This is a genomic window from Paraburkholderia sp. FW306-2-2C-D06C, from assembly GCF_058781505.1.
The window spans coordinates 1-50814 of sequence record NZ_JBYSWU010000060.1 but is presented as its reverse complement, the minus strand read 5'-3'; the positions used below and the strand labels follow the sequence as shown (position 1 = coordinate 50814).

Annotated in this window: 38 protein-coding genes, 1 tRNA gene and 2 pseudogenes; 22 read left to right on the top strand and 19 right to left on the bottom strand. The window is 63.0% G+C overall.

Annotated elements, in window-relative coordinates; translation table 11 throughout:
- Positions 1-366: 366 nt before the first annotated feature.
- The gene (locus tag AC3WLT_RS31700) at positions 367-807 is read left to right on the top strand and encodes a homocysteine S-methyltransferase family protein (protein WP_492595578.1); all 441 of its coding nucleotides are present in this window, start codon (positions 367-369) and stop codon (positions 805-807) included.
- Here AC3WLT_RS31700 and AC3WLT_RS31695 read toward each other — a convergent pair.
- The 3 genes and pseudogenes from AC3WLT_RS31695 to serB all read right to left on the bottom strand — a co-directional run bounded on the left by AC3WLT_RS31695 (position 797) and on the right by serB (position 2821).
- Complete coding sequence (locus AC3WLT_RS31695; protein ID WP_492595580.1) at positions 797-1480, bottom strand: aldo/keto reductase; 684 nt, start codon at positions 1478-1480, stop codon at positions 797-799. The two genes, AC3WLT_RS31700 and AC3WLT_RS31695, sit on opposite strands and share 11 nt — an antisense overlap.
- A gap of 234 nt (positions 1481-1714) precedes the next feature.
- Positions 1715-1888 (bottom strand): annotated as a pseudogene (locus tag AC3WLT_RS31690) (dihydrofolate reductase family protein); the annotation flags it as partial.
- Between the two features lie 93 nt (positions 1889-1981).
- Positions 1982-2821: a phosphoserine phosphatase SerB gene (gene serB / locus AC3WLT_RS31685; protein WP_492595577.1), complete on the bottom strand. Its 840-nt coding sequence runs from the start codon at positions 2819-2821 to the stop codon at positions 1982-1984.
- 177 nt (positions 2822-2998) lie between these two features.
- On the opposite strand from serB, the pseudogene AC3WLT_RS31680 reads away from it, so the two are divergent.
- The 3 genes and pseudogenes from AC3WLT_RS31680 to ligD form a co-directional block, all read left to right on the top strand.
- Positions 2999-3299: pseudogene (locus tag AC3WLT_RS31680) on the top strand (cytochrome P450); the annotation flags it as partial.
- Between the two features lie 187 nt (positions 3300-3486).
- Entirely contained in the window at positions 3487-4461 is a 975-nt protein-coding gene (gene ku, locus AC3WLT_RS31675; RefSeq protein ID WP_492595576.1) for a non-homologous end joining protein Ku, read from the top strand.
- 64 nt (positions 4462-4525) lie between these two features.
- Entirely contained in the window at positions 4526-7264 is a 2739-nt protein-coding gene (gene ligD, locus AC3WLT_RS31670) for a DNA ligase D (RefSeq protein ID WP_492595575.1), read from the top strand.
- A gap of 30 nt (positions 7265-7294) precedes the next feature.
- Here ligD and AC3WLT_RS31665 read toward each other — a convergent pair whose 3' ends face one another.
- A complete protein-coding gene (locus AC3WLT_RS31665) occupies positions 7295-8248 on the bottom strand; it encodes a LysR family transcriptional regulator (RefSeq protein ID WP_492595574.1) in 954 nt (317 codons plus the stop codon).
- A gap of 171 nt (positions 8249-8419) precedes the next feature.
- On the opposite strand from AC3WLT_RS31665, the gene AC3WLT_RS31660 reads away from it, so the two are divergent.
- Together AC3WLT_RS31660 and AC3WLT_RS31655 are read left to right on the top strand one after the other, a co-directional pair.
- Positions 8420-9436, top strand: a complete 1017-nt coding sequence (locus tag AC3WLT_RS31660; protein ID WP_492595573.1) for a zinc-binding alcohol dehydrogenase family protein — start codon at positions 8420-8422, stop codon at positions 9434-9436.
- Between the two features lie 314 nt (positions 9437-9750).
- Positions 9751-10308, top strand: a complete 558-nt coding sequence (locus AC3WLT_RS31655) for a DUF6013 family protein (protein WP_492595572.1) — start codon at positions 9751-9753, stop codon at positions 10306-10308.
- Between the two features lie 62 nt (positions 10309-10370).
- Here AC3WLT_RS31655 and AC3WLT_RS31650 read toward each other — a convergent pair whose 3' ends face one another.
- Positions 10371-11177, bottom strand: a complete 807-nt coding sequence (locus AC3WLT_RS31650; RefSeq protein WP_492595571.1) for an ABC transporter permease — start codon at positions 11175-11177, stop codon at positions 10371-10373.
- A complete protein-coding gene (locus tag AC3WLT_RS31645; protein ID WP_492595570.1) occupies positions 11174-11884 on the bottom strand; it encodes an ABC transporter ATP-binding protein in 711 nt (236 codons plus the stop codon). The genes AC3WLT_RS31650 and AC3WLT_RS31645 overlap by 4 nt, the downstream gene beginning before the upstream one ends.
- Positions 11885-12054: 170 nt before the next feature.
- Here AC3WLT_RS31645 and AC3WLT_RS31640 point away from each other — a divergent pair, with 170 nt between their 5' ends.
- Positions 12055-14583, top strand: a complete 2529-nt coding sequence (locus tag AC3WLT_RS31640) for an AsmA family protein (protein ID WP_492595569.1) — start codon at positions 12055-12057, stop codon at positions 14581-14583.
- A 46-nt stretch (positions 14584-14629) separates the two neighbouring features.
- Here the strand turns inward: AC3WLT_RS31640 and AC3WLT_RS31635 are convergent, their stop codons facing one another.
- Entirely contained in the window at positions 14630-15124 is a 495-nt protein-coding gene (locus AC3WLT_RS31635; RefSeq protein WP_492595568.1) for a hypothetical protein, read from the bottom strand.
- A gap of 390 nt (positions 15125-15514) precedes the next feature.
- Between AC3WLT_RS31635 and AC3WLT_RS31630 the strand changes: the two genes are divergently transcribed.
- The 3 genes from AC3WLT_RS31630 (at position 15515) to AC3WLT_RS31620 (ending at position 19733) form a co-directional block, all read left to right on the top strand.
- Entirely contained in the window at positions 15515-17125 is a 1611-nt protein-coding gene (locus AC3WLT_RS31630) for a sensor histidine kinase (RefSeq protein ID WP_492595567.1), read from the top strand.
- 66 nt (positions 17126-17191) lie between these two features.
- Complete coding sequence (locus AC3WLT_RS31625) at positions 17192-17671, top strand: response regulator (RefSeq protein ID WP_325047697.1); 480 nt, start codon at positions 17192-17194, stop codon at positions 17669-17671.
- Between the two features lie 76 nt (positions 17672-17747).
- Entirely contained in the window at positions 17748-19733 is a 1986-nt protein-coding gene (locus AC3WLT_RS31620) for a hybrid sensor histidine kinase/response regulator (RefSeq protein WP_492595566.1), read from the top strand.
- 131 nt (positions 19734-19864) lie between these two features.
- Here AC3WLT_RS31620 and mscL read toward each other — a convergent pair whose 3' ends face one another.
- The 4 genes from mscL to mfd form a co-directional block, all read right to left on the bottom strand.
- Complete coding sequence (gene mscL, locus AC3WLT_RS31615) at positions 19865-20311, bottom strand: large conductance mechanosensitive channel protein MscL (RefSeq protein WP_492595565.1); 447 nt, start codon at positions 20309-20311, stop codon at positions 19865-19867.
- A 110-nt stretch (positions 20312-20421) separates the two neighbouring features.
- A complete protein-coding gene (locus AC3WLT_RS31610) occupies positions 20422-21456 on the bottom strand; it encodes a threonine/serine dehydratase family protein (protein ID WP_492595564.1) in 1035 nt (344 codons plus the stop codon).
- Between the two features lie 55 nt (positions 21457-21511).
- Positions 21512-22777 carry an acetylornithine deacetylase gene (argE, locus tag AC3WLT_RS31605; protein WP_492595563.1) on the bottom strand — a complete coding sequence of 422 codons (1266 nt, stop codon included), beginning with the start codon at positions 22775-22777 and terminating at the stop codon, positions 21512-21514.
- A gap of 156 nt (positions 22778-22933) precedes the next feature.
- A complete protein-coding gene (gene mfd, locus AC3WLT_RS31600) occupies positions 22934-26416 on the bottom strand; it encodes a transcription-repair coupling factor (protein ID WP_492595562.1) in 3483 nt (1160 codons plus the stop codon).
- A gap of 121 nt (positions 26417-26537) precedes the next feature.
- On the opposite strand from mfd, the gene ispD reads away from it, so the two are divergent.
- Both ispD and ispF read left to right on the top strand, forming a co-directional pair.
- Positions 26538-27251, top strand: a complete 714-nt coding sequence (gene ispD, locus AC3WLT_RS31595) for a 2-C-methyl-D-erythritol 4-phosphate cytidylyltransferase (RefSeq protein WP_492595561.1) — start codon at positions 26538-26540, stop codon at positions 27249-27251.
- Positions 27252-27288: 37 nt separating this feature from the next.
- The gene (gene ispF / locus AC3WLT_RS31590) at positions 27289-27768 is read left to right on the top strand and encodes a 2-C-methyl-D-erythritol 2,4-cyclodiphosphate synthase (protein ID WP_492595560.1); all 480 of its coding nucleotides are present in this window, start codon (positions 27289-27291) and stop codon (positions 27766-27768) included.
- A 135-nt stretch (positions 27769-27903) separates the two neighbouring features.
- Here the strand turns inward: ispF and AC3WLT_RS31585 are convergent, their stop codons facing one another.
- The 4 genes from AC3WLT_RS31585 to ompR form a co-directional block, all read right to left on the bottom strand.
- A complete protein-coding gene (locus AC3WLT_RS31585) occupies positions 27904-28428 on the bottom strand; it encodes a carboxymuconolactone decarboxylase family protein (RefSeq protein WP_492595559.1) in 525 nt (174 codons plus the stop codon).
- A 75-nt stretch (positions 28429-28503) separates the two neighbouring features.
- Entirely contained in the window at positions 28504-29052 is a 549-nt protein-coding gene (locus tag AC3WLT_RS31580; RefSeq protein ID WP_492595558.1) for a peroxiredoxin, read from the bottom strand.
- A 197-nt stretch (positions 29053-29249) separates the two neighbouring features.
- A complete protein-coding gene (locus AC3WLT_RS31575; RefSeq protein WP_492595557.1) occupies positions 29250-30599 on the bottom strand; it encodes an ATP-binding protein in 1350 nt (449 codons plus the stop codon).
- Between the two features lie 44 nt (positions 30600-30643).
- A complete protein-coding gene (gene ompR, locus AC3WLT_RS31570) occupies positions 30644-31378 on the bottom strand; it encodes an osmolarity response regulator transcription factor OmpR (protein WP_006048917.1) in 735 nt (244 codons plus the stop codon).
- A 228-nt stretch (positions 31379-31606) separates the two neighbouring features.
- Here ompR and AC3WLT_RS31565 point away from each other — a divergent pair, with 228 nt between their 5' ends.
- From AC3WLT_RS31565 to AC3WLT_RS31555, 3 genes are all read left to right on the top strand, one after another.
- Complete coding sequence (locus AC3WLT_RS31565; RefSeq protein WP_492595556.1) at positions 31607-31933, top strand: hypothetical protein; 327 nt, start codon at positions 31607-31609, stop codon at positions 31931-31933.
- A gap of 281 nt (positions 31934-32214) precedes the next feature.
- Positions 32215-33738: a DUF1800 domain-containing protein gene (locus AC3WLT_RS31560; RefSeq protein WP_492595579.1), complete on the top strand. Its 1524-nt coding sequence runs from the start codon at positions 32215-32217 to the stop codon at positions 33736-33738.
- Positions 33739-33842: 104 nt separating this feature from the next.
- Complete coding sequence (locus AC3WLT_RS31555) at positions 33843-35114, top strand: DUF1501 domain-containing protein (RefSeq protein WP_492595555.1); 1272 nt, start codon at positions 33843-33845, stop codon at positions 35112-35114.
- Between the two features lie 45 nt (positions 35115-35159).
- On the opposite strand, the gene AC3WLT_RS31550 is transcribed toward AC3WLT_RS31555, so the two are convergent.
- Positions 35160-35984, bottom strand: coding sequence for a squalene/phytoene synthase family protein (locus tag AC3WLT_RS31550; protein ID WP_492595554.1), 825 nt, complete (start codon positions 35982-35984; stop codon positions 35160-35162).
- Between the two features lie 233 nt (positions 35985-36217).
- Between AC3WLT_RS31550 and AC3WLT_RS31545 the strand changes: the two genes are divergently transcribed.
- Positions 36218-36304: transfer RNA gene (locus AC3WLT_RS31545), tRNA-Leu, on the top strand.
- A gap of 96 nt (positions 36305-36400) precedes the next feature.
- On the opposite strand, the gene AC3WLT_RS31540 is transcribed toward AC3WLT_RS31545, so the two are convergent.
- Positions 36401-36682, bottom strand: coding sequence for a hypothetical protein (locus tag AC3WLT_RS31540; protein ID WP_492595553.1), 282 nt, complete (start codon positions 36680-36682; stop codon positions 36401-36403).
- A 623-nt stretch (positions 36683-37305) separates the two neighbouring features.
- Between AC3WLT_RS31540 and AC3WLT_RS31535 the strand changes: the two genes are divergently transcribed.
- Both AC3WLT_RS31535 and AC3WLT_RS31530 read left to right on the top strand, forming a co-directional pair.
- Complete coding sequence (locus AC3WLT_RS31535; RefSeq protein ID WP_492595552.1) at positions 37306-40677, top strand: DUF2339 domain-containing protein; 3372 nt, start codon at positions 37306-37308, stop codon at positions 40675-40677.
- Positions 40674-42233 carry a DUF3999 domain-containing protein gene (locus AC3WLT_RS31530; RefSeq protein ID WP_492595551.1) on the top strand — a complete coding sequence of 520 codons (1560 nt, stop codon included), beginning with the start codon at positions 40674-40676 and terminating at the stop codon, positions 42231-42233. The genes AC3WLT_RS31535 and AC3WLT_RS31530 overlap by 4 nt, the downstream gene beginning before the upstream one ends.
- A gap of 52 nt (positions 42234-42285) precedes the next feature.
- Here AC3WLT_RS31530 and AC3WLT_RS31525 read toward each other — a convergent pair whose 3' ends face one another.
- Together AC3WLT_RS31525 and AC3WLT_RS31520 are read right to left on the bottom strand one after the other, a co-directional pair.
- Positions 42286-42738: a MarR family winged helix-turn-helix transcriptional regulator gene (locus AC3WLT_RS31525; protein ID WP_492595550.1), complete on the bottom strand. Its 453-nt coding sequence runs from the start codon at positions 42736-42738 to the stop codon at positions 42286-42288.
- Between the two features lie 63 nt (positions 42739-42801).
- Positions 42802-43947, bottom strand: coding sequence for a glycerate kinase (locus AC3WLT_RS31520; protein WP_492595549.1), 1146 nt, complete (start codon positions 43945-43947; stop codon positions 42802-42804).
- A gap of 454 nt (positions 43948-44401) precedes the next feature.
- Between AC3WLT_RS31520 and tig the strand changes: the two genes are divergently transcribed.
- The 4 genes from tig to lon all read left to right on the top strand — a co-directional run bounded on the left by tig (position 44402) and on the right by lon (position 50672).
- On the top strand, positions 44402-45748 hold the full coding sequence (tig, locus tag AC3WLT_RS31515; protein WP_492595548.1) for a trigger factor: 1347 nt from the start codon (positions 44402-44404) through the stop codon (positions 45746-45748).
- Between the two features lie 192 nt (positions 45749-45940).
- Complete coding sequence (gene clpP, locus AC3WLT_RS31510; protein WP_007182010.1) at positions 45941-46594, top strand: ATP-dependent Clp endopeptidase proteolytic subunit ClpP; 654 nt, start codon at positions 45941-45943, stop codon at positions 46592-46594.
- 182 nt (positions 46595-46776) lie between these two features.
- Entirely contained in the window at positions 46777-48048 is a 1272-nt protein-coding gene (gene clpX / locus AC3WLT_RS31505; RefSeq protein WP_492595547.1) for an ATP-dependent Clp protease ATP-binding subunit ClpX, read from the top strand.
- Between the two features lie 200 nt (positions 48049-48248).
- A complete protein-coding gene (gene lon / locus AC3WLT_RS31500; RefSeq protein ID WP_492595546.1) occupies positions 48249-50672 on the top strand; it encodes an endopeptidase La in 2424 nt (807 codons plus the stop codon).
- The last annotated feature ends 142 nt before the right edge of the window (positions 50673-50814 follow it).

The following is a 50814-nucleotide window of genomic DNA, read 5'->3' as shown; positions in this document are numbered from 1 at the left end:
ACCTATCCGTCATCGGAGGTGCCCGGAGATTCTATCGCCGGGTTGGTGCATCCATTAATAGGTGGAACCCGAAGACGCAAGCGCCCGACGCTGGAAGGAACTTGATTCGAGTGGCTGCTTTGGGAAAGGCTGACCGACCGAAACGGGTCGATTGCAGTCCTACGACGCCCGGGCCTAGATCGCCGACAATCGATGGGTCTACATCTCAAATCGCGAGCGCTGGACGGTTCGAAAAACTGCCAGGGAAGGGTGCGGCTCACTGATGGAACCATACTGAAATCCCAGTAATAGACGGAATACGGGCTGGAACATTGTCCGACGCGAAAGCGGGCAGACTTGCGCGCGGTCATTCATGGCGAGAGAACATTGACCAATCGTTATACAAGGGAAGCCGGCACTGAAAGTAGTTTGATCGGTCGTAGTAGCCAGCCAGAAGTAATGGCAAGGGCAATGGACGCGGCAACGCAGCGCCTGCGCGAACTCGGTGCAACGCTCACTGACGGCAAGGGCAATGCGACGCTCGATGAACTGCGTCCGGATCTCGATCCGCAGGGGTATGCGGCACGGGTGGAGCAGTGGCTTGTGCATAGGGCCCGAATCGTCAGCGGCTGTTGCGGCATCGGACCGGAGCATATCGCACAACTGCACCGCGTGCTGGACGTACGCCAACAGGGACGCCCTCAGGATTCGGACGAAAACGTGCGCCAGCTGACCAGAAAAAAGGCCTTATTGGGCAAGGACGTGATCTTATCCGAGAAACTGCGAGCCAAACCCCGACCGTCCACCCTCCCGACTATTAGCTCATAGGTCCCTTAACCGACAAAAGTGCGTCTATCTCTGCCATAACGTTCGGCGGCAATGGGCCATAAGATAGTGCGCCTAAGTTTTCTATCACCTGCGTGGGCGTTCTGAAACCAGGAATCGGAATGGTGGTGTCGCTTCGAGCCCATATCCAGCACAAGGCGCCTTGGGCAAGGCTGCGTCCGCCAATCGTCAGCAAGTCACGGACCGCATCCAGGCGGCGAGCAAAATCTGGATGTGGACGTCCATTGGCAAAATAGGGCAGCCACGCTGGTGGCGTGGCGCGCACATCCGCACCACGAACCTCAATGGAATCATCGAATTTGGCAGTCAGAAGACCCATGGCAAGAGGAGAGCGATTGAGGCTCAGCAAACCTTCTGCTTTACACAGGTTCGTCATTTCGACTGCGGGCTGGAATAGATTCAGTGTGTATTGAACGGCGATAAATCCTGAGCGTCCGACCCAGCGAGCTGCTTGCGTAGGCTGGTCCGTACTCCAACCAAATGCACCAATCTTCCCTTCTGCGCAGAGATCCTGCAGCGTATCGACTACCGACCCGGCCATGTCACCAGGGTCATCGACATGTAATTGGTAAAGCCCAATCCGTTCACTGCCCAAACGCGTCAGCGATGCCTCAACCGCCCAGCGGATGTATTCTGCCGATAGATTGGTACCTATCCGATAGCGAATTCGTGGTGTGATCGCGCAACCGGATTTGCAGTTGCCACTACGTCTTACCGGCGCCGCGCTGTCGGCGAACCCTGAGTGTTCTTTGTCGGACGCAAGCGTACCGGCGGACTCGAAGTTAAAGCGGCAAACGTCCAGGCGTTTGGGTCGAGTTATTCGTAGTCCGCAGGTGCATGTCCCGCTTCCGCTGGCAGCAAGCTGCCAGTATCAATGAAAGCGGAACGGAATTAGAAGCCGAAGCTCGTCGACCAAGCCGGCTACGAGCAGTTGGCGCACCATGTCGCTGCTGCCAAACGTCAATAGATTGGCGCCGTCCTGACGTTTAAGCGCGCGTATCGCGTCGGCAAGGTCACCCTCCAGCGCATGACTGTTCTGCCAGTCAAGGGTACCGGATCGATGGCGCCGGCCCTCAAACGCGACATGCCGCATTGTTGCCGTCCGGCTATCACGATGCGCTCTGCTGGCCGGCGCTTTGCCTGAACACCCAACGCTTCAAAACAACCGCAACAACCCATCCAGTCCAACATGGTTGAACGCCACGCTGGCCGCTTCGCGCACCACCGGCTTCGCGCGGAACGCCACCGATAGGCCCGCCTCGGCCATCATCTTCAGATCGTTCGAACCATCGCCCATCGCGATCGCGCGGGCCGGCTCGATGCCTAGTTGGGCGCAAGTCTCGCGCAGCGTGCGCGCTTTCACGTCAGCGTTGACGATCTCGCCGATCACCTTGCCGGTCAGCTTCCCGTCAACGATTTCGAGCGTATTGGCGCGTGTGAAGTCCAGACCGAGCCGGGCCTTCAGCTTCTCGGTGAAGAACGTAAATCCGCCCGACACCAGCAGCGTTTTCAAACCGGCTGCCTGCGCGCCGGCCAGCATCTGTTCCGCCCCCGGCGAGAGTTGCAGGCGTTCTTCATAAACGCGTTCGAGCGCGCCGGCGTCGAGTCCCTTGAGCAGAGCCACGCGGCGCGTCAGACTTTCGTTGAAATCCTTGATTTCGCCGCGCATCGAAGCTTCGGTGATGGCGGCCACTTCGGCCTTTAGCCCGCAGAAATCGGCAATTTCGTCGATGCATTCGATCGTGATCAGCGTCGAATCCATGTCCATCGCGACCAGCCCGAAATCGCGCAGCTGGCGGCCTGCTTCGACAAACGCGTAGTCCAGTTGATGGGTGCCGCAATAGACCTCGAGGTCGGCGCGCTGCGTAACGCTGGCTTCGGCGATGCGAATCGCGTTCGCGTCGATGATGCTGGCGTGCGAGCCGCGCGCGAGGGCGACGAGCGTTTTGTGGTGGTCGGCGGACAGGGGCGCGGGGCTTTGGATGACGAGGTTCATGGACGACGCAGCAGTAACGCAGGAAAGGGCACGCGCGGCGCGCGCGGAAAATCCGGCTATTGTAACGGTTCGGCGGCACGCAACCGTCGGGCAAACCGTGTGCAACCCGCGCGTGCAATCCGGGCGTGCAACCCGCGTGCAACCATCAGACGCGCGGTTCATACTGGCGCATCGAACGATGATCCGCCGCGGCATACGCGGGTGCGCAAGCTGATCGCCGGCGCGCACGATCGCGGCGATGGAGCCGGGCCTGGTCCGCCTCGTCGACGGCTTGCTCGACGCCGCCGCTGCGCGCGGCCGGATCGGCCTGATCGGCGAATTCGCGTCGGCGATTCCGCTCGAGATCATCGGCAATCTGCTGAATGTGCCGCATGCCGAGCGCGAGCCGTTGCGGGGCTGGTCGCTGGCGATTCTCGGCGCGCTCGAGCCGTCGCGGACCGACGCGCAGTTCGAGCGCGGCAACCGCGCGGTTAGCGAATCGCAACTGCGCGAGGCGTCGGCGCCCCTGCCGCCGACGAGCCGGCACGCCGTATCTTTTGCCGACATGACGCAAGACTTACAGCCGATGCCCTGAGCGGCAAGCACGCCGTCACGCTGTACGGCGCGAGGAACCGCGTGGCACGCTTGCTGCTTCACCGAAGGATTCAGGACTTGGGGAGCGCACGATGGCACACATGATCTGGAAGGGCGCAATCAGCTTCGGCCTCGTCCACATACCAGTGCAACTGTACCCGGCGACGCACTCGGAGAAGGTCGGCTTCAATCTGCTCGACAAGCGCTCGATCGATCCGGTCGGCTACAAGCAGATCAACAAGCGCACCGGCAAAGAAGTCGCGCGCGAGAACATCGTGCGCGGCTTCGAATACGAAAAGGACAAGTACGTCGTGCTGTCCGATGAGGAGATCCGCGCGGCGAATCCCGAGTCCACGCAGACGGTCGATATCCTCGCATTCGTCGATGCGCCCGAGATCTCGTTTCTCTATCTCGACACGCCGTACTTCCTCACGCCGGACCGCAACGGCGAAAAGGTGTATGCGCTGCTGCGCGAGGCGATGAAGTCGTCGGGCAAGGCGGGCGTGGCGAGCGTCGTGCTGCATAACAAGCAGCATCTCGCGGTCTTGATCCCGGTCGGTCCGGTGCTGGCGTTGAATACGCTGCGCTGGGCCGCCGAAGTGCGCGACTTCGACGAATTCAAGCTGCCCGCCGAAGATCCGAAGAAAGCCGGCTTCACCGCGCGCGAGCTCGACATGGCGAAAAAGCTGATCGACGACATGAGCGACACGTGGGACCCGGCGAAGTATCACGACACGTTCCGCGACGACATCATGGCGCTGGTCGATCGCAAGATCCGCGCGGGCAAGACTGAGGAAATCACCGTGGTCGAAGCGCCACAGGCGTCGCGTCAATCCGCCGATATTCTCGATCTGTCGGACCTGCTCAAGCGCAGCCTCGGCCGCGGCAAAGGCAAGCCGACGGCGGGCGGGCGCAAGAATGCGGTGGACGATGAGGACGACGCGGAAGCCACCGCACCGGCGCGCAAGAAGCCGCGCACGGCGAGCACGCCCCGCAGCGGCGGCAGCGGCAGCGGTAGCGGCGGCAAGACCACTCCGGCGGCGCGCAAACGACGCGCGGCCGCTTGACAGGGAACCCGGGCAGCCGCGCGGATAACCCCGTGCCACTTTGCCCGGCGACGAGTTCACCGCCATGAACGACAGACTCGATCTCTATAACCGCAAGCGCCGTTTTGACGAAACGCCGGAACCGTCCGGCGCAACCGCGCGCAAGAAAGCGAGCCGGACAACCACTGCGCGTGAATCGAAGCAGGGTCTGTCGTATGTGATCCAGGAGCACGATGCGCGGCGCCTGCATTACGACTTCCGGCTCGAACTGAACGGCACGTTGCTATCCTGGGCAGTGCCCAAAGGGCCGAGCCTCGACCCGTCGGTGAAGCGGCTCGCGGTGCATGTCGAAGATCATCCAGTCGAATACGGCTCTTTCGAGGGCGAGATTCCGCCTGGCAACTATGGCGCGGGCACCGTGATCGTGTGGGATCGCGGCACATGGGAACCGGTTGGCGGCGCGGCGGAAGCGGCCAGATCCTACAAGGCCGGCAAGCTCAAGTTCGAACTCTTCGGCGAGAAGCTGCATGGCGGCTGGACGCTGGTGCGCAGTCATATGCGCGGCAGCGGCGATAAGGAGCAATGGCTGCTGATCAAGGAACGCGACGACGAAGCCCGCGACGAAAACGAATACGACGTGCTGAAGGAACGGCCGGGCAGCGTGCTCGGTGGCGGCGCGTCGGCGGGCAAAGGTGCCAGGCCCTTGGCGAGGAAAGCCGCGAACAAGCCGGCAACGAGCGCAAAGACCGCCGGCACGAAGGGCGCGAAGACTGCTTCAGCGCACCGCGCCGACCCGAAAAAAACCGATCTCGTCACGACGCGCAGCACGCAGTCGCTGCGCGAGCTGGCCGTGTCGCCGTCGATCGAGGGCGCGGTCAAAGGCGCGTTGCCCGCCACGTTCGACCCGCAACTGGCGACGCTCGTCGATGCCGCGCCGCCCGGCGAAAACTGGTCGTACGAAATCAAGTTCGACGGCTACCGCGTGCTGACGCGCATCGACCGTCCGGCGAGCGACAAGGTGAAGAGAACGGCGAAGGGAAAAGCGAAGGGAAAAGCGAGGGGAAAAGCGAAGAGCAACGCAGTGAAGGTGTTCACGCGCGCCGGCAATGACTGGACCGCGAAATTCAGCAAACAGGTCAAGGCGTTCGAACAGCTCGACATCGAGCGCGCGTGGCTCGACGGCGAAGCGGTGGTGCTCGATAAAAATGGCGTGCCGAGTTTTCAGGCGCTGCAAAACGCGTTCGACGCCAACCGCCCGCAGGACATCGTCATCTATCTGTTCGACATCCCGTTTCTGAACGGCTATGACTTGCGCGGCGTGCCGCTCGAACAACGCCGCGCGATCCTGCGCGCGCTGATGGAAGACGGCGACGACAGCGTGCTGCGCTTCTCGAACGACTTCGGCTACACCGTCGACGATCTGCTGAAGAGCGCCTGCGACGCGGGGCTCGAAGGCATCATCGGCAAGCGGCGCGACAGCGGCTATACCTCCGGGCGCACGTCCGCGTGGATCAAATTGAAGTGCCGGCAGCGTCAGGAGTTTGTGATCGGCGGCTATTCGGAGCCGTCGGGCAGCCGCGCCGCATTCGGCGCGCTGCTGCTCGGCGTCTACGACGGGGACGGCGAATTGCAATACGCCGGGCGCGTCGGCACCGGCTTCGACGCCGCGTCGCTGCGTTCAATCAGGAACAAGCTCGACGCGCTCGAAACCCAACGCATGCCGTTCGCCGCCGAGCCGCGCGAACGCAGCCGCACGCCGGTGCATTGGATCAAGCCGGAACTCGTCTGCGAATGCAATTTCGCCGAATGGACCAGCGAGCGCATCGTGCGGCAGGCGTCGTTCGTCAGTCTGCGCAGCGACAAACCGGCACGGCAGATCGTCCAGGAAGCACCCCGTCAAGGAGCCGACGTGCAACAGCAAACCGATATCGCGTCCGAAGTCGCCGGTGTGCGCGTGTCCCATCCCGACCGCGTGATCGACAGGAGCACCGGCACACGCAAGATCGATCTCGTCCGGTACTACGAATCGGTCGCCGGCTGGATGCTGCCGCATCTGCAGGACCGGCCCGTGTCGCTGGTGCGCGCGCCGGAGGATATCGGCGGCGAACTGTTCTTTCAGAAGCACAGCCAGAAGCTGGCGATTCCGAACGTCACGCAGCATCCCGGACTGGACCCCGGACATCCGCCGCTGATTACCGTCGATACGCTCGAGGCGTTGGTCGGCGCCGCGCAAATGGGCACGATCGAATTTCATACGTGGAACGGCGTGGCGTCGAAGCTCGACAAGCCCGATCGCATGGTGTTCGATCTCGACCCCGATGCGTCGCTAGGCTGGGACAGGATGATCGAGGCGGCGCAACTGACGCGCTCGCTGCTCGAGGAACTCGGCCTGACGTCGTTCTGCAAGACGAGCGGCGGCAAAGGGCTGCATGTGGTCGTGCCGCTCGCGAGGCAGGCGGACTGGGACGAAGTGAAGGCGTTCTCGCAGGCCGTCGCGCAGCACATGGCGGCGATGCTGCCCAAGTACTTCAGTGCCAGGATGGGTGCGCAAAATCGCAAGCAGAAAATCTTCGTCGATTATCTGCGCAATAACCGCGGCTCGAGCACGGTCGCCGCGTTCTCGGCGCGCGCCCGGCCGGGGCTGGGCGTTTCGGTGCCGCTCGCGTGGGACGAGGTCGCCGCGACCACCGGTGGCGCTCAATGGAACATCGAGAACCTGCACGAGCGGCTCGCGGACCTCGAACGCGACCCCTGGGCGGACTACGCGAAGTCGCGTCAGCGCATCACGGCGGCGATGAGAAACCGTCTGGACGGAGCGGAGTGAGCGCTATCGAGCCGACGGAGCCTGCGCGCCTCAGTCAGTCGCCGTGTCCCAATACGGCGGATCGCCGAAATGCGCAGCAAGGAACTCGATGAACGCCAGCGTTTTCGGCGGCACGAACGCGCGGCTCGGATAAACCGCCCAGATGGCGACCTGCTGCGCGAGCGGATAGGTGTCGAGCACGCTGACCAGCTCGCCGCTGCGCAGATACGGTGCGACGTCCCATGTCGATTTGAGCGCGATGCCGAAGCCGGCCAGCAGCGCATCGCGGATCACTTCGCCGTTGTCGGTGACGAGGCGCCCGCTCACCCGCACATCGAGCGGACCGGCAGGCGTCACGAACGCCCAGTCGCGCTGGTCCGACAGGATCATGCATTCGTGCTGTGTCAGGTCCGACGGATGATGCGGCGTGCCGCGCGCGGCGAGATAGGCGGGCGCCGCGCAGATCACACGGCGGTTCGCCGCGAGGCGCCGCGCCACCAGCGACGAATCCTTCAGCACGCCGACGCGGATCGCCACGTCGATGCCCGCATCGACCAGATCGACGAGTTGATCGGTCAGCCGCAAATCGACGCTCACGCCGGGATAGCGGCGCAGAAACTCGCTGATCATCGGCGACACATGCTGTCGCCCGAACGACGACGGCATCGACACCCGCAAACGGCCCTGCGGTTCGGCCTGGGCGCGGCCGACCGAGGCGCGCGCGGCGGCGGCAGCATCGAGCAGCGCCTGGGCGCGCGTCATGAACACTTCGCCATCCTGAGTGAGACTGATGCGGCGCGTGGTCCGGTGCAGCAGGCGCGCGCCGAGCAGCTTTTCCAGCTGCGCGATCCGCGAACTTGCCACCGCCGCCGACAAGCCGAATTCGCGGCCGGAGGCCGACACGTTGGCGAGCAAGGCGGCCCGCACGAACAGCGCGACGTCGAGCAGATCGAGGCGCTCGCGGTCGCCGGACAAGGATGGCGCTGGCTGGTCAGTAGGATCCATTATTCTGAAATTCAAAAAGATGTTTCAGTCATTATGATGGTTTTATGAGAATAAGAGCCGCTTTACGATGACGTCAATGCGAACGCGGGCGGCATCGGCGGCCAATACAACCAGACGCCGCCCGCCAGGTTCGCCAGTCGTCCAACCTCATCTGAATGAACAGGAGCTGTGATGAAAGCCGTCGGTCTCTACCGTTATTTGCCGATCGATCAAGCCGAAGCGCTGGTCGACGTCGAGATCAGCAAACCCGAAGCCACCGGCCATGACCTGCTGGTCAAGGTCGAGGCGATCTCAGTCAATCCCGTTGACACCAAAGTGCGCGCCCCGAAAGACACCGTCGAGAAAGAGCCGCGCGTTCTAGGCTGGGACGCAGCCGGTACGGTGGCGGCGGTCGGGCCGGACGTCACGCTGTTCAAGGTCGGCGATCCGGTGTTTTACGCCGGCAGCATCACGCGGCCGGGCGCCAATAGCGAGTTCCATCTGGTGGACGAACGCATCGCCGGGCGCAAGCCGGCGTCGCTCGATTTCAGCCATGCGGCCGCGTTGCCGTTGACCGCGATCACCGCGTGGGAAGCGCTGTTCGATCGCCTCGGCGTATCGCCGCAAGGCGCGGACGAAGGCCGCACGGTGCTGATCATCGGCGGTGCGGGCGGGGTCGGTTCGATCGGCATCCAGTTGGCGAAGCAACTCGCGAAGCTGAAGGTGATCGCGACCGCGTCGCGTCCCGAATCGGCGAAGTGGGCGACGGAACTGGGCGCGGATTACGTCGTCGATCACTTCGGCGACATGCCCGCGCAGTTGAAAAAGCTCGGGTTCGACCAGGTCGATTATGTGCTGATGTTCAACGACACTGACAGGCACTTTCCGGCAGCAGCCGAAGTGATCAAACCGCAAGGCGGCATTTGCACGATCGTCGAGAACAGTAAGCCGGTTCCCGTCGAACTGTTGACGGCGAAAAGCGCCGCGTTCCATTGGGAGTTCATGTTTACGCGTTCGATGTTCGGCACGCCCGACATGATCGAGCAGCACAAGCTGTTGACCGAAGTGGCGCGTCTGGTCGACGCGGGCACGCTGCGCACGACAGTCGGTCAGGATCTCGGCAAGATCAACGCCGACAATCTGCGCCGCGCGCATCAACTGCTCGAACAGGGGCGCGTGATCGGCAAGCTGGTGCTGACGGGCTTCTAAGCCGCGCAGCCCGATGATTGAGCATGGCCGGCGTCGCATCAATGCGCCGCCGGCCATGTGTCTTTTGGAGAGCAGCCTATGCGGGGACGCAGCAAGGGACAGCGACGAATCTCACGCGCAGAAAACGCGTCGCCGCAAGCGGGTTAACACCCGATTCGTATGAAGCGCGCGCGTGGCCGCTTGGCGTTAGACTGGCAGGGCATCATGCTAAAACAGTTGCGTGTCTCGTGGTTCGCCCGGCCGGTCGCCATCAGGCGCGAGTCGGGCAGTAGCGCTTAAGCGGGCGCGCAGCGGCACAACAACGAGGTGACAGTATGAGCTTCAGACTTTCCGCCGTTTCGGTTGTTGCTTCTCTCGCCTGCGCTCTGGCGCCCGGCATGCTCGTGCCGGTGGCCCATGCGGCCACGCCGATTACGGTCACGTCGCAAGCCGCCACCGATGGTCCGATCCGCTACACGGTTCGCGTCACATCGAAACAGTTCGGCAATTCACAGGAAACGCGTACGATCCGTTCCGGCGAATCGGATGACTTCACGTGGAAGACCGTGCCGCCGGGTGGGCCGGTTCCCGCGACGGACACATGTCCGAATTACGCATCGCTGCCGGTCGACGCCAACGGCGCGATGATTCGTCAGACGCAGATCCGCTTTGCGCCCGTGGTCGCCGGCGACGGCACCGCGACCGTGCAACTGAGCTTCCAGGCGCAGACGCCGCACGGCGTCAAGACCGTGACGAGCGGCGGCAAAACGCTCAAGTGTCCGAACGACGTGAGCCTCAGCCAGATCCTGCGCTTTACGATGCCGACCAACGGCAGCACCAGGACGCTGACGCTCACCGACGGCACCCAGGTGGCGGTGACGGCAAAGCGCTGAGTCGCTGAGTCGCCGAGTCGCCGGATCGCCGGATCGCTGAGTCGTGCGTGGGGAGACGATAGTCAACGCTGCGCTGCCGGCCGCTCCACCAGCCGCGCGGCCAGAAACCGGTGCTCGGCGGAGAAGAGCCGCCGGTAGGTGAGCAGCACCGCGCCCACCGTCCCCAACGCGGACGATGCCGCGATCAGAAACATGATCACGATCTGATAGCGCACCGCCTGCAACGGCGACTGACCCGCCAGCACCTGGCCGGTCATCATGCCCGGCAAACTCACCACGCCGACCACCGCCATCTGATTCAGCGTCGGCATCATGCCGGCGCGTACCGCTTGCCGCGCCGGCGCCTGCGCCGCTTCCCAACGCGTCGCGCCCAGCGCGAGAGCCATATCGACGCGGTCGCGCCGCGCGGTCAGCTCCTCGGTCATCCGTTCGATGCCGAGCGACACGCCGGTCAGCGTATTGCCGAGGATCATGCCGAGGATCGGAATCGCATACTGCGGCTCGTACCACGGATGAATGCGGATCACGACGAAGAGTCCCACCGCCGCCACCAGCCACGAACTGACCCAGATCGACAGCACGCTGTCCGCACGTTGTCCGGCATAGGTGCGATTGCCGCGCTGCGCGCCCGCGAAGCCGGCGATCAGCGTCATCACGATCATCAGCGGCAGCACCACGAACCAGCGGTCATAGCGGAACACCCAGCCGAGCACATAGCCGATCGCGAGCAACTGCAAGACGGTGCGTGCTGCCGCCCATGCCAGCTTGCGTTCGAGATCCAGCTTGAGCGCCACCGATACCACGCCGTTCACGACGATCAGCAACGCGGCAATCGCGACGTCCCAGAGACTCAGATTCTGCAATGTCATTGGTCGAGCTCCGGTTGAGCCTGGGTCACGGCCGATTCGTCGAGCACGCCGGCGCGCATCGTCAGATGCCGCTCGCTCATGCGCACGGCTTGCGCCGGGTCGTGCGACACCCACACCGAGGCGTGCCGGCCCGGCTCGGCATCGAACCACGCGTGCACCAGGCCCTCGATCGCACGCGACGACTCCGGGTCGAGCGAGGCCGTCGGTTCGTCGAGCAGCAGGACGTCGGGCGCGAGTTGCAGGACGCGGATCAGCGCGGTGATCTGCGCCTCGCCACCCGAGAGTTCGCTCGCGCGCTTGTCGAGGAAATCGCCGCCGCGCCCGGCCTGGGCGGCGAGGCTCGCCGCGCGCGCCCGGTCGAAGCGGACATCGCGATAGGTTCGCAGCTCGAACGGATAGCGCAGATTGTCTTCGACGCTGCCGTCGAGCAGCGCGGGCCGCTGCCGGATATATGCGACGTTGCGCCGGTAACGCGGAATGGCGGCGCGCGCGACCGGCGCGCCGCGCCACATGATGCGTCCCGCATCGAGCGGATCGAGCAGGGCGAGCGTGCGCAGAAACACGCTCTTGCCGGACCCCGACGGACCGGTGACCGCGACCCGGTCGCCTGCCAGCAAGGCGAAATGGGTCGGTTGAAGGAGCGTTTGCCCGCGTAGCGCGTCGCGCCGGGCGATGCCGTCGGCGAGGACCAGGGGAATATCGTTCATGAGTGAAATCGTTGTGGGGTTTGGCATTTTTGAGGCACTGCCGTGACGCTGCCGTGGCCTTCCCGTTGCATGCTACGTGCATCCGAGCCGTGCGGCATGATAAAACGACAACTATCAGGCACGATACGTGCTGTCAGTTGCATAACCAAGAAGAAACCGCGGGGCCCTCAATGGCAGTGTCGAACACAATCGGAAGACGGATCGGGAAAATCATCGCATGGCTGATGGGGATCATCGTCGTTCTGATTGCTGCGCTGGCGGTTTTTATTCTGACTTTTGACTGGAACCGGGCTCGGCCGTGGGTCAACGACAAAGTCACGCAGGCGATCGGCCGGCCGTTCGCGATCACCGGCGATCTGACGGTTGGATGGCGGCATCCGGTGGGCGAGACCGGTTGGCGGGGCTGGGTGCCCTGGCCGCGTTTCTCCGCGGCCAATATCACGGTGGGCAATCCGGGCTGGAGCAAACAGCCGCACTTCGCGACGCTCGACGAGATCGACTTCGAGGTCAAGGTCTTGCCGCTGCTTGCGCACGACATCGTGATTCCTGCGATCAACCTCGTGAATCCTTCGGTCGACCTCGAGCGCCTGCTCGACGGGCGCAATAACTGGACCTTCAAATTGCCCGCTTCGACCGGGCCTTCGGAATGGAAGCTCGATCTGCACGACATCGCGTTTGCGAAGGGTAGCGTCGTGCTGTCGGACCAGCAGAAGAAAATCGAGATGCAGACCGTCATCGATACGCTCGGCCAGCCGATTCCGATCGGCGAGGCGATGAAGCAGCAGGAAGCGGCATCACGCAGCGCGTCGGCGGAAGCGGTCGGCAAGGCGGGCGCGAGCAAGCTTGCCGCGCAGGTTAACGCGGCCGCGGCTTCCGGCGCTTCGTCGGCGGATGGCAATGCTTCGTGGGCGAAGGCGGGCACGGGCGGCTCGGGAGCCTCGGAAGCGCTGGTTGCCGGCGGTTCGAAGGGCGCAGGTGAGGGGGGGAACAAGGGAGCGAGCGGCACAGCGGCTGCATTAGCGTCGCCCACCAGCGGGACGGCAGGCACGGCAGGCACGGCAGGCACGGCAGGCGGCCACGGGCCGGCGACTCCGCTGTATGCGATCGGCTGGACCATCAAGGGCACCTACAACAAGACGCCGCTGTCGGGCAGCGGCAAGGTCGGCGGCGTGCTGGCGCTGCAGGATGCGAACCGGCCATTTCCGGTGCAAGCCGATGTGAAGACCGGCGATCTGCGTGTCGGCCTGGTGGGTACGATCACCGATCCGGCGCATCTCGCTGCGGTCGATCTGCGTCTCTGGCTGCAAGGCGACAGCATGGCGCGGCTCTATTCGCTGACCGGGGTGACCTTGCCGGAAACGCCGCCGTACGCGACCGAGGGGCGTCTCGTCGGTCAGTTCAAGGCCGGCGGCAATATCTTCAAGTATGAGAATTTTACCGGCCGGGTAGGCGGCAGCGATCTGAATGGTTCGCTGATCTATACGGCGCGCGAGCCGCGTCCGCTGTTGCAGGGGGAACTGGTGTCGCATCTGTTGCAATTCGCCGATCTGGCGCCGGTGATCGGCGCGGACTCGAACGCGAGCAAGGCCCGGCGCGGTGACGCGACGCGCCAGCCGGGCGGCAAGGCATTGCCGGTCGAAGAATTTCGCACCGACCGCTGGAAGGCAATCGACGCCGACGTGAAATTCACGGGCCGCCGCATCGTCAAGGACGTGAACCTGCCGATCACCGATCTGTACACGCACGTCGTCCTGGCCGACGGCGTGCTGTCGCTGGAGCCGTTGAAGTTCGGCGTGGCCGGCGGTTCGCTCGCATCCGACATCCATCTGGACGGCAGCACGGTGCCGCTCAAGGGGCGCTTCTCTACGTCGGCGCGGCATCTGAAGCTCAAGCAACTGTTTCCGAACTTCAAGACGATGCAAAACGCGCTTGGAGAAATCAACGGCGATGCCGCGTTGACCGCGACCGGCAATTCGCCGGCGGCGTTGGCTGCGACTTCGAACGGCGAGGTGAAGGCGCTGGTCACCGACGGCACGGTGAGCCGCCTGTTGATGGAGGCGGCCGGGCTGAACGTGGCGAACGTCGTGTATGAAAAACTGTTCGGCAATCGCGACGTGAAGATCAACTGCGCCGCGGCCGATTTTGTGGCGACCAACGGCATTCTGAATTCACGCGTCTTCGCGCTCGATACAGACGATGCGGTGATCAACATCGACGGCGACGTGAATTTGCGCGATGAATCGATGGACCTTGGCGTGCATCCGCATACCAAGGGTTTCCGGGTGTTTTCGCTGCGCTCGCCGTTGTATGTGAAGGGGACCTTCAAGGATCCCCATGTCGGGGTCAATGCTGCCGCGTTGGCATTGCGAGGCGGCGCCGTTGTCGGGCTTGGATTGATGAATCCGTTTGCCGCGTTGATTCCGTTGCTTGCGCCCAGCAATAGTAAGCCGTTGGCTTGTAATCGGTTGCTGTCGCAGGTGCGTCAGGCGCCGACCGCGCCGCCTCCGGGGCAGAAGCAGAAGCCCAAGGCGGCGATTTCACTGGACGGTTTGCCGGGCGCCAAATCGGGTTCTGCGCCTGCTGCGGCTGGAAAGAAACCCGCTGGTTTGGCGCCGGGTAATCCGGGCAATGCGCCGGGCAATGCGCCGGGCAATGCGCCGGGTAATGCGGTTGATGCGGCTGAATATAAGGGGAGTTGAGGTTTTCTGTTTGACAGAAACTAAACGCATTCGAGGGGCAAAAACCTTACCTTAAAGACCGCGGAGCGGCATCCCCGGCGGCGTCCTGCCGCCGAACCCCGCGGCGCGCGCCACCGACCCGGGTAGCGCCAAATTCCGTCAGGATCTTACCTCTCGCCCGGCTGGCAAAGACCAGAAATCCAAAGCCATCCGCCTCATACCAATACCCGCCATTTTCCAGCCCATCGAGCGGCTGCTCCAGCGCATTGGTAATCGACTCGATGCAACGCCGCCGCAATTCGGCCGGCGCCGGATAAGGAGGCTGCGCGCCGCGCACGCTGCACAAGAGCACATCGAGACCAGGCAGCACGTGCGCATAAAGCACCGGTTCGTCCTGCGCGCGAGCGCGCGCAATTTTGGTGTCGAGCTGAGCGAATGGTTTGAAATGCCGCAGCACCGCGAGGAACGACTCATCGCCGTCCACCTTCGCGCGTCTACGCTTTTTCGGGAAGGACATAAAAATTCGCCTGAAAAAGAATTGCAAGAAACGCAGCGTCCTCATGCGACAACTCCCGGCTTCGCGCGCCGCACGTCGATCTTTTATAGCATACGACAAGGCCGGATTCACGGTGATTCGACGACGACGCCGTCACACCGCCTCCCGCACGAATCATGCCGAACCGCCTCGCCGCGCGCTTTCCCTTCCCAGCACATCTGTCTCCATCATAGACGCACGCGCCGTCGAAAAAACATGTGTGATCAATAAAAAAGTCATTTTTATGTGGGCGCGCGCATCTTGCCTCTACGTTGAAATATCTCACATTCGCGTCGATAATGGCCCGTCCGGCTGCATCGCGCCGTGCTCGCCTCCAGTGCTGCGCGGCTCGGCAGCAGGCCGGGCGGCAAGCCGTCCGCGCGTGCCGCCGCGGCCTGAGTGACCCCTTGGGCGAACATGAAACTTTTTACCAAGGGTCTGCTGCTGATTGCAGTGCCGAGCGTGGTCGAGCTGGCGCTTCTGGGCGTCGTCTTCGATACCCAGGAGCAGACGGCGCAGGCCGCGCAGTGGGTCGCCAACAGCAAGCAGATCCTCTATCAGTCGTCTGCCATCGTCGATCCGCTGCTGCGTCAGGCCGCGCGGGTACGCACGGGCATGGTCGTCGGCGACCCGTCGTTTATTGACCGGCATACAGTGTGGGTCGAGCTCGGCGACCGGCTTGCGCACCTCGAGACGCTGGTCGGCGATACGCCGCAGCAAGTCCAGCGGGTGCACCAGATGCAAAAGGCGATCGAAACGTATCGCGCGCAGACCGCCGCGATCTCGCAGGCCCTGCATGCGGGGCGCAGCCTGAACGCGTTCATTGCACGGGAAAACGGCGCGCTGCCCCAGCAGATCGCGCTGTTTCGCGACGAGCTTGCCGCGTTCGTCAACGAAGCGGCGCGGCTCGACGCAGAGCGCGACGCGTCCCTTGCGCGGCGGGGCGAGCGCCAGCAATACGCGCTGATCGCCGCCGTGATCGGCTCGATGCTGATCTGGGCGGCCACTGCTGTGGTGTTCGCGCGCAACATCGGCCGGCGGCTGGAAGTGCTGACCGATAATGCCGAGCGGCTGGGCAACGGGCGGCCGCTTGCGGCGCCGCTCTCCGGCAACGACGAAATCGCCGCACTCGATGCGGTGCTTCATCAGACGGGCGCCCGTCTGCGTGAAGCGGAAGGCGAGCAGACCCTGCTGAAAGCGCGGCTCGAAGCGCGTGCGCAGGAACTCGGGGGCGTCAACGAGGAGCTGCGCCAGGAGACGCAAGACAACGAAATGTTCATCTATAGCGTGTCGCACGATCTGCGCTCCCCGTTGGTGAATCTGCAAGGCTTTTCAAAAGAGTTACAGGTGTCGTGCGACGAACTGCACAGCACCGTCGAGGCGGCCGGCTTGCCGCACGCCGAGCACCGGCGCATGGTGCATATCCTCGACGGCGACGTGCGGGAGTCCTTGCAATATCTGCGTACCGCGGTGACGCGGGCCGCAGCGATCATCGACGCGCTGTTGCGCATTTCGCGCGCCGGCCGGCTCGAATATCAGTGGCAGCGCGTGAGCGTCGGCCGGGTGGTGGGGCGGGTGGTCGATGCGCTGCAAGGCGCGATCAGCCAGCGCGCGGCGGTCGTCACCGTGCGCGAGTTGCCGCCCGCGTGGGGCGACCCGGGCGCGATCGAGCAGATTTTCAGCAACCTGATCGGCAACGCGCTCAACTATCTCGACCCGGTGCGTCAAGGGCGCATCGAGATCGGCGCGCTGGAGCCGGAACCCGTGGACGAACTGGAGCCGCGCGCGCTGCGCACCCGCACCTATTACGTGCGCGATAACGGACTTGGAATTCCGGCGGCCTATATGTCGAAGGTGTTCCGTGCGTTTCAGCGTCTGCACGGCGACGTCGCGAGCGGCGAGGGCATCGGGCTCGCGGTGGTGCGGCGGATGGCGGAGCGGCACGGCGGCAGGGTTTGGGTGGAGTCGGCGGAAGGCGCGGGGTCGACCTTTTTCGTCGTGCTGCCGGAACAGCCGGCGCGCCATTGAATTGAGACCCGCAGTGGGACTATCCAGAAGCAGTATGCATAACCAGATCGTCGGTACGGAGGGCATATGAGTCACGGGGAGACGGTCAGCATCGTGCTGATCGAAGATGACGACGGCCATGCAACGCTCGTCGAGCGCAACTTGCGCCGCGCCGGCATTTCGAACGGTTTCGTGCGTTTTCGCGACGGTCAGCAAGCGCTCGATTATTTTTTCGGCCCGGCGCCGGCCGACGCCGCTGCCAGTCCTTATCCGCCGCGCGAAGATCTGACGAATTTCGTCGTGTTGCTGGATCTGAAGATGCCGCGCGTAGATGGTTTCGAGGTGTTGCGGCGCCTGAAAGATTCGCCGCAGACGGCCGCGGTGCCGGTCATCGTCCTGACCACGACCGACGATCCACGCGAAATCGCGCGCTGCTATGAACTCGGCTGCAATGTCTACATCACCAAGCCGGTCGAATACGATGCGTTCATCGAAGCGGTGCGCCGTCTCGGCTTTTTCCTGCAAGTGGTCAAGCTGCCGCCCGGTCATCGGCTGGCGGCGCCGTGAGGGGCGCCTCATGGAAGGCGCCCGAAAGCAGCCATGACAATATAGCTACATCAGACCTAGCCAAAGAAGATTCCGCATGACCGAAGAAGTATCCACGCAGCCCGCCGCGTATGTACTGGTAGTCGATGACGACGAAGGCATCCTGCGGCTTGCGCGCAAGTCGCTCGAGCGCGCCCGCTGCCGGGTGGCGATCTGCGCAGGTGTCGAGTCGGCCCGCGAGCGGCTCGCCGCCGGCTCTCCCGACCTGCTGGTGCTCGACTACCAGTTGAGCGGGCCGGAGACCGGCCTCGATTTCTTTCGCCGCTTGCGCGCTGAAGGTGTGCGGATTCCCGCCATTCTCGTGACCGGTTTCACCGACGAATCCCGCGTGATCGAGGCATTGCGCGCGGGCGTGTCCGACGTGGTGCCCAAGTCCGGCGATTACCTCGATTACCTGCCCGAAGCCGTCGAGCGGGTGCTGTCGCAGGTGCGCTTGCAGAAAGCCTCGGACGAAGCCTTGTTGCTGCGCGATCGCGAACAGCATTACCGGACCTTGTCGGAGGCATTGCCGCACCTTGTGCTGACCAGCAACGCGGAGGGCGATTGCGATTTTCTCTCGAAGCAATGGTTCGACTACACGGGGCTCGCCGAAAGCAGTTCGTACGGCCTCGCGTGGCTCGACGCCGTGCATGCCGACGATCGTGAGGAAATCCGCAGCACCTGGCTCAAGGCGGTGAGGAGCGGTGCCGGCGACTATCGGCACGAACTGCGGATTCGCCGCCACGATGGCGAATTTCGCTGGTTCGATGCCCGCGTGGTCGCCATGCGGGATGCCGACGGCAACGTCACCAAATGGTTCGGCAGTTGCACGGACATTCATCCGCAGCGTGAGGCGATCGAGGAGCGTGAACGGCTGCTCGCGTCGGAACAGGCCGCCCGCCAGACTGCCGAAGAAGCCAACCGCGCGAAAGACCGCTTTCTGGCGATGCTGTCGCATGAATTGCGCACGCCGCTCACGCCTGTGCTGGCCGGCGCCAGCGTGCTCGAGATGATCCCCGGTCTACCCGACCAGGCGCGCGCGAGCGTGCGCATGATCCGTCGCAATGTCGAACTCGAAGCGCGGCTGATCGACGATCTGCTCGACCTCACGCGGGTGGCGAACGGCAAGCTGCGTCTGTCGCTGGAAACCGTCGACGTGCACGATGTGCTCGACAGCGTGCTCGAACTGTTTCGCAGCGAGATTCAGGTCAAGCAGCAGGACGTGCACGTGCACAAGAACGCCCAGCACCACTACGTGCTGGCCGACCGCGCACGGCTGCAACAAATGCTGTGGAACCTGATTCGCAACGCCGCCAAGTTCACGCCGGACGGCGGCCATATCTACGTGCGTACGCGCGACGAACGCATGCACGTGCAGATCTCGGTCGAAGACACGGGGATCGGCATCGAGCCGGAACAGATCGGCAAGCTGTTCAACGCATTCGAGCAAGGCAACCAGAACATGACGCGGCAGTTCGGCGGGCTCGGGCTCGGTCTCGCGATCACCAAGGCGCTGACCGACGTGCATGGCGGCACGGTGGTTGCGCAAAGCCCGGGCGCGCATTGCGGCGCGACCTTCACGATCACGCTGCCGACCGCCGCGAAACCTGCCGAGGCACCCCTCGCCAGTGCGCCCGCTGAAGTGCATTCGGCCGGCCTTCTGACCATTCTGCTGATCGAAGATCACCTCGATACCGCCGAGGTGATGGCACAGCTGATTCGCAGCCTCGGACACGACGTGACGGTGGTCGGACGCGTGGACGACGCGCTGGCCGCCACCCAGGCGCGCACCTTCGATCTGGTGGTCAGCGACGTAGGCTTGCCCGACGGCACCGGTCTCGATTTCATCAAGGCGTTCCGCGAACATTCGGACGTCCCCGCGATCGCGTTGACAGGCTTCGGCACCGACGAAGACGTGCGCCGTTGTCTGAGCGCCGGTTTCACTTCGCATTTGACCAAGCCGGTCAATTTCGGCCAGCTTGAAACGATGATCGAAAGCGCGGTGAGCCGGAAGGCCGGGGAAGACACCTGGCGCGCCGGATGATTCACGAGTGTGCTGAGGGTAGGTTGAGCGCACGATAAAAAAGGCCTGCTGCGAGTCGATCGCAGCAGGCCTTTTTACTGGACCCGGCTGACGGCGCCTCGCGACGCCGGGTCGAATGCCGGGTCGAATGTTTAACGCGACGAGTTCTTAAGAGAATCGCGGATTTCGCGCAGCAGCAGCACGTCTTCCGGCGGCGCCGGCGGCTCGGCCGGTGCGGCCTCGGCCGGCTTGCGCAGATTGTTGATGAACTTGACCATCAGAAAGATGATGAATGCAAGAATCAGAAAGTTGATCAGGACGGTGATGAACGAGCCATAACCGAACACGGCGACGCCCGCCGTCTGCAAGTCTTTATACGACTCCGGACTGCCTTTGAAGCTGGCCGGAATATCACCCAGACGGATGAACTTATTGGAGAAATCGAGACCGCCGGTGGCGACCCCGACAACGGGCATGATCAGGTCTTTAACAATCGAATTGACGATGGTGGAAAATGCGCCGCCGATAATCACCCCGACGGCTAGATCCATCACGTTGCCCTTGAGGGCAAATTCCTTAAATTCCTTGACCATGCTCATAGAGGTTCCCCCTTGAAAATTGATCCCCGAATGATACCAATCTCATGAGGATAGGCCAGTCTTTTGGTCAGGAACGGCGTGCTGGATTGTTAATTTGGGTTAATTGGAAACTAAGCCGGAAACTCCGGCGTTAGCGCGCGAGCCCGTTCGATGTGCGCCGCAAAACTGACCGGGTCGGTGTTGGTGCCGCATAGCAGAACGCCCACACGCTTGCCTTGCAGCTTTTCGCGCAGCGGTCCGAGCAGCGCTGCGGTTGCTGCGGCGCAGGCCGGTTCGACGGCGAGCTTCAGTTGTCCGAACAAGGTCAGCATGGCCGAGCGCAGTTGGTCGTCGGATACGGTGACGAGCTGGTCGATGTGACGGCGGCAGAGTTCGTAGCTGTATTCCTCGGTGTGCGGCGCCATCAGCGAATCGGCGATGCTGTGCATGTGGCCCATCTTGACCGTGTGATTGGCGGCGAAGCTCTTGCCCATCGCATCCGAGCCTTCGGGTTCGACGCCGTACACATGCACACGTGGATTCGCGAGCCTCATTGCCGTGGCAACGCCGGCGGCGAGGCCGCCGCCGCCGATCGGCACGATCACCGCTTCGAGGTCGGGCGTTTGCGTGACCCACTCGTAGCCGAGCGTGGCCGACCCCAACACCGTGCGATAGCCGTTGAACGGATGCACGAAGTAGCGGCCTTCCTCCGCCTCGATACGGCGCACCAGTTCGAAGGCTTCGGCGAGATTTTCCGCGAACACGATCTCGGCACGGTACTGCCGGCACAACGCGACACGCGCTGGATTAGCCGTGCGGAACAACACCACCTTCGCACTGACGCCAAGCCGCTGCGCCGCATAGGCGACCGCCACCGCATGATTGCCGCCCGACACGCAGGTGACGCCCGCGCTGCGTTGCGCTTCGTCGAGCGCGAGCAGGTTGGTGAACGCGCCGCGCGCCTTGAAGCTGCCGCCCGCTTGCAGCAGCTCGAACTTGAAGTTCACCACCGTGCCTTCCAGCGACGGAAAGTCGAGCCGGTCGAACACCGGCGTTCGCGTGACCCACGGCGTCAGCGCGAAATGCTGTGTGGCGATGTCGTCGAGAGTCGGGATCGGCTCGCCGTCGATCGTGTGGTCGGTGTGCTGCGGCGTGGCGGTTGACATGGCGTGGGCGTGGTTTTTGTCGGTATGCGTGGGACTCTTTTCGAGCCGCTCAGTTTCAGCGCGCGTGTGCGTCCCCCAACGGGACTTCCTCCGGGGCGCCGACAGACATACTGTGAATGAATTTCTGCAAGAAACGCTCGCAGGCGACGAGCTGGTCGAGCGCGACGAATTCGTTCGCTTTGTGCGCCTGCTGGATGTCGCCAGGTCCGCATACGATGCTCGGAATTCCCGCCAGCGAGAACAGCCCGGCTTCCGTGCCGTACGCTACCTTGCGTTTGTCCTGGTCGGCGGTCAGTGCCCGCACGAGTTGCGTGATGGCCGCTTGTTCAGACGAATCGAGCCCGGGCGCCGCGGCGATCCTGGTGATCTCGATAGCAGCCGATGGATGCTCGCGCAACATTTTCGGCAGCAGCGTTTCGCGCGCGTATTGATCGATGCGCGCGAAGATCGGTGCGGGATCGAGCGTGGGCAGATTGCGGAATTCGAACTGGAAGCTGCATTCGGCCGGCACCGTGTTGATCGCATTGCCGCCGATGATCGTGCTGGTCTGCGCGGTGGTGAAGGGCACGTCGTACAGCTCGTCGAACGGACCTTGCTCGCGGAACTGCTCGGCCATGTCGCGGATGTAGCAGATCAGGCGCGCGGCGTATTCGATGGCGTTCAAGCCCTTGGGCGTCAGCGACGAATGCGCCGCCTGGCCGCGCACGCAGCATCGATACGCGTTGATGCCTTTGTGCGCGACGATCGGGCGCATGCTGGTCGGCTCGCCGACGATGCAGCCGTCCGGCTTCACGCCGCGCTTCATCAGGTCTGCAATCAGCAGTGGTGCGCCCGCGCAGCCCACTTCTTCATCGAACGAAAGCGCGAGGTGAATCGGCTTGGCGAGTTTGGCGCGCTGCATGTCGGGCACCAGCGCAAGCGCTGCGCCGATGAAGCCTTTCATGTCGCAGGTGCCGCGCCCGTATAGTTTGTCGCCGCGGATTTCCGGCTTGAACGGATCGCTGTCCCATTGCTGACCGTCGACCGGCACGACGTCTGTATGGCCCGACAGCACCACGCCGCCGTTGGTCTCGCCGTCGTGTGCGGGAATCGTCGCGAACAGGTTGGCCCATTTGCCGCTTTCGTCGTGAGTGAGCGTGGCTTCGATACCGGCGGCGCGCAGTTCGTCGCGCACGGTTTCGATCAGGCCGAGATTCGGATTGCGGCTTACCGTGTCCATCGACACGAGACGGGTGACCCAGGGAAGCGAAACAGGCGAGGCGGTGTTCGATGCGGAGGCGGGCGTTGACGAAGACTGCGCTGATTCAGCGACGTGAGACATGACGGGACTCCAGCATTTGAGTCTTCCGATCATACCCAAAAAATAGGCAGCCGTATGCTGCGGCGGCTGCGGCGCGCGTTTTGCGCACCGCAGCATGAACGAAAAAACGGCTGGACGCAGCGCGTTTTTTTATTGCGCGCGATCGTGTTATCGCTGTTATCGCGCGACGGCAGCAGCGGCCGTGCCGCGGCTCGGTGAACCGAGCGCGCGCAAGGTTTCTTTCACCGTCGCGACGCGAACCGCCAGATCCGGGCTGCGTGTTTCGATGCGCAACTTGTCCTGACCGGCGAGCTTGATGTGCTTGTGCTTCTGCACCATCTCGATGATCCGCATCGCGTCGATCGGCGGATTGGGGATGAACTGCAAACCGATCACGGCTTCGCCCGCATCGATCTTCGAAATGCCCAGCGGCTTCGCCGCCAGCCGCAGACGATGCGTCTCCACCAGCGCATGCGCTTGCGGCGGCAACTTGCCGAAGCGGTCGATCAACTCTTCCTGAATGCCGTCGATCGAATCGTGATGTTCGCAATTCGCAAGGCGCTTGTACAGCGACAGACGCTCCTGCACATCGCCGCAATAGTCCGCGGGCAGAATCGCCGGAGCGTGCAGGTTGATCTCGGTGGTCGCGGCGAGCGGCGCGGTGAGGTCGGGCTCCTTGCCGTCCTTGAGCGCTTTCACGGCGTCGTTCAGCATGTCGGTATAGAGCTGGAAACCGATCTCGTGAATCTCGCCCGATTGCTTGTCGCCGAGCACTTCGCCGGTGCCGCGAATTTCGAGGTCGTGCATCGCCAGATAGAAGCCCGAACCGAGCTCCTCCATCTGCTGGATCGCTTCGAGCCGGCGCTGCGCCTGCTTCGTCAAACCTTGCGGATCGTGTACCAGCAGATACGAATACGCCTGGTGGTGCGAACGGCCCACGCGGCCACGCAGCTGATGCAACTGCGCGAGACCGAATTTGTCGGCACGGTGGATCAGGATCGTGTTGGCGCTCGGCACGTCGATGCCGGTTTCGATAATCGTCGTGCACAGCAGCACGTTGGCGCGTTGCGCGACAAAGTCACGCATCACGCGTTCGAGTTCGCGCTCATGCATCTGGCCGTGCGCGACCGCGATTCGCGCTTCGGGCACCAGCGCTTCGAGCATCTGCCGGCGATTCTCGATCGTCTCGACTTCGTTGTGAAGGAAGTAGACCTGGCCGCCGCGCTTCAGCTCGCGCAGCATCGCTTCGCGGATCACGCTCTCTTCCTCGCGACGCACGAAGGTCTTGATCGCGAGGCGCTTTTGCGGCGCGGTGGCGATCACCGAGAAATCGCGCAGGCCTTCGAGCGCCATGCCGAGCGTACGCGGGATCGGCGTGGCGGTGAGCGTCAGCACGTCGACTTCAGCGCGCAAGGCCTTCAAGGCTTCCTTCTGACGCACGCCGAAGCGGTGTTCCTCGTCGATGACCACGAGCCCCAGCCGCTTGAACTGCACATCCGACGACAGCAGCTTGTGCGTGCCGATCACGATATCGACACTGCCTTCGTTGATCTGCTGGATCGCCGCATTGACTTCTTTCGTCGACTTGAAGCGCGACAATTCGGCGATCCGCACCGGCCAGTCGGAGAAGCGGTCCGTGAAGGTTTGCGTGTGCTGTTCGGCGAGCAGCGTGGTGGGCGAGAGCAGCGCCACCTGCTTGCCGCCCATCACCGCGATGAATGCCGCGCGCAACGCGACTTCAGTCTTGCCGAAGCCGACGTCGCCGCAAACGAGGCGATCCATCGGCTTGCCGCTCGTCATATCGCCGATCACCGCGGCGATGGCCGCGGCCTGGTCCGGCGTTTCCTCGAAGCCGAAGCTCTCGGCGAACTTCACGTAGTCTTTCGGTTCGAGTGCGAACGCGTGGCCTTCGCGCGCGGCGCGACGGGCGTACAGGTTCAGCAGTTCGGCTGCGGTGTCGCGGATTTGCTGCGCCGCTTTGCGCTTCGCCTTTTCCCACTGACCGGAGCCGAGCGCGTGCAAGGGCGCGCTTTCCGGATCGGCGCCGCTGTAGCGCGAGATCACGTGCAGTTGCGCGACCGGCACGTACAGTTTGCTTTCCCCGGCGTATTCGAGGTGCAGAAACTCGGTTTCGCCTTCGCCGAGATCCATCGTGACGAGGCCCATATAGCGGCCGATGCCGTGCTGCGAATGCACGACCGGATCGCCGACCTTCAGCTCGGACAGGTCGCGCACCATCGAATCGACGTTGCTCGCCTGTTCCTGGCGGCGGCGCCCCGCGCGGCGCGCGAGCGGTCCGTATAGTTCGGTCTCGGTGATGATCGCGATGCCGTCCGCCGGCACGGCAAAACCGTTGGCGAGCGGCGCGACGCCTAGTGAAAAACGCGCATCGCCCGTGAGCCAGTTCTGGAAGCTGTCGCTCGATGTGGGCTTCAGGTGATTGTCGGCCAGCAGCTGCAGCAGCGTTTCGCGACGCCCCGCCGATTCCGCGGCGAACAGTACGCGGTTCGGCGTGGTGTCGAGATACGCGCGCAATGCGGAGACCGGATCGTCCGCATGACGGTCGATCGCGAGGTTCGGCAAGGCAAGCGACCAGCCGCCGCCTGCGTTCGTGGGCAGCACGAGTCGCGCGAACGGTTTGGCGAAGGCGAAGAAATCCTCGTCCGAGAGGAACAGACGCTGCGGCTCGAGGATCGGCCGGTCGCGATCGTGCGACAGGAAGTTGTGGCGTTGCCGGGTGTCGTTGGTGAAGCGCCGGATCGCCGCGTCCAGATCGCCGACGAAGGCCAGTTGCGCGCCTTCGGGCAGGTAATGGAACAGCGTGGCGGTTTCGTCGAAGAACAGCGGCAAATAGTATTCGATGCCCGCCGACGGCACGCCGTTGCCGATGTCCTTATAGATCGACGCCCGGCTCGGGTCGCCTTCGAAGGTTTCGCGCCAGCGGCTGCGGAAGGCGGTGCGGGCGGCTTCGTCGAACGGGAATTCGCGGCCCGGCAGCATGCGTACGTCCTTGACCGGATAAAGGCTGCGTTGCGTGTCCGGGTCGAATGCGCGAATCGAGTCGACCTGGTCGTCGAACAGATCGATCCGGTACGGCAGCGGCGAGCCCATCGGGAAAAGGTCGAGCAGCGAGCCGCGCACGCAGTATTCGCCCGGACGCACCACCTGGCTCACGTGCTCGTAGCCGGCGAGCGTCAACTGCGCTTTGAGCTTGGCCTCGTCGAGCCGCTCGCCTTGCGAGAACGAGAACGTGTAGGCCGCCATGAACGACGCGGGCGGCATCCGGTAGAGGGCCGTGGTGGCGGGCACCAGCAGGATGTCGCAGCGGCCCTCGCCAAGGTCGTGCAGCGTGGCGAGGCGCTCGGACACCAGGTCCTGGTGCGGCGAGAAGGTGTCGTAAGGCAGCGTTTCCCAGTCGGGCAGCAAGCGCACGCGCGCCTCGGGCGCGAAGAAGCCGATTTCCTGCGACAGACGCTGCGCGTCGACGGCGCTTTCGCACACGACTGCCAGCAGCGGCACCTTCTCGCGGTAGGCGAGATGGTAGCGGGCGATCAGCAGCGCGTCGGACGAGCCGTGCGTGCCGTCGAAGGCGAAACGCTGGCCGGGCTTGACGAGCGCGACGGGCGGGGAGTACTGCGATGATGCGGCGATGTCTGGCATAGAAGAGAAAAGGCGGCCTCGGGCTCACACGTGATCGGCAAGTTTACGCGTGTCGGGGCGTGGATGCGAAGGACCTATTATAAAATCCGTCCTTTACTTTGACTTCGCGGCATCCGCACTCGTGACTTCCCGTCTATTTGCCCTGATTCCGTGCGCTGGCACAGGCAGCCGTTCCGGCGCCGCGATGCCCAAACAATATCGCACTGTCGCCGGCCGCGACATGTTGCATTACTCGCTGGCCGCGTTCGACGCGTGCAGCGAGTTTGCGCAAACGCTGGTCGTGATTGCGCCTGACGACCAGCACTTCGACGCCCGCCGCTTCGGCGGCTTGCGTTTCGCCGTGCGCCGCTGCGGCGGGGCTTCGCGCCAGGCGTCGGTGCTGAACGGGCTGCAAGCGCTGGCCGAATTCGGCGCATGCGACGACAATTGGGTGCTGGTGCACGACGCGGCAAGGCCCGGCATTACGCCTGCGCTCATCCGCACGCTGATTGGCGCGTTGAAGGACGACGCGGTAGGCGGGATCATGGCGTTGCCGGTGGCGGACACGTTAAAGCGTATCGACTCCGGCTCGAGCGACGGACGGATTGCCCGCACCGAAGCACGTGATGGTCTGTGGCAGGCGCAGACGCCGCAGATGTTTCGCATCGGCATGTTGCGCGAGGCGATTCTGCGCGCCCAGGCGGACGGTCACGATTTGACCGACGAAGCGAGCGCGATCGAGTGGCTCGGGCACGCGCCGAAGCTGGTGCAAGGTAGCTTGCGGAACTTCAAGGTCACGTATCCGGAAGATTTCGATCTGGCCGAGGCGATTCTTTGCCGGCCTTCAGCTTCCTGATTCAGGATTTCAATTTTTATTAGCGGACTTGACGCATATGGATTTCAGGATTGGGCAGGGGTATGACGTGCATGCGCTGGTGCCGGGGCGTCCGTTGATTATCGGCGGCGTGACGATTCCTTATGAGCGCGGGCTGCTCGGGCATTCGGACGCGGATGTGCTGTTGCATGCCATTACTGACGCTATTTTTGGTGCTGCCGCAATGGGGGATATTGGGCGGCATTTCTCCGACACTGATGCCAGGTTCGCTGGCGCGGATAGCCGGGTTTTGCTTCGCGAGTGTTTTGCTCGCGTGAAGGCGGCCGGGTTTTCCATCGCTAATGTCGATAGTAGCGTTGTTGCGCAAGCGCCCAAGCTTGCTCCCCATATTGAGGGGATGCGGGCTAATATCGCTGCTGATCTTAACCTGCCGGTCGAGCGGGTTAATGTTAAAGCCAAGACCAATGAGAAACTTGGTTACCTCGGAAGAGGGGAGGGCATTGAAGCTCAAGCTGTTGTTTTGTTAATCAGGAATTGATTTGGGTTATTGCCTTTGGCATTGATCTTGTTTCGTATGTCAATGCCGTGGGCCTGCAGAACAGAAAAATACCGCCGCCGAAGGCAAGCCCACTGGCGCGCAGCCGCAAAAAGCCGCTGCTGCGCGCAAAAACAACTATTTGCCTTCAGCAGCAATAACTTGCGCGGCAGCGTTGACCACCGCCGCAATGCGGCCCACATCGCGCAATTGAGTGGAACTCATCCCCTCGGCGACCAGCGTATCAAAGTGCGATTTCACACAAAAATGGCATTTGCCAATAATAGAAGCCGCCAATGCGTACATCTCGAACCGCCGCTTATCGACACCCCCATGGGAAGCATAGGCATTCATCCGCAATTGCGCCGGCTGCGATTTCAAATCAGCGTTATCGGTCATCTCGACATAGGGATACCAGACATTATTCATCCCCATCAGCGCGGCGGCAGTCAAAGCGCCATTCGTCTCCTCAGGAGACAAAACCCCCGCATTGCGAATCGCATCAACAATAACCGTACTCTTCGCAGCAAACGCAGCCGCCAAAGCCACCCCAACCGCGTCATTTCCCTCTAGGGAGGAACGAGCAATCGTCCCATCGAGGTTAAGCCGAATGTCCTTGGCGTAGTCAGGCACAAGAACTTTAATCGAAGACAAGAATTCCATAGGTATCTCCTATCCGGTTGTCGATAAAAAAGCCCGCCGGCTTTTTCAAGCTTAGCGGGCTTCCGGCTGCAATACTTACAGCGTTGCGCCGCCGACTGCGCGGTTGCACGGGCACAGTTCGTCCGTTTGCAGACCGTCCAGAATCCGCAGCACTTCTTCCGGGTTACGGCCGACGTTCAGGTTGTTGACCGAAACGTGCTGGATCGTGTTGTCCGGATCGATGATGAACGTTGCGCGCAACGCCACGCCCGCTTCCTTGTCGCGCACGCCGAGCTGGTCGATCAGCTCGCCTTTCACGTCGCCGAACGAATAGTGGTTCAGCTTGTTCAGGTCCTTGTGCTCACGGCGCCACGCCAGCTTCACGAATTCGTTGTCCACGCTGCCGCCGAGCAGCACCGCGTCGCGCTCGTCGAAATCCTTGAGCAGCTTGCCGAACTCGACGATTTCCGTCGGACACACGAATGTGAAGTCCTTCGGGTAGAAATAGAGGATTTTCCACTTGCCCGGGAACGACTGCTCCGTGATCTCTTCGAATGCCGACGCGCCATTTTCTTCGTGAGTGTTGAAGCCCGGCTTCGCAGCAGTGACGGTGAACGCTTCGAGTTTGTCGCCAACGGTTTTCATTCCGATACTCCTAGGTGTGTTGGAAAAACAGCCTGATCAACCTACCAGCTCATCGCGACGAGCGCGTTACATGGTTTTGACTATATCTCTATTGAACTATGCTATCAATAGTTTTTTTCTAACAACCCGGATAGTTATTATTCAACGCGTCAATAGGTTATCGGTCTGATCCAGGCCCGACCGGCAGCCGCTTCCGATCAGGCGCCTTTTGCCAGCGGAAACTCGATCGTGACCTCGAGCCCCGGGCCTGGCGTGCGATTGCGCAAGCGCAGCGCCCCGCGGTAACGGCCTACCAGCCGCTGCACAATTGCCATGCCAAGGCCCGTGCCGTTCGCCTGGGTGCGCGCCGAATTCACACGATAGAACGGCCGTGTGACAAGCGCCAACTGGTCTTCTGGAATGCCAGGTCCTTCGTCGACGACGGACAACTCGACCCGCGAGTGCGACACTCGTGTTTCGAGAATCACATGCGGGATGCCGTCACCATCGCTGAGTCCGTACTTGCGCGCGTTTTCCAGCAGGTTGCCGACTACGCGCCGCATATCGGTCTCGTCGGCTTCGATCACCGCCGAGGGTGCGAGGCGCGTGATGAGCCGCATGCTGTCCTCGCTCTGCATTCGCGCGGCCAGTTCTCCTGCGATGACGGAAAGGTCGACAGGTTCCGGCGTGCGTTGCACCGGGCGAGCGTAATCCAGGAACCGGCCGATGATCATGTCCATCTGCTCGATGTCGTCGACCATCGCGTCCTTGGTCTGCTGGTCGGACGGACTCATTTCGGTTTCGAGCCGCAGCCGCGCGAGCGGGGTGCGCAAGTCGTGCGAAATACCGGCGAGCATCAGCGCACGGTCGGCCTCGAGCTGTTCGAGGTCCTGCACCATCTGGTTGAAGCTGCGATTGGTTTCAGCGGCCACGCCCATGCCGCGCTCAGGCAGCGGCTCCGGCGATTGTCCGGAACCGACCTTGCGCGCGGCCATCGCAAGTCGGGCAAACGGTCTATTCACAAGACTCGTGATGAACGCCGCACCGAACAGCGACAGCGCCAGCGCGAACACCCCCCAGCCGGCCCATTGCAAACCGGTGGCGTTGTCCAGCTGATCGCGGTCGAGTGCGACCCAGTAATCGTCGTCGTCGATCTTGAAGCTGATCCAGACGCCGGGAATGTCGTTGACGGTCTGCGCGATCACCGTGTCGTCGCCGAGACGGCCGCGAATGTCGTGTTCGATCAGCCGGTTCAGTGACTCGTCGGGTTGCAGTTTGTACTTGTCGGAGATTTCGCGCGGGTACACCCGCACCCCTTCATTGCTCTCGAGATCCTGCAGCAGCGCGCGCCGCAGGTCGGGATCGGAATAGAGGAGTGCGGTGCGCGTGAGCTTGACGATGGCAACCAGTTGCAGCGCCACGCGCTGCGCGCGCGGCTCGCGTTCGATCACCCGGAAACTCTGGAACCACGCGGCGAGACTGACTGCGATCAACAGCGCGATCAACAGAAAGGTCCGCCAGAAAAGGCCGCCGAACGCGAGCGTCAGGAGGCGCCGGTCGATCCGCATGGGCCCTTCTTATCTGAAATCAAAAACGGGAGGCGGGAACAAACTCAGGCTGCACCGTCGGGAATGAACACGTAGCCAAGCCCCCAGACGGTCTGGATGAAGCGCGGGCTGCCCGGATCGGGTTCGATCAACTTGCGCAGGCGCGAGATTTGCACGTCGAGGCTGCGGTCGAAGACTTCGTATTCACGGCCGCGCGCCAGTTCCATCAGCTTTTCACGCGACAGCGGCTGACGCGGGTGACGGGCGAACACCTTCAGCACCGAGAACTCACCGGTGGTCAGCGGAATTTCCTGGCCGGCCTTGGTGAGCGTGCGGGTGGCGAGATTCAGCGCGAACTCGCCGAACTCGAACACTTCGGTGGTCTCGGACGGCGCACCAGGCAGCTCGGACGGCGACTGGCGGCGCAGCACGGCGTGAATCCGCGCGACCAGTTCGCGCGGGTTGAAGGGTTTGGGCAGATAGTCGTCGGCGCCCATTTCGAGCCCGACGATACGATCGACGTCTTCACCCTTGGCCGTCAGCATGATGATCGGTGTGCGGTCGTTGCTGCCGCGCAAGCGGCGGCAGATCGACAGGCCGTCCTCGCCGGGCAGCATCAGGTCGAGCACCAGCAAGTCGAAGCGCTCACGCACCCAGAGCTTGTTCATGGACGGCGCGTTCTCGGCAACATAGACATTGAAGCCCTGTTCACCAAGGTAACGGCGCAGCAGATCGCGTAAGCGCGGATCGTCGTCGACGACGAGGATTTTCGAAGGGTTTTTGGTTTCCATGGTCGGCATCTTAGCGCGATTAGAAAGTAGCGCGCGGTTGCATCATTTATCGGGTTACAGTCAGTTACAAAATTTACCCGTACTGTGGCACGGCGTAAAGCATGCAAAGGTAGACTGCTTTACTGAATGCGGCTGTTCGGTGGATACTTCACTCGACAAAACTCTCGCACCCGGCTCGTTACCGGGGTTTGTATACGCATTTGAGGTAGCCGGTTGCCGCGCCACGAAGGGAACAACATGAAGGGAGGGGTTTGGCCGAATGTGCGCCTAAGCGTGATTGCACTGGCGGTTGCCGGTACGCTTGCAGGCACACTGGGACCAAGGCTCGCCCACGCCCAGCCTTCCGCCGACAGAGTTGCGAGCGAGCGCGCGCCCCGCTCAGCCAACAGCAAAGCCAATCGCCATAACCCAAACGCCGATCACTCTGCGTCAGACGTGATCTTGCGCACCGCGGTTCCCCCCGATCTGGATCAACGTCGTCGTGATGGCCATATGACGCCCGACGAACGGCGTCTGTTACGTCAACACATCGAAGACGCCGTCCGCGAACTCTACAAGCGGTAGTGGTTTATGCGCGTGGCCGCGGCGCGCTAGTTGCGTTCGTTGCGTTCGTCATGTGTGAAAGATTTCGTTGCACTTCCCCCGTCAACTTTCCTTTTCCGTCTGCCGTTGAGCCGCCATAGGGCATGTCGCATTGCATGCGCCGATACCTGTCCATGACGTCCTGCGAACCCGGATGATCGACGATGAAATTGCTCACAGGCGGTAAGCATGCGCGATGGCTGGCGGTCACCGCCACGGTCACCGCCACGATAACGGCGGCGGTGACGTGCAGCGTGCCGGCCCTGGCGGAGCAACAAGGCGCGCCTCGTGCGCCGCGTCTCAAGCATCGCGCGCAAGCGGCTGCGTTCGCAGCTTCTCCATCCGCGCAGGACATCCTCGATGCCAACGACGCGCGCTTCTTCCTGACGCGCGTCGGCTTCGCGCCGGATAACGCCGAGCTCGCGCAATACGTCGGGCTGACGCGGGGACAGGCGGTCGACAAAGTATTGGCGAGCACCCGGACCGAAGCCGTCACGCCGATGCCCGACTGGATTGTCGAACCGATCCCGACGCGCGAAATGCGCAAGGCATGGACCGTCGATCAGCGTCGCGAGGAGCAGCGTCTGCGCGGCCAGCGTTACGAAATATTACGTGCGTGGTGGGTGCGTGAGATGGCGGGCACGCCGTCGCCGCTGACCGAGCGCATGACGCTCTTCTGGCACAACCATTTCACTTCGGGCCAGGACAAGGTGCAGTTTCCGCAGCACATGGCGCAGCAGAACATCCTGTTGCGACGCGACGCGCTCGGCAATTTCGGCGAGTTGTTGCACGACGTCGCGAAAGACCCGGCGATGCTGCAGTACCTGGACGGCGCGAGCAATCGCAAAGGCAAGCCCAACGAAAACTTCGCGCGTGAGGTGATGGAGCTGTTCACGCTCGGCGAAGGACACTACGCGCAGCTAGACGTATCGGAAGCCGCGCGTGCGTACACGGGCTGGAGTCTCGACCCCGACACCGAGGCGTACGTCTGGCGCTCCAACCTGCACGACGACGGCAACAAGACCGTGCTCGGTCAGACTGGCCCGTTCGACGGCGATCAGGTGCTCGACATTCTGCTCGCGCGGCCGGAAACCGCCACCTTCGTCACGAGCAAACTGTGGCGCGAGTTCATCTCCGACACGCCTGACGAAGCTCGCATCGCGCCGATCGCCGCACAGTTTCGCGCGAGCCACTATGACATCAAGGTGGCGCTGCGCGGGCTCTTCACGAGCGACGCGTTCTGGAACGACGACGATCGAGGCGTCCTCGTGAAATCGCCGGTGGAGTTCGTGGTCGGGACACTGCGTGCGTTCGACATCGGTTACGACAACACTGCGCCGTTCGCCGCGCAGATTCGCACGCTCGGCGAGAACCTGTTCTATCCGCCGAACGTCAAAGGGTGGCCCGGCGGCACGACCTGGATCAACGGCTCGACGCTGCTCGCGCGCAAGCAATTCGTCGAGCAACTGTTTCGCGCGACCGAAGCTGCCGGTCCGCGGCGCATAAAGAACGCGATGGACGGCGCGAGTGGCGCGGGCGGCATGCAGGCGAATCCGCCGGCGCAGCGGGCAATGGCGCGCGTCGGCCAGGGCGGCGTACGCTTCGATATCGACACGTGGCTCGCGCACTACAACACCGCGCCGACGGCGAAGCCGGGACTCTCGGCGGAGCTTCAGTTGCAGCATGCCGTCCTGCCGCTGACGCCCGTCGATGCAATCGAAACGGACTCGACAGCCAGCGCTTATCTGGAAGCGTTGTTGATGGACCCGGTGTATCAACTCAAGTGAGCAGTTGACATGACGTGGCTATTCACTGCGGCGTGACTCGTGCCCCGAGTCATGTCCCCGACTCATGCCCTGACCCGGGTCCTGACAATCGAACGAGGTGCAGGATGAAACGACGCAGCTTTCTCTCGATGGGCGCAGCCGCGAGCGTGGCGCTCTGGTTGCCGCGCGCGTTCGGTGCGCAGCCCGCAGCGCCCGGCGCGCCGATGAATCGCGGCTACAACAATCTGCTGATCCTCGTTGAACTGAAAGGCGGCAACGACGGATTGAATACCGTGATTCCGTTTGCCGACCCGGTTTACTATCAGTTGCGCAAGAACATCGGCATCAAGCGCGAGCAAGTGATTCAACTCGATGAGCGCACCGCGCTGCATCCGTCGTTGCAGCCGCTGATGCCGCTCTGGCAGAGCCGGCAACTGGCGATCGTCCAGGGCGTCAGTTACGCTCAGCCGAACCTGTCGCATTTCCGCTCGATCGAGATCTGGGACACCGCGTCGCGTTCTGACCAGTATTTGCGTGAGGGCTGGCTCACGCGTGCCTTTGCGCAGGCGCCGGTGCCCGCCGGTTTTGCCGCCGACGGCGTGGTGATCGGCAGCGCCGAAATGGGACCGCTCGCGAACGGCGCGCGCGCGATTGCGCTGGTCAATCCCGCACAGTTCATCAAGGCCTCGCGTCTCGCCACGCCGGTATCGCTTCACGAGCGCAATCCCGAGTTGGCGCACATTCTCGACGTCGAGAACGACATCGTGAAGGCGGCCGATCGCCTGCGTCCCGCGCAAGGGCCGGCGTCATTGAAGACGGCGTTTCCGGGCGGCGCATTCGGCGCCTCGATCAAGACCGCGATGCAGGTGCTCGCCGCCGGCGACGCCCCGAAGGAAGTCCCCTTGCGCCCCGAAGGAAACGCCCTTGGGGCGGGGGACACGCCACAAGGACAGCCGAAGAGCGGGCGGGGCGTCGCGGCGATCCGTCTGACGCTGAACGGTTTCGATACGCACCAGAACCAGCCGGGCCAGCAGGCGGCGCTGCTCAAGCAGTTGGCGGAAGGATTTGCGTCGATGAAGGCCGCGCTGGTCGAGCTTGGCCGCTGGGACGATACGCTGGTGATGACTTATGCCGAGTTCGGACGGCGCCCGCGCGAGAATCAAAGTAACGGCACCGATCATGGCACCGTTGCGCCGCATTTCGTGATGGGCGGCCGCGTGCGAGGTGGGCTGTATGGCGTGCCGCCAGTGCTCGCGCGCCTCGACGGCAACGGTAATCTGCCCGTGGGCATCGATTTCCGGCAGCTCTATGCCACCGTGCTGGGACCGTGGTGGGGGCTCGATTCATCCGCGATCCTGCAGCAGCGGTTCGAGCCGCTGCCGTTGCTGCGCGTCTGATGGTGGTTCACGATCGATTGGCGAGGGTAGCGAGCGTTGTCTCGCCTACTTCGCCCGCCACGCGATCCACAACTTGCGGATCGGCGTCAACGCGATGCGCTGATGCAGCACGTGAAAGCCGTCGCGCTCGATTTCATCCAGCAGCGCCAACGCCAGCGCCGTGTGCGCCACGAGGATGCGCTGTGTGCGGCGCTCATTGGCGGGCAGCGCGGCGAGCGCGGCGAGCAGCGCATCGCGGGCGCGCTTCGTTTCGAAGCGCATCAACTCGGTAAAGGCGTCGGTGTACTTGCGGTTGATCAGATCGGCAGCGGTGACGTTAAAGCGCTGCATTTCGTCGATCGGAATATAGATGCGGCCATGCCGCGCATCGTTGCCGGTTTCGGCGACGAACTGCGCAAGCAGCAGCGCCTCGCCGAGCGGTGCGGACCAGTTCGACGCCTGCGCCGTGTCTTTTGCCGTCGCGCGCGCCACCAGTGACGCGAAAGTGCCGCCGACGCTTTGCAGATAGCGCCGCAGATTCGGGTAATCGAGGTAGCGCGCCTGGTCGAGGTCCATTTCAAAACCGGCGAGCAATGCCTGCAACGCTGAGTATTCTGTTTTGACATCGGGCAAATAAGCCGTCAGCGCTTTTGAAACCGGATGCGACGGCGAACCCGAAGCCAACGCGGCAATCTCGTTTTGCCACCACGCGAGTTTGGTGCGGCCGATAGCCGGGTCGCTGATCTCCTGAACCGTTTCCTCGAACTCGCGGCGCAGCGCGAACAACGCGGTCAGGAGCGGCAGGCTTGCTGCGGGCGCCTGCCGAAGCGCATAGTAAGTGCTCGATCCGGGCGGCGCCGCCTTTTGCTGGCAATATTCGTCGAAATTCACTGAATTGGAATGTGGGGAAGGGCACGCGAAGAGGGGGTACGGCATGCGTGCGTTTAGCCGAAAATTGTAGCATCGACGCCCTTTATTGATGCCCTTCGGACGGACGCCGGCCAGATGCAGACAAGCGCGAATCAATCGGTTAGAATCTCGCGCTTACGCTTTCGGACGCGCGTTTTCAAGCGCGCCGCGGGCATGCAGGACATCGGGCAGGACGCACAGCGTCTTACCCGGCTGCGAGGGTGGCGAAATTGGTAGACGCACCAGGTTTAGGTCCTGACGCCAGCAATGGTGTAGGGGTTCGAGTCCCCTCCCTCGCACCATTCATGTGGCAGAGAACCCCGTTAAGTCTTTGGACTGACGGGGTTTTTTGTTTTTTCCGGCCCGGTGCGCCTCGTGCGTCCCGTATCGGGCAGCGCTCAGGCGCCCGGCGCTTGCGGTGCCGTGCCGGGCAACTCGGCTTGCGCGGCGCCTTCGAGAAAGCGGCGGGTCGATTCGAACGCCTGCAGCATCTGATCGGGCCAGGGCGTCTGCAGCATGACGGCCTGGTGGTTTTCGAACGCCGAAGTCAGCAATTTCGCGAGTTCGGGCGAGCGCAGATGCCGCAGCAGCACGCTGACCGCAATCGCCGTTGCCTGGCTCGCGCCGGCGGTCTGGAGTTCCGACGCGGTGAGGGCGGCGATCTGTTTGTTGATGTCCACTGAAGCTTCCTTGGATGAAATGGGCGGAGATTGAAGGCGCGGTGGCCAATCCCGAATTTTGACATGGTTGGCGCTGTTGCTGCGCGAGCAAGTTGCGCGCCGGATCGCCTGCCGCGCCCGTTCGGCGGCACTCGTTTCGGTGTTTAATCTGCTGCGCGACGCATGTCGTGCCAATTGAAATGTCGGAAAATTCGCGACCGATATGCTGAACTCAAACGAGTGGCGCAAGGATCAGACGATATCCGATTCAGTTGATATTGCGCAGCCGCTTATCCAGGTTCGCGTTCCGCGCGGACTGTCTAATTAAAAGTTCGTTTTGCTCGGTGCGGCTTCTATGGCGAGGGCACTTGCGGCGCGCCGGCTAACGTGCCAGCGCGATAGCGGCTTCTTCCATCCATCAGTGCGGGTGGAGAAATCGTGCGGATGCCGGCGGTTATCCGGCAGTAAAAATCAGTACGCATTGCGGGATATCCGCTGGTATGCGATTTCGTTTGTTCGAGGGTTCGACGGCTCGGATAACATGGTATTCTGCGCGCCGATTTTCGCCGTATTGCTCGCACAATATAGGCGCATTAATCCGTGCGACTAAACGGATCTCGATAGAAGACAATAAGAGGGATGCGATGAGCTGGATATTAGCGGTGCTCGGCGCGGTGATCGGCATGGTGACCGCCTTGTCGAACGACTTTTCGATCGGTAACGGAGCAGTGGTGGGTGCGCTCGCCGGTTTTGCGCTGGCGCGCATGCTGGCGAAAAAGCCTCACGGCGCGCCAAGCGACGCTACGGCTAAACCGGCCACGGCCGATAGCTGGAATCCACCCGGCGAACTGGCCGCGCGTGTCGAGCGTCTCGAACGCGAGATCGTCGCGCTGCGCGGTGAAATCCGGCAACTGCGCAGCGGCGCCACTACTGGAGCGACCGCCGGCGCCACCCCCGCCGCGTCCGCCGACCAAGCCGCGAGCGCTCAGCCTCCCACGTTCACACCGAAGCCGCCCGGGACCGTGCCGCATCCGTACGCGATGCCTCCCGCCACTGCAACAGCCCAAACGCAAAATCATGCGTCTGGAGTCGCGCCGGCGCAGCCGGCGGCTATGCATTCTACGGCGAGCGTCGGCGCGGCAACGCCGCTGGTGTCGGCCGACACCAGCACTGCAGTGCCGGTTGCGCCGCTCGAGCCTGAATTGATCCCAGCTACGCCGCCGCAGCCGCCAGCACCGCCGCAGGGCCCGGGTCTCGCCGAACGCCTCTTCAAAGCCGGCGGCGACTGGCTATTTGGCGGCAACGCGGTGGTGCGGGTCGGCATCGTCGTGCTGTTCTTCGGCATCGCCTTCCTGCTCAAGTACGCGGCCGACAATAGTCTGCTGCCGATCGAATTCCGCCTTGCCGGCGTCGCGCTCGCCGCGACCGTCCTGCTCGGCTTCGGCTGGCGCATCGGCGAGCGTCGCGGCGCGTACGGGTTGGTCCTGCAAGGTGGCGGGGTCGGCGCGCTGTATCTGACCGTGTTCGCCGCGACCAGGCTCTACCATTTGTTGCCGGCCGGCGCGGCACTGCCGCTGATGATCGCGATCTGCGCGTTGAGCGCGTTTCTGGCGGTACGGCAGAACGCGTCGTCGCTCGCCTTTATGGGCAGCGCGGGCGGGTTTCTCGCGCCGGTGCTGCTCTCGACCGGCGGCGGCAGTCATGTGATGCTGTTCAGCTACTACGCGCTGCTCAACGCCGGGATCTTCGCGATCGCGTGGTTCAAGGCGTGGCGTCCGCTGAATCTGCTCGGGTTCGTGTTCACGTTTTCGATCGGTGCCGTGTGGGGCGTGACGGCCTACCGACCCGAACTGCTCGCCAGCACTGAGCCGTTCCTGATTCTTTTCTTCCTCATGTACGTCGGCATTGCGTTGCTGTATGCGGCGCGCCGCGAGCTTGCACTCAGGCATTACGTCGACGGTACGCTGGTATTCGGTACGCCGCTGGTCGCGATCGGTCTGCAAGCCGCGTTGATGAAAAACATCGGGTTCGGCCTGGCGTGGAGCGCGGTGGCGCTGGCCGCGTTCTACCTCGCGATCGCCGCCTGGCTGGCGCGGCGCCGCGAGCGGCTCGGCATGCTGTTCGAAGCCATGCTGGCGCTGGCCGTGATCTTCGCGACCCTGGCCGTGCCGCTCGCTTTCAGCGGCCCGACGACGAGCGCCACGTGGGCCATCGAAGGCGCCGCGATCACCTGGCTCGGCGTGCGCCAGCGGCGCCTCGGCGCGTTCGGTTTCGGCTTGCTGCTGCAACTGGCCGCGGCCTGCGCGTTTATCGCCGGCCCGGGAACGCAGGTCGATTACAGGGAAGTTTGGCCGGTCCTGAACGGCGCCTATATCGCCACGGCGCTGATCGCGCTCGCCAGTATTTTCACGGGATGGCGCCTGCACGGCCGCAGCGAAGCGAGCGCGTGGCACGCGTGGATGCCGCAGGTCGGCCTTGTCGCCGCAATCTGGGGGCTGCTGTGGTGGGTTTTGGGCGGCGTCCATGAAATCTTCGAGTATGCGCATGCCCATCTGTCCTACGATCGCGGTCGTTTCGAGAACGCGTTCGTCGCGCTGTTCGCCGTTCTGACCGGCTGGCTCGCGCATGGCGCGCGCCGCAGGCTGCGTTGGCCGCTCGCCGAGTGGCCGGCGCTGGCACTGGTGCCGGTCCTTGCGTTGCTGGTGCTGAACCTGTTCATGTACAGCATGGCGCCGGTCAGCGGCTACGGCTGGCTGGTTTGCGCGATCGTGGCTGTCCTCGCCTACGCACTGCTGCGGCGCCAGCAGCGCGATGTCGGCGACAGTGTGCTCGCGCCGCTCCATACGCTGATGTTCTGGACCGCCGCCGCGCTCCTCGCGCTCGAAGGCTACTGGGGTTTGCGCGTCTATGTGCCCGAAGGGGCGTGGAGCTGGAGCGCGTGGGCCTATGGTTTCGGCATTCTGCTGCTGTTGGTGGCAGGTGCCGGGCATCGTCTGCGCTGGCCGGTCGGGCGCTTCACGCAGGCTTATCAGGTGTGGGGCGCGGCGCCTCTCGCCGCGTTGCTGTGGGCGTGGAGTATCGCGAGCGTCGTCAGCGACGGCAGCGCCGCGCCGCTTTTCTGGCTGCCGCTCGTGAATCCGCTCGATGTCGCGCAGATACTCGCGTTCGTCGCGTTCGCCGTGTGGTTGCGGCGTCTGCGCGCGCTCGGCCTGCATTGGCATCCGCGGGCTTTCGATTACGCCGTGCTCGCCACGCTCTTCCTGTGGTTCAACGCGTTGCTGCTGCGTACGCTGCACCATCGTTTTCACGCCGCGTACGATGTCGACGCCGTGCTGGCATCGTTCAATCTGCAGCAGGTGTTCCTTGTCGGCTGGAGCGCGTTTGCTTTTGCCGGACTATGGCTCGCGCGGCGCGACAGCATCGTGCGGCTGTGCGCGCGCGCTTCGACACCGCTCGTGCTGGTGATGTGGGCGTGGACCTTCTACGCGAACCTGACCCAGGACGGCGGCGCGTGGGCGCGTCTGCCGCTGCTCAATCCCCTTGATCTGGTGCAGGCGGTGATTTTTGCGCTGGCGGCGGTGTGGCTCGTGCGCATCAGCCGCCTCGGCGTGCCGATCGGCGAATATCGTGTGCCGTTGCAGGCAGTGGTCGGCGTGACGGGCTTCATCTGGCTCAATGCAATGCTGCTGCGTACGCTGCATCATTGGACCGGCGTGCCGTACCAGTTCGACGACATGTCGCGCTCCATGCTCGTGCAGGCGTCCGTTTCGGTATTCTGGACGGTCTGCGCGCTGGCCATGATGATCTGGGCGACGCGCCGGGCGAGCCGCCTGTTCTGGTTCGTCGGCGGCGCCTTGCTGGCGGCGACCGTCGTCAAGCTGTTCCTGTTCGACCTGTCGCACGTGACGGGTATCGAGCGGATCGTGTCGTTCATCGGTATCGGCGTGATGTTGCTGCTGATCGGCTACTTCTCGCCGCTGCCGCCAAAAGCTGCCGTGATGGAAACTGAGCAATGAAGCGCTTCTTGATTGTGACTGTCTGGTGCCTTGCGATCCCGGCCATCTGGGCGTCTCCGGTGGCTGCTGCGGCCGATCATTTTGCGCAGCGCTTCGCACTCGAACTCGACAGCGGCGCCGCGTACTACAGCATCAGGCTGCCGGTCGCCGTGTACGCGGCGAGCCGGCGCAGCGATCTCGGCGACGTGCGGGTATTCAACGGCGCCGGCGAGCCGGTGCCGTATTCGCTCGACGCGCCGCGCGAGGCGGCCAGGACGCCGCCCACGCTGCGCACGGTACGCTGGTTCCCGTTGCCGGCCACCGAGGCGGGCAGCGCCGGTGCGCCGCTCGGCGTGACGATCGCGGCCGACGGGTCGCTGCGGACGACCGCGGCGCCGCCGACACGCGCGCAACACGATGCGGATCTCGTCGATGTCGGCCGTGTGGCGGGCGAGGCGGGCGCGCTGGTCGTGCATCTGCGCAACGACAACTATCAAGGGCGCGTGACAGTCGAATCGAGCAACGATTTGCGCAGCTGGCACCCCGCCGGCGATGCACAACTTCTCAAGGTCACCTATAACGGCAGCACGTTGAGCCAGGACCGCATTGCGCTGGATGGCGTGCCGGCGCGTTATGTGCGTTTGCGCTGGCTCGACGGCGCGCCGTACATCGAATCGATCGACCTCGAGGTGCAGGCGGCCAACTCGGACCGCGCGCAGCGCGCGGATACCCAGCGGGAATGGCGCGAAGGCATCGTGGCTCGTGCGGGGCCGACGGCCGGCGAATATTTCTTCGACACGGGCGGCCCTTATCCCGTCGACCGCTTGCGCCTGAATTTGCCGCAGCCCAATACGGTGGCGCCGGCCGTCGTCTATTCGCGCCCAGGTCTGCAATCGCCCTGGCGCGAGGTCTCGAACGCGACGCTGTACCGCCTGCACAACGGCGCGGTGGAGCAGAGCAATCCATCGCTCGAAGTGGCGGCGGATACGGATCGTCAATGGCGCGTGGTGGTGGATGCGCGCAATGGCGGCCTGGGGAGCGGTGCGCTGACCGTCGCGGCGGGCTGGCGTCCGGCGACGCTGACGTTCGTTGCGCGCGGCGCGGCGCCGTTCACGCTGGCGGTGGGCAATGAGGCGGCTGTGTCTTCGGCGGTGAGCCGCGAGGATTTGCTGATGGGCGCGTCGTCAGTCGCCGTCGCGGCGCGGTTGGGAGAAGCGCTGCCCGTCGCGCCGCAAGATGCCGATGGGCAGTCGGCGAACAAAGACCGGGATGCAATGCGCCGCTATGTGTTGTGGGCGGCGCTGCTGCTCGCCGTCGGCTCGCTCGGCATGATCGCGTGGCGGCTCGCGCGTGGCGCCCGGGCCGCTGTGGATGTGGCCGGCGCCGCTCGGGCAGGTACTACGGCAGGTACTACGGCAGGTACTACGGTAGGTGCTACGGTAGGTCCTGAGGCAGGTAATGTAGCCGGTACTACGGCAGGTACCGAGGCAAGTGCCGCAACAGGTACTACGGCAGGCATCGTGGCTGATAACACGGGCAGTGCGGACGGCACCGGTCAAAGCAGCGGCAAGGCCTGATTGCAGCGAGTGCCGGTCGCATTTCTTGCAGCCCGCACTCGCGCTTCGTTGTTCATTCCTCGCGCGCGGTCATCGTATGGATGATCTTGTCGAGCGCATGGCCGAACGCGAGCTTTTCCTGTTCGTCCAGACACTCGAACAGATCGTCATTCCATTTGCGCGCGATCGGCATCACTTTGCGATACAGCGCGCGGCCCTCGGCAGTGAGCGACACCAGCACCACGCGACCGTCTTCGGCGCTCGGCTCGCGCTTCACGAGCCCTTGTTTGATCAGCGCCTCGGCAGCACGGCTCGCCTGGCTCTTGTCGAGATTCGCGTGACGGGCCAGCTCCATGATCGAAAACGGTCCGAACGATCCCACCGACGCAATCACCCGCGCTTCCGGCAACGTCACGCCCAGCTTGTCCTGATAGCGCTCGCTGATGCCACGCTCGGTGAGCTTGTTCAGCACATGCAGACGGTACGTGAGGAATTGCTCGAGTCCGGTTTTGGCGGAGGCCTTCATGGTCTTCCCGTGATAAGAGACGCGGTCGTGGCGCTGTGATTGTTGCCGCAACCGTTTCGCCGGTCAACGCGCGCCGAATTTCAGCCGCGTCAGTTGCTCGGCCGCGTCGGCGAGCAGGCGCGCCGCGTCGCGAATCGCGACTTCCAGCGTGATTGGTCCGGGAGCCGGCGAGAAGCAGCCGCTGAAGAATTCGCCGAGACGCGGCAGGGCCGCGGAGTCGACCGCGCCCGACAGCAGCGTGGCGGGCACGCCTGCTGCCTGCGCATGACGGCAGGCGATGAAGGGCGCCTTGCCGTGCAGCGTTTGGACGTCCGAACGGCCCTCGCCGGTAATCAGCCAGTTCGCGCCCTCGAGCGCGGCATCGAGGCCGATTTGCCGCGCGACGGTTTCCGCGCCCGGCTCGAAATGCGCGCCCAGCATATGCAGTGCAAAGCCGAGGCCGCCGGCCGCGCCCGCGCCGGGCCGATCGCGCGCGGTTCGCCCGAGCGCCGCTTCGAGCAGATCGGCGAAGCGGGCGAGAGCGGCGTCGATCGTGGCGATCTGCTCCGGCTTCACGCCTTTTTGCGGGCCGAACACCGCAGTCGCGCCGTGATCGCCGGTCAGCGGGTTGTCGACATCGGACATGCCGACGAACGACGCATCCGCCAGCCGGGCGTCGAGTTGCGAGACATCGAGGCGCGCCACGCGTGCGAGTTGTTCGGGTGTCGCGTCGAGTTCCTGGTTCTGCGCGTCGAAGAGCTTCAGGCCGAGGCCGGCGAGCAGGCCCGCGCCGCCGTCATTCGTACTGCTGCCGCCGAGCGCGACGAAAAAGCGCCGCACGCCCTCGTCGAGCAGTGCGCGGATCGCTTCGCCCATGCCGCGCGTGCTGCGCGCTTCGACCGGCACGCCCATGCCGACCGGATCGGTAATGCCGACGATTTCCGCCGTTTCGATGATCGCGCTGCCGTCCGCGAGCAGTGCGGTGAGCGCTTCGCGCACCGGCCCGGCCGCGCCGCGCACGCTCAGCTTGCGGCGTTCGCCGCCGCTCGTGAGCATGGCTTCGAGCGTGCCTTCGCCGCCGTCGGCCATCGGACAGATGCGCACCTCGGCGTCGGGCCGAGCGCGCCGGATGCCGGACGCAATCGCCTGCGCGACCTGCTCGGCGCTGAGCGAGCCTTTGAAGGAATCGGGAGCAATAACGACGACAGGCGAGGACGGCGGATTCGGCATGGTGTCTCTGAATGGTTGGAATCGTTGCGAGGGCGCAGGACCTGAGCGAAAAGACACGCAGCCCCGAGCGCGTCCGTTAGCTTAGCAGCATGGCGGCGCCGACTGAATAGGCCTAACGGCATAGTCGGAATCGTCTGGCGAAAGACGCAGCAAGCGAGCTCGCCCGCCGCGCGCCGCATGTGAGGCGGTGCGACCGAATGGCCGTAAAGCCGGCGAAAACACGCCGGAAAGCGCCTGGAAAGCCGATAAAAACGTGCGCAATCATCGAATCCCGGCTAGGCGCGCAAATAGTTTGCTAAAATATTCGGCTCTTTGGACCCAACCGTGCTGCCGGCGGCCTGCAAGCCCGCGGCGCAGGCGCCGAATTGATGTGACGCGCGATGCGATGCGACATCGAAAAGCAGCACGGAGAAGATAACTGATTCGCTCGAATAATTTTAGGACGATTGAAGCCATGGCTAACGTTGTTGAAAACCTCGGCAAGCTCGAACGCCGCGTAACGATTTCCCTGCCGAAGGACGCCGTGCAGAAGGAAGTGGACTCGCGTATCCGTCAACTCGCGAAGAACGTGCGCATGCCGGGTTTCCGCCCGGGCAAGGTGCCGCTCAAGATGGTGACGCAACAGTATTCGGGGCAGGTGGAAGCCGAAGTGCTGAGCGACAAGGTCGGCAAGGAATTCTTCGACATCAGCCGCACCGAAAACCTGCGCGTGGCCGGCCAGCCGAGCTTCGCGCCGAAGGTTGACGCCACGGAAGGCGACTACGCGTTCGACGCGACCTTCGAGGTGTATCCGGAAGTGAAGCTGGGCGACGTCGCCACGGCTGAAATCGAGCGCACCACGACCACCATCAGCGAAGCGGAAATCGACCGCACGCTGGACATCCTGCGCAAGCAGCGCGTGCACTTCCACGCTCGCGGCGAAGCCGGCGAGCACGGTGACGGCGGTGCGGATACGGCAGCGAAAGAAGGCGATCGCGTGACGGTCGACTTCGTCGGCAAGATCGACGGTGAAGTATTCCAGGGCGGCAGCGCAGAAGATTTCGCATTCGTGCTGGGCGAAGGCCGCATGCTGCCGGAATTCGAAAAGGCGGCGCTGGGTCTGACGGTCGGCGCATCGACCGAATTCGACCTGAAATTCCCGGACGACTACCACGGCAAGGAAGTGGCAGGCAAAACGGCGCAATTCACGATCACGATGAAGAAGATCGAGTGGCCGCATCTGCCGGAAATCGACGCTGAATTTTCGAAGTCGCTCGGTATCGAAGACGGCGATCTGACCAAGATGCGCGCTGAGATCAAGGACAATCTCGAACGCGAAGCGAAGCGCCGCACGCAAGCCATCGTCAAGAACCAGGTGATGGACGCGCTCCTGAAGATTTCTGAACTCGACGTGCCGAACGCGCTGATCGAACAGGATCAGGAACGCCTCGTCGCGATGGCCCGTCAGGATCTGGAGCAACGTGGCGTGCCGAACGCCAAAGACGCGCCGATCCCGGCTGAAATGTTCAAGGAACAGGCTGAGCGTCGCGTGAAGCTGGGCCTCGTGCTGGCCGAACTGGTCAAGGCCAACGAACTGCAGGCAAAGCCGGAGCAGATTCGTGCCGAAGTCGACGAATTCGCGAAAAGCTACGAAGACCCGAAGGAAGTCGTCCGCTGGTATTATTCCAATCAGCAACGTCTTGCCGAAATGGAAGCGTACGTCGTTGAAGCCAACGTCGTCGATTTCGTCCTCAGCAAGGCCAAGGTGAAGGACAAGGAAGTGAGCTTCGAAGAACTGGCAAGCGCAACGGCGCAAGCGTAAGCGTCGCTGCAACGGCGTGCCGGCTGTCGGAGCGACGGCCCGCACGCCGTTTTTTTGTGCTGTGAACGTGCGCTGCGTTTTGCATTGTTTTCTGCACCACGCTCGCGTTGATCGCGCACTTGAATACTGGCTGGTCGTACACACCTGTCTAGCATCTAATATTTAGAGTATTTCCAGACAAGGATCCATTGCATGACCTTTCGCGCCCAAATGCTGGACACGTTGACCTCCCAGTCGTCGCGGGATCTCGAAGCGCAGGCGCTCGGACTGGTGCCGATCGTCGTGGAAACGAGCGGCCGGGGTGAGCGCTCGTATGACATCTACTCGCGCCTGCTGAAGGAGCGCATCGTGTTCCTGGTCGGCGAAGTGAACGACCAGACGGCCAATCTCGTCGTCGCGCAGATGCTGTTCCTCGAAAGCGAGAATCCGGACAAGGACATCAGCTTCTACATCAACAGCCCGGGCGGTTCGGTTTCGGCCGGGATGGCGATCTACGATACGATGCAGTTCATCAAGCCGGACGTGTCGACGCTGTGCATGGGCCTCGCGGCCAGCATGGGTGCGTTCCTGCTGGCGGCCGGCGCGAAGGGCAAGCGCTTTGCGCTGCCGAATTCGCGCGTGATGATTCACCAGCCGCTGGGTGGCGCGCGCGGCCAGGCGTCAGACATCGAAATCCAGGCACGCGAAATCCTGTATTTGAAGGAACGGCTGAATCATCTGCTCGCGCACCACACCGGCCAGCCGGTCGAGCGTATCGCGCGCGATACCGATCGCGACAATTTCATGTCCGGCGATGACGCGCAAGCTTATGGTCTGGTCGATCAGGTGGCGCACAAGCGTCCTTGAACTGGTGCGTTTTTGCCCCAAAATGGGGTAAAAACGTCATCGAATCGGTTGTGAAATAATCAAGACTCGTCCGAGCGCCTGCGGCAAACGCCGTTATCCTGGCTCAAGCCCTGCCGCGCCCAACTGCGAGGCAGGGGCAAACGGCGTATCATGTAATCGAGTGTCCGGAGGCTCACACATTTATGGCGGACAAGAAAGGTTCTAACAGCGAGAAGCTGTTGTATTGCTCGTTCTGCGGCAAGAGCCAGCATGAAGTCAAAAAACTGATTGCCGGCCCGTCGGTGTTCATCTGCGATGAATGTATCGACCTGTGCAACGAAATCATCCGCGATGAGGCTGCAGGCGCGGGCATCGAGGCGGGCTTGTCCAAGTCCGACCTGCCGAGTCCGCAGGAAATCCGTGAAATCCTCGATCAGTATGTGATCGGTCAGGAGCGCGCGAAGAAAATTCTCGCAGTCGCGGTGTACAACCACTACAAGCGCCTCAAGCACCTCGACAAGAAGGATGAAATCGAACTGTCGAAGAGCAACATCCTGCTGATCGGCCCAACCGGTTCCGGCAAGACCTTGCTCGCGCAGACGCTCGCGCGCCTTCTGAACGTCCCGTTCGTCATTGCCGATGCAACGACGCTGACGGAAGCTGGCTACGTCGGCGAAGACGTCGAGAACATCATCCAGAAGCTGCTGCAGAACTGCAATTACGAAGTCGACAAGGCCCAGCGCGGCATTGTCTACATCGACGAAATCGACAAGATCAGCCGCAAGTCCGACAACCCGTCGATCACCCGGGATGTGTCGGGTGAAGGCGTGCAGCAGGCCTTGCTGAAGCTGGTCGAAGGCACGATGGCGTCGGTGCCGCCGCAAGGTGGCCGTAAGCATCCGAATCAGGACTTCATCCAGGTCGACACCACCAACATTCTGTTCATTTGCGGTGGCGCATTCGACGGCCTCGAGAAAGTCATCGTCGACCGTACCGAGAAAACCGGTATTGGCTTCGGCGCGAGCGTGAAGAGCAAGCAGGACCGCGACGCGGGCGAAGTGCTGCGCGAAGTGGAACCGGAAGATCTGATCAAGTTCGGTCTGATTCCCGAGTTGATCGGCCGTCTGCCGGTGGTGGCTACGCTCGGCAAGCTCGACGAAGCGGCGCTGATGACGATCCTCGTCGAACCGAAGAACGCGCTGGTGAAGCAGTACCACAAGCTGTTCAATATGGAACGCGTCGAACTCGAGATTCGTCCGGCCGCATTGCAGGCCGTGGCGCGTAAGGCGATCCGTCGCAAGACGGGCGCGCGGGGTTTGCGTTCGATCCTGGAACAGGCGTTGCTTGATGTGATGTACGACCTGCCGGCAATGAAAGGCGTTAGCAAGGTTATCATCGACGACAACGTGATTGACGGCGACGGCAAACCGTTACTGATCTATGAAGACGCACCCAAGGTTGCGGGTTCGAACTGATCGGCTTTCGGGTTCTGCAAACAAGCCGTTCATGGCGACGTGAACGGCTTTTTCGTTTATCGTGTGGTCAGGATGGTTGTTTTCACTATGGAGTCACTGAACCTTCGGAGTCACTGAACTTTTCCCACACGCGGAGGCTTGCAATCTTTTCTGCTGGCCTCACCTATCGAACGAACTGATTCCACTCATGGGGAAATGAAATGTCAGGAACCCAACTCCTTCCGCCGGAACGCATTACGCTCCCGCTGCTCCCGCTGCGTGACGTAGTCGTCTTCCCGCACATGGTGATTCCGCTCTTCGTAGGCCGCCCGAAGTCGATCAAGGCTCTCGAAGCAGCGATGGAAGGCGGCAAGCACATCATGCTCGTCGCCCAAAAAACGGCTGCGAAAGATGAGCCGACCGAAAAGGACATGTACGAAGTAGGGTGCGTTGCCAACATCCTGCAAATGCTGAAGCTGCCCGATGGCACCGTGAAGGTGCTCGTCGAGGGCTTGCAGCGCGCGAAAACGCTTTCCATCGAAGAACAGGAAACGCAGTTCTCGTGCGAAGTCATGCCGCTCGAACCCGACCACGCCGACAGCGCTGAAACTGAAGCGCTGCGCCGCGCGATCGTGTCGCAGTTCGACCAGTATGTGAAGCTGAACAAGAAAATCCCGCCGGAGATCCTGACCTCGCTGTCGGGTATTGACGAGGCAGGGCGTCTGGCCGATACGATCGCGGCGCATCTGCCGCTCAAGCTCGACCAGAAGCAGCACATCCTCGAAATGTTCCCGGTCATCGAGCGCCTCGAGCATCTGCTCGCACAACTCGAAGCCGAGATCGACATCCTGCAGGTCGAAAAGCGCATCCGTGGGCGTGTCAAACGCCAGATGGAGAAGAGCCAGCGCGAGTACTACCTGAACGAACAGGTCAAGGCGATCCAGAAGGAACTTGGCGAAGGCGAAGAAGGTGCGGATCTCGAGGAACTCGAGAAGCGCATCACGGCCGCCCGCATGCCGAAGGAAGCCAAGAAGAAGGCCGACGCCGAGCTGAAGAAGCTCAAGCTGATGTCGCCGATGTCGGCTGAAGCTACGGTCGTGCGCAACTACATCGATACGCTGATCGGCTTGCCGTGGCGCAAGAAGAGCAAGGTCAACAACGACCTCTCGAATGCGGAACGCGTGCTCGACGAAGACCACTTCGGTCTCGAGAAAGTGAAGGAACGCATTCTCGAGTATCTCGCGGTCCAGCAGCGTGTCGACAAGGTCAAAGCGCCGATCCTGTGCCTCGTTGGGCCCCCGGGTGTCGGTAAGACGTCGCTGGGTCAGTCGATCGCTCGCGCCACGAACCGCAAGTTCGTGCGTATGGCGCTCGGCGGCGTGCGCGACGAAGCCGAGATTCGCGGTCACCGTCGTACGTATATCGGTTCGATGCCTGGCAAGATTCTGCAAAGCCTGACCAAGGTCGGCGTGCGCAATCCGCTCTTCCTGCTCGACGAAGTCGACAAGATGGGGCAGGATTTCCGCGGCGATCCGTCGTCGGCGTTGCTGGAAGTGCTCGATCCGGAACAGAATCATACGTTCGCCGATCACTACGTCGAAGTCGACTTCGATCTGTCGGACGTGATGTTCGTGGCGACGTCGAACTCGCTGAACATCCCGCCGCCGTTGCTCGACCGGATGGAAGTGATCCGTCTGTCGGGTTACACGGAAGACGAGAAGGTCAGCATCGCGCAACGCTATCTTTTGCCGAAGCAGAAGAAGAACAACGGCCTCAAGGATGGCGAGGTCGAAGTGACGGAAACCGCGATCCGCGACATCATTCGTTACTACACGCGCGAAGCGGGTGTCCGTTCGCTCGAGCGTGAAATTTCGAAGATCTGCCGCAAGGTCGTGAAGATGCTTCTGCTGAAGAAGGCGGAAGGCGCAGTGAAGGTCGACGGCAGCAATCTCGACACTTTCCTCGGTGTGCGCAAGTACGACTTCGGTCTCGCTGCGAAGGAAAATCAGGTTGGCCAGGTCACGGGTCTTGCGTGGACGGAAGTCGGCGGCGATCTGCTGACGATCGAAGCCGCGGTGATGCCGGGTAAGGGCAATGTGATCCGCACGGGCTCACTCGGCGACGTGATGAAGGAATCCGTCGAAGCCGCGCGTTCTGTGGTCCGCTCGCGCTCGCGCCGTCTGGGTGTCAAGGACGAGGCGTTCGAGAAGCAGGACATTCACATCCACGTGCCGGAAGGTGCTACGCCGAAAGACGGTCCTTCGGCCGGTATTGCGATGACGACCGCGCTGGTGTCGGTGTTGACCGGGATTCCGGTTCGCGCCAATGTCGCGATGACGGGCGAAATCACGTTGCGTGGCGAAGTCTTGCCGATCGGCGGCCTGAAGGAAAAACTGCTGGCCGCGCATCGAGGCGGTATCAAGCTGGTACTGATTCCGGAAGAAAACGTCAAAGACTTGACGGAAATTCCGGACAACGTGAAGAACGCGATCGAGATCGTGCCGGTCCGCTGGATCGACAAGGTGCTCGAGCTGGCGCTCGAACGTGTGCCTGCGGCATTGCCTGAGGAAGAGCCGAAGCCTGCAGCGCCTGTCGCAGCAGAGCCGGCGAAGGACGCCGGTGCGACAGAAGTCGTGAAGCACTAAGGCAGTCAGCAGCGAAAGCAGTTTGCTGTACGGAAACCCGCGGCTTGGTCCGCGGGTTTTTTATTGGTGCGCCGAGCATGCGCAACAGCTTGGGGGTGCAAGTCCCCTGCCCAACCTGATGGTGGTGAAGGGCTAGTGAAAC

What these genes read in the sequence shown, in the direction of transcription:
- AC3WLT_RS31620 (WP_492595566.1), top strand. Translation starts at nt 17,748, where the DNA reads ATGACCGAAGAAGTATCCACGCAGCCCGCCGCGTATGTACTGGTAGTC.
- AC3WLT_RS31610 (WP_492595564.1), bottom strand. Translation starts at nt 21,456, where the DNA reads ATGTCAACCGCCACGCCGCAGCACACCGACCACACGATCGACGGCGAG.
- AC3WLT_RS31650 (WP_492595571.1), bottom strand. Translation starts at nt 11,177, where the DNA reads ATGACATTGCAGAATCTGAGTCTCTGGGACGTCGCGATTGCCGCGTTG.
- ompR (WP_006048917.1), bottom strand. Translation starts at nt 31,378, where the DNA reads ATGCCGACCATGGAAACCAAAAACCCTTCGAAAATCCTCGTCGTCGAC.
- AC3WLT_RS31640 (WP_492595569.1), top strand. Translation starts at nt 12,055, where the DNA reads ATGGCAGTGTCGAACACAATCGGAAGACGGATCGGGAAAATCATCGCA.
- ku (WP_492595576.1), top strand. Translation starts at nt 3,487, where the DNA reads ATGGCACACATGATCTGGAAGGGCGCAATCAGCTTCGGCCTCGTCCAC.
- mfd (WP_492595562.1), bottom strand. Translation starts at nt 26,416, where the DNA reads ATGCCAGACATCGCCGCATCATCGCAGTACTCCCCGCCCGTCGCGCTC.
- AC3WLT_RS31625 (WP_325047697.1), top strand. Translation starts at nt 17,192, where the DNA reads ATGAGTCACGGGGAGACGGTCAGCATCGTGCTGATCGAAGATGACGAC.
- AC3WLT_RS31645 (WP_492595570.1), bottom strand. Translation starts at nt 11,884, where the DNA reads ATGAACGATATTCCCCTGGTCCTCGCCGACGGCATCGCCCGGCGCGAC.
- AC3WLT_RS31520 (WP_492595549.1), bottom strand. Translation starts at nt 43,947, where the DNA reads ATGCCGAATCCGCCGTCCTCGCCTGTCGTCGTTATTGCTCCCGATTCC.
- AC3WLT_RS31575 (WP_492595557.1), bottom strand. Translation starts at nt 30,599, where the DNA reads ATGCGGATCGACCGGCGCCTCCTGACGCTCGCGTTCGGCGGCCTTTTC.
- mscL (WP_492595565.1), bottom strand. Translation starts at nt 20,311, where the DNA reads ATGAGCATGGTCAAGGAATTTAAGGAATTTGCCCTCAAGGGCAACGTG.
- clpP (WP_007182010.1), top strand. Translation starts at nt 45,941, where the DNA reads ATGACCTTTCGCGCCCAAATGCTGGACACGTTGACCTCCCAGTCGTCG.
- AC3WLT_RS31555 (WP_492595555.1), top strand. Translation starts at nt 33,843, where the DNA reads ATGAAACGACGCAGCTTTCTCTCGATGGGCGCAGCCGCGAGCGTGGCG.
- AC3WLT_RS31580 (WP_492595558.1), bottom strand. Translation starts at nt 29,052, where the DNA reads ATGAAAACCGTTGGCGACAAACTCGAAGCGTTCACCGTCACTGCTGCG.
- tig (WP_492595548.1), top strand. Translation starts at nt 44,402, where the DNA reads ATGGCTAACGTTGTTGAAAACCTCGGCAAGCTCGAACGCCGCGTAACG.
- AC3WLT_RS31660 (WP_492595573.1), top strand. Translation starts at nt 8,420, where the DNA reads ATGAAAGCCGTCGGTCTCTACCGTTATTTGCCGATCGATCAAGCCGAA.
- ispF (WP_492595560.1), top strand. Translation starts at nt 27,289, where the DNA reads ATGGATTTCAGGATTGGGCAGGGGTATGACGTGCATGCGCTGGTGCCG.
- AC3WLT_RS31655 (WP_492595572.1), top strand. Translation starts at nt 9,751, where the DNA reads ATGAGCTTCAGACTTTCCGCCGTTTCGGTTGTTGCTTCTCTCGCCTGC.
- AC3WLT_RS31585 (WP_492595559.1), bottom strand. Translation starts at nt 28,428, where the DNA reads ATGGAATTCTTGTCTTCGATTAAAGTTCTTGTGCCTGACTACGCCAAG.
- AC3WLT_RS31665 (WP_492595574.1), bottom strand. Translation starts at nt 8,248, where the DNA reads ATGGATCCTACTGACCAGCCAGCGCCATCCTTGTCCGGCGACCGCGAG.
- AC3WLT_RS31565 (WP_492595556.1), top strand. Translation starts at nt 31,607, where the DNA reads ATGAAGGGAGGGGTTTGGCCGAATGTGCGCCTAAGCGTGATTGCACTG.
- AC3WLT_RS31635 (WP_492595568.1), bottom strand. Translation starts at nt 15,124, where the DNA reads ATGAGGACGCTGCGTTTCTTGCAATTCTTTTTCAGGCGAATTTTTATG.
- AC3WLT_RS31525 (WP_492595550.1), bottom strand. Translation starts at nt 42,738, where the DNA reads ATGAAGGCCTCCGCCAAAACCGGACTCGAGCAATTCCTCACGTACCGT.
- argE (WP_492595563.1), bottom strand. Translation starts at nt 22,777, where the DNA reads ATGTCTCACGTCGCTGAATCAGCGCAGTCTTCGTCAACGCCCGCCTCC.
- AC3WLT_RS31530 (WP_492595551.1), top strand. Translation starts at nt 40,674, where the DNA reads ATGAAGCGCTTCTTGATTGTGACTGTCTGGTGCCTTGCGATCCCGGCC.
- lon (WP_492595546.1), top strand. Translation starts at nt 48,249, where the DNA reads ATGTCAGGAACCCAACTCCTTCCGCCGGAACGCATTACGCTCCCGCTG.
- clpX (WP_492595547.1), top strand. Translation starts at nt 46,777, where the DNA reads ATGGCGGACAAGAAAGGTTCTAACAGCGAGAAGCTGTTGTATTGCTCG.
- ligD (WP_492595575.1), top strand. Translation starts at nt 4,526, where the DNA reads ATGAACGACAGACTCGATCTCTATAACCGCAAGCGCCGTTTTGACGAA.
- AC3WLT_RS31535 (WP_492595552.1), top strand. Translation starts at nt 37,306, where the DNA reads ATGAGCTGGATATTAGCGGTGCTCGGCGCGGTGATCGGCATGGTGACC.
- serB (WP_492595577.1), bottom strand. Translation starts at nt 2,821, where the DNA reads ATGAACCTCGTCATCCAAAGCCCCGCGCCCCTGTCCGCCGACCACCAC.
- AC3WLT_RS31630 (WP_492595567.1), top strand. Translation starts at nt 15,515, where the DNA reads ATGAAACTTTTTACCAAGGGTCTGCTGCTGATTGCAGTGCCGAGCGTG.